The 55723-nt window shown below is 62.8% G+C and carries 52 protein-coding genes (2 of these 52 running past the window's edge); 23 read left to right on the top strand and 29 right to left on the bottom strand.

Going from position 1 to position 55723, the window contains the following annotated elements:
- The 5 genes from recG to exbB form a co-directional block, all read right to left on the bottom strand.
- Positions 1-1777, bottom strand: the 5' portion of a protein-coding gene (gene recG, locus QCL51_RS24730; protein ID WP_028697464.1) for an ATP-dependent DNA helicase RecG. It extends 302 nt beyond the left edge of the window; 1777 of the gene's 2079 nt are visible here — the first part of the coding sequence; it begins with the start codon at positions 1775-1777; its stop codon lies beyond the left edge, outside the window.
- A gap of 3 nt (positions 1778-1780) precedes the next feature.
- The gene (locus QCL51_RS24725; RefSeq protein WP_012274839.1) at positions 1781-2707 is read right to left on the bottom strand and encodes a hydrogen peroxide-inducible genes activator; all 927 of its coding nucleotides are present in this window, start codon (positions 2705-2707) and stop codon (positions 1781-1783) included.
- 94 nt (positions 2708-2801) lie between these two features.
- Positions 2802-3533: an energy transducer TonB gene (locus QCL51_RS24720; RefSeq protein ID WP_021785257.1), complete on the bottom strand. Its 732-nt coding sequence runs from the start codon at positions 3531-3533 to the stop codon at positions 2802-2804.
- A complete protein-coding gene (gene exbD / locus QCL51_RS24715; protein ID WP_003253367.1) occupies positions 3530-3958 on the bottom strand; it encodes a TonB system transport protein ExbD in 429 nt (142 codons plus the stop codon). Before exbD ends, QCL51_RS24720 begins: the two co-directional genes overlap by 4 nt.
- A gap of 3 nt (positions 3959-3961) precedes the next feature.
- A complete protein-coding gene (exbB, locus tag QCL51_RS24710) occupies positions 3962-4936 on the bottom strand; it encodes a tonB-system energizer ExbB (RefSeq protein ID WP_021785256.1) in 975 nt (324 codons plus the stop codon).
- A gap of 191 nt (positions 4937-5127) precedes the next feature.
- On the opposite strand from exbB, the gene QCL51_RS24705 reads away from it, so the two are divergent.
- Positions 5128-5985 (top strand): SDR family oxidoreductase, encoded by an 858-nt coding sequence (locus tag QCL51_RS24705; RefSeq protein ID WP_338444441.1) that lies wholly within the window; start codon positions 5128-5130, stop codon positions 5983-5985.
- 168 nt (positions 5986-6153) lie between these two features.
- Here QCL51_RS24705 and QCL51_RS24700 read toward each other — a convergent pair whose 3' ends face one another.
- From QCL51_RS24700 to QCL51_RS24680, 5 genes are all read right to left on the bottom strand, one after another.
- Positions 6154-6885: a hypothetical protein gene (locus QCL51_RS24700; protein ID WP_021785254.1), complete on the bottom strand. Its 732-nt coding sequence runs from the start codon at positions 6883-6885 to the stop codon at positions 6154-6156.
- 57 nt (positions 6886-6942) lie between these two features.
- A complete protein-coding gene (locus QCL51_RS24695; protein ID WP_003253379.1) occupies positions 6943-7323 on the bottom strand; it encodes a RidA family protein in 381 nt (126 codons plus the stop codon).
- Positions 7324-7346: 23 nt separating this feature from the next.
- Positions 7347-9455: a bifunctional GTP diphosphokinase/guanosine-3',5'-bis pyrophosphate 3'-pyrophosphohydrolase gene (gene spoT / locus QCL51_RS24690; protein WP_021785253.1), complete on the bottom strand. Its 2109-nt coding sequence runs from the start codon at positions 9453-9455 to the stop codon at positions 7347-7349.
- A 59-nt stretch (positions 9456-9514) separates the two neighbouring features.
- A complete protein-coding gene (rpoZ, locus tag QCL51_RS24685; RefSeq protein WP_003253383.1) occupies positions 9515-9778 on the bottom strand; it encodes a DNA-directed RNA polymerase subunit omega in 264 nt (87 codons plus the stop codon).
- A 240-nt stretch (positions 9779-10018) separates the two neighbouring features.
- Positions 10019-10891, bottom strand: coding sequence for a LysR family transcriptional regulator (locus tag QCL51_RS24680; protein ID WP_021785252.1), 873 nt, complete (start codon positions 10889-10891; stop codon positions 10019-10021).
- 205 nt (positions 10892-11096) lie between these two features.
- Here QCL51_RS24680 and QCL51_RS24675 point away from each other — a divergent pair, with 205 nt between their 5' ends.
- The 3 genes from QCL51_RS24675 to QCL51_RS24665 all read left to right on the top strand — a co-directional run bounded on the left by QCL51_RS24675 (position 11097) and on the right by QCL51_RS24665 (position 14912).
- Positions 11097-12479 carry a glutamine synthetase family protein gene (locus QCL51_RS24675; RefSeq protein WP_021785251.1) on the top strand — a complete coding sequence of 461 codons (1383 nt, stop codon included), beginning with the start codon at positions 11097-11099 and terminating at the stop codon, positions 12477-12479.
- A 4-nt stretch (positions 12480-12483) separates the two neighbouring features.
- Positions 12484-13251 (top strand): gamma-glutamyl-gamma-aminobutyrate hydrolase family protein, encoded by a 768-nt coding sequence (locus tag QCL51_RS24670; RefSeq protein ID WP_021785250.1) that lies wholly within the window; start codon positions 12484-12486, stop codon positions 13249-13251.
- 119 nt (positions 13252-13370) lie between these two features.
- Positions 13371-14912 carry an APC family permease gene (locus QCL51_RS24665; RefSeq protein ID WP_021785249.1) on the top strand — a complete coding sequence of 514 codons (1542 nt, stop codon included), beginning with the start codon at positions 13371-13373 and terminating at the stop codon, positions 14910-14912.
- A gap of 132 nt (positions 14913-15044) precedes the next feature.
- Here the strand turns inward: QCL51_RS24665 and gmk are convergent, their stop codons facing one another.
- Positions 15045-15665 (bottom strand): guanylate kinase, encoded by a 621-nt coding sequence (gene gmk, locus QCL51_RS24660; RefSeq protein WP_021785248.1) that lies wholly within the window; start codon positions 15663-15665, stop codon positions 15045-15047.
- A gap of 13 nt (positions 15666-15678) precedes the next feature.
- Entirely contained in the window at positions 15679-16542 is an 864-nt protein-coding gene (locus QCL51_RS24655; RefSeq protein ID WP_275966553.1) for a YicC/YloC family endoribonuclease, read from the bottom strand.
- A 228-nt stretch (positions 16543-16770) separates the two neighbouring features.
- Between QCL51_RS24655 and rph the strand changes: the two genes are divergently transcribed.
- Together rph and QCL51_RS24645 are read left to right on the top strand one after the other, a co-directional pair.
- Positions 16771-17493, top strand: a complete 723-nt coding sequence (gene rph / locus QCL51_RS24650; protein ID WP_021785246.1) for a ribonuclease PH — start codon at positions 16771-16773, stop codon at positions 17491-17493.
- 23 nt (positions 17494-17516) lie between these two features.
- Positions 17517-17885 (top strand): DUF4870 domain-containing protein, encoded by a 369-nt coding sequence (locus QCL51_RS24645; RefSeq protein WP_021785245.1) that lies wholly within the window; start codon positions 17517-17519, stop codon positions 17883-17885.
- A gap of 33 nt (positions 17886-17918) precedes the next feature.
- Here the strand turns inward: QCL51_RS24645 and QCL51_RS24640 are convergent, their stop codons facing one another.
- On the bottom strand, positions 17919-18698 hold the full coding sequence (locus QCL51_RS24640) for an exodeoxyribonuclease III (protein WP_003253401.1): 780 nt from the start codon (positions 18696-18698) through the stop codon (positions 17919-17921).
- 80 nt (positions 18699-18778) lie between these two features.
- On the opposite strand from QCL51_RS24640, the gene pyrE reads away from it, so the two are divergent.
- Entirely contained in the window at positions 18779-19420 is a 642-nt protein-coding gene (gene pyrE / locus QCL51_RS24635; protein WP_021785244.1) for an orotate phosphoribosyltransferase, read from the top strand.
- A gap of 180 nt (positions 19421-19600) precedes the next feature.
- Here the strand turns inward: pyrE and argB are convergent, their stop codons facing one another.
- The 4 genes from argB to coaBC form a co-directional block, all read right to left on the bottom strand.
- The gene (argB, locus tag QCL51_RS24630) at positions 19601-20506 is read right to left on the bottom strand and encodes an acetylglutamate kinase (RefSeq protein ID WP_004575216.1); all 906 of its coding nucleotides are present in this window, start codon (positions 20504-20506) and stop codon (positions 19601-19603) included.
- A 30-nt stretch (positions 20507-20536) separates the two neighbouring features.
- A complete protein-coding gene (locus QCL51_RS24625; RefSeq protein WP_021785243.1) occupies positions 20537-21937 on the bottom strand; it encodes a phosphomannomutase/phosphoglucomutase in 1401 nt (466 codons plus the stop codon).
- Positions 21938-22048: 111 nt separating this feature from the next.
- The gene (gene dut, locus QCL51_RS24620) at positions 22049-22504 is read right to left on the bottom strand and encodes a dUTP diphosphatase (protein WP_021785242.1); all 456 of its coding nucleotides are present in this window, start codon (positions 22502-22504) and stop codon (positions 22049-22051) included.
- 5 nt (positions 22505-22509) lie between these two features.
- Positions 22510-23721 (bottom strand): bifunctional phosphopantothenoylcysteine decarboxylase/phosphopantothenate--cysteine ligase CoaBC, encoded by a 1212-nt coding sequence (coaBC, locus tag QCL51_RS24615; RefSeq protein WP_003253409.1) that lies wholly within the window; start codon positions 23719-23721, stop codon positions 22510-22512.
- Positions 23722-23848: 127 nt separating this feature from the next.
- Here coaBC and radC point away from each other — a divergent pair, with 127 nt between their 5' ends.
- Entirely contained in the window at positions 23849-24529 is a 681-nt protein-coding gene (gene radC / locus QCL51_RS24610) for a DNA repair protein RadC (RefSeq protein ID WP_021785241.1), read from the top strand.
- A 318-nt stretch (positions 24530-24847) separates the two neighbouring features.
- Here radC and QCL51_RS24605 read toward each other — a convergent pair whose 3' ends face one another.
- Positions 24848-26437 carry an ABC transporter substrate-binding protein gene (locus QCL51_RS24605; protein ID WP_021785240.1) on the bottom strand — a complete coding sequence of 530 codons (1590 nt, stop codon included), beginning with the start codon at positions 26435-26437 and terminating at the stop codon, positions 24848-24850.
- Positions 26438-26798: 361 nt separating this feature from the next.
- Between QCL51_RS24605 and rpmB the strand changes: the two genes are divergently transcribed.
- Together rpmB and rpmG are read left to right on the top strand one after the other, a co-directional pair.
- Positions 26799-27035 (top strand): 50S ribosomal protein L28, encoded by a 237-nt coding sequence (gene rpmB / locus QCL51_RS24600; protein ID WP_003253504.1) that lies wholly within the window; start codon positions 26799-26801, stop codon positions 27033-27035.
- Between the two features lie 11 nt (positions 27036-27046).
- Positions 27047-27202 carry a 50S ribosomal protein L33 gene (gene rpmG / locus QCL51_RS24595; RefSeq protein ID WP_003253507.1) on the top strand — a complete coding sequence of 52 codons (156 nt, stop codon included), beginning with the start codon at positions 27047-27049 and terminating at the stop codon, positions 27200-27202.
- 66 nt (positions 27203-27268) lie between these two features.
- Here the strand turns inward: rpmG and QCL51_RS24590 are convergent, their stop codons facing one another.
- Together QCL51_RS24590 and QCL51_RS24585 are read right to left on the bottom strand one after the other, a co-directional pair.
- A complete protein-coding gene (locus QCL51_RS24590; RefSeq protein WP_021785239.1) occupies positions 27269-27472 on the bottom strand; it encodes a hypothetical protein in 204 nt (67 codons plus the stop codon).
- Positions 27473-27567: 95 nt separating this feature from the next.
- Complete coding sequence (locus QCL51_RS24585; protein ID WP_021785238.1) at positions 27568-27927, bottom strand: cupin domain-containing protein; 360 nt, start codon at positions 27925-27927, stop codon at positions 27568-27570.
- A gap of 196 nt (positions 27928-28123) precedes the next feature.
- Between QCL51_RS24585 and QCL51_RS24580 the strand changes: the two genes are divergently transcribed.
- Both QCL51_RS24580 and QCL51_RS24575 read left to right on the top strand, forming a co-directional pair.
- Positions 28124-29617 carry an aldehyde dehydrogenase gene (locus QCL51_RS24580; protein WP_021785237.1) on the top strand — a complete coding sequence of 498 codons (1494 nt, stop codon included), beginning with the start codon at positions 28124-28126 and terminating at the stop codon, positions 29615-29617.
- A 110-nt stretch (positions 29618-29727) separates the two neighbouring features.
- Positions 29728-30867 carry an MFS transporter gene (locus QCL51_RS24575; RefSeq protein WP_021785236.1) on the top strand — a complete coding sequence of 380 codons (1140 nt, stop codon included), beginning with the start codon at positions 29728-29730 and terminating at the stop codon, positions 30865-30867.
- Positions 30868-30904: 37 nt separating this feature from the next.
- Here the strand turns inward: QCL51_RS24575 and QCL51_RS24570 are convergent, their stop codons facing one another.
- Together QCL51_RS24570 and QCL51_RS24565 are read right to left on the bottom strand one after the other, a co-directional pair.
- Positions 30905-32458, bottom strand: coding sequence for a phospholipase D family protein (locus QCL51_RS24570; RefSeq protein WP_103443640.1), 1554 nt, complete (start codon positions 32456-32458; stop codon positions 30905-30907).
- Between the two features lie 61 nt (positions 32459-32519).
- Positions 32520-33950 (bottom strand): PLP-dependent aminotransferase family protein, encoded by a 1431-nt coding sequence (locus tag QCL51_RS24565; RefSeq protein WP_162149606.1) that lies wholly within the window; start codon positions 33948-33950, stop codon positions 32520-32522.
- A gap of 178 nt (positions 33951-34128) precedes the next feature.
- Here QCL51_RS24565 and QCL51_RS24560 point away from each other — a divergent pair, with 178 nt between their 5' ends.
- A complete protein-coding gene (locus QCL51_RS24560) occupies positions 34129-34359 on the top strand; it encodes a DUF1127 domain-containing protein (protein ID WP_021785233.1) in 231 nt (76 codons plus the stop codon).
- 200 nt (positions 34360-34559) lie between these two features.
- On the opposite strand, the gene QCL51_RS24555 is transcribed toward QCL51_RS24560, so the two are convergent.
- The gene (locus QCL51_RS24555; RefSeq protein WP_338444436.1) at positions 34560-35852 is read right to left on the bottom strand and encodes an FAD-binding oxidoreductase; all 1293 of its coding nucleotides are present in this window, start codon (positions 35850-35852) and stop codon (positions 34560-34562) included.
- Between the two features lie 144 nt (positions 35853-35996).
- Between QCL51_RS24555 and QCL51_RS24550 the strand changes: the two genes are divergently transcribed.
- Positions 35997-36350 (top strand): YkgJ family cysteine cluster protein, encoded by a 354-nt coding sequence (locus tag QCL51_RS24550; RefSeq protein WP_003253518.1) that lies wholly within the window; start codon positions 35997-35999, stop codon positions 36348-36350.
- A 2-nt stretch (positions 36351-36352) separates the two neighbouring features.
- Here the strand turns inward: QCL51_RS24550 and QCL51_RS24545 are convergent, their stop codons facing one another.
- On the bottom strand, positions 36353-36841 hold the full coding sequence (locus QCL51_RS24545; protein WP_003253520.1) for an Lrp/AsnC ligand binding domain-containing protein: 489 nt from the start codon (positions 36839-36841) through the stop codon (positions 36353-36355).
- Positions 36842-36997: 156 nt separating this feature from the next.
- Between QCL51_RS24545 and dadA the strand changes: the two genes are divergently transcribed.
- The 5 genes from dadA to QCL51_RS24520 all read left to right on the top strand — a co-directional run bounded on the left by dadA (position 36998) and on the right by QCL51_RS24520 (position 42816).
- The gene (dadA, locus tag QCL51_RS24540) at positions 36998-38302 is read left to right on the top strand and encodes a D-amino acid dehydrogenase (RefSeq protein ID WP_010955780.1); all 1305 of its coding nucleotides are present in this window, start codon (positions 36998-37000) and stop codon (positions 38300-38302) included.
- A gap of 143 nt (positions 38303-38445) precedes the next feature.
- On the top strand, positions 38446-39519 hold the full coding sequence (gene alr / locus QCL51_RS24535) for an alanine racemase (protein WP_103469571.1): 1074 nt from the start codon (positions 38446-38448) through the stop codon (positions 39517-39519).
- 107 nt (positions 39520-39626) lie between these two features.
- Entirely contained in the window at positions 39627-40175 is a 549-nt protein-coding gene (locus QCL51_RS24530) for a cupin domain-containing protein (protein WP_021785230.1), read from the top strand.
- Positions 40176-40329: 154 nt separating this feature from the next.
- On the top strand, positions 40330-40734 hold the full coding sequence (locus tag QCL51_RS24525) for a c-type cytochrome (RefSeq protein ID WP_103469650.1): 405 nt from the start codon (positions 40330-40332) through the stop codon (positions 40732-40734).
- Positions 40735-40956: 222 nt separating this feature from the next.
- Positions 40957-42816 carry an acetyl-CoA hydrolase/transferase C-terminal domain-containing protein gene (locus QCL51_RS24520; RefSeq protein ID WP_103469573.1) on the top strand — a complete coding sequence of 620 codons (1860 nt, stop codon included), beginning with the start codon at positions 40957-40959 and terminating at the stop codon, positions 42814-42816.
- 109 nt (positions 42817-42925) lie between these two features.
- Here the strand turns inward: QCL51_RS24520 and QCL51_RS24515 are convergent, their stop codons facing one another.
- Complete coding sequence (locus QCL51_RS24515; RefSeq protein ID WP_003253535.1) at positions 42926-43498, bottom strand: xanthine phosphoribosyltransferase; 573 nt, start codon at positions 43496-43498, stop codon at positions 42926-42928.
- Positions 43499-43609: 111 nt separating this feature from the next.
- Complete coding sequence (gene rep / locus QCL51_RS24510) at positions 43610-45619, bottom strand: DNA helicase Rep (RefSeq protein ID WP_021785228.1); 2010 nt, start codon at positions 45617-45619, stop codon at positions 43610-43612.
- 295 nt (positions 45620-45914) lie between these two features.
- Here rep and QCL51_RS24505 point away from each other — a divergent pair, with 295 nt between their 5' ends.
- Positions 45915-47582: a bifunctional diguanylate cyclase/phosphodiesterase gene (locus QCL51_RS24505; protein ID WP_021785227.1), complete on the top strand. Its 1668-nt coding sequence runs from the start codon at positions 45915-45917 to the stop codon at positions 47580-47582.
- Positions 47583-47679: 97 nt separating this feature from the next.
- Here QCL51_RS24505 and QCL51_RS24500 read toward each other — a convergent pair whose 3' ends face one another.
- Positions 47680-49068, bottom strand: a complete 1389-nt coding sequence (locus QCL51_RS24500; RefSeq protein WP_103463123.1) for a NorM family multidrug efflux MATE transporter — start codon at positions 49066-49068, stop codon at positions 47680-47682.
- A gap of 155 nt (positions 49069-49223) precedes the next feature.
- On the opposite strand from QCL51_RS24500, the gene QCL51_RS24495 reads away from it, so the two are divergent.
- Entirely contained in the window at positions 49224-50150 is a 927-nt protein-coding gene (locus tag QCL51_RS24495; RefSeq protein WP_021785225.1) for a LysR substrate-binding domain-containing protein, read from the top strand.
- A gap of 258 nt (positions 50151-50408) precedes the next feature.
- On the opposite strand, the gene QCL51_RS24490 is transcribed toward QCL51_RS24495, so the two are convergent.
- Positions 50409-51803, bottom strand: a complete 1395-nt coding sequence (locus QCL51_RS24490) for a VOC family protein (protein WP_021785224.1) — start codon at positions 51801-51803, stop codon at positions 50409-50411.
- A 102-nt stretch (positions 51804-51905) separates the two neighbouring features.
- Positions 51906-52796, bottom strand: coding sequence for a LysR family transcriptional regulator (locus QCL51_RS24485; RefSeq protein WP_021785223.1), 891 nt, complete (start codon positions 52794-52796; stop codon positions 51906-51908).
- Positions 52797-52931: 135 nt separating this feature from the next.
- Here QCL51_RS24485 and QCL51_RS24480 point away from each other — a divergent pair, with 135 nt between their 5' ends.
- Positions 52932-54422, top strand: a complete 1491-nt coding sequence (locus QCL51_RS24480; RefSeq protein WP_101196331.1) for an aldehyde dehydrogenase family protein — start codon at positions 52932-52934, stop codon at positions 54420-54422.
- A 156-nt stretch (positions 54423-54578) separates the two neighbouring features.
- Positions 54579-55723 carry the 5' portion of an FAD-binding oxidoreductase gene (locus QCL51_RS24475; protein WP_101196333.1) on the top strand. The gene runs 142 nt beyond the window's last position, so the window shows 1145 of its 1287 coding nt (coding positions 1-1145); the start codon lies at positions 54579-54581; its stop codon lies beyond the right edge, outside the window.

The following is a 55723-nucleotide window of genomic DNA, read 5'->3' as shown; positions in this document are numbered from 1 at the left end:
AATGGCTCACGGCGCTGCCCCGACCAACCCGGCCACGCAGCTGGTGCAACTGTGCAAGGCCCAGGCGCTCGGGGTTCTCGATGATCATCAGGCTGGCGTTGGGCACGTCCACACCCACCTCGATGACCGTGGTGGCGACCAGAAGCTGCAGGTTGCCAGCCTTGAACTCGGCCATGATCTCGGCTTTTTCCGCCGGCTTCATGCGCCCGTGGATCAATCCTACCCTCAGCTCGCCAAGCGCGCTGCCAAGCTCCTCGTAAGTGCTTTCGGCGGCCTGGCAGGTGAGTTCTTCGGACTCTTCGATCAGCGTGCATACCCAGTAGGCCTGGCGCCCCTCGGCGCAGGCGGCGCGTACCCGCTCGACCACTTCGAAGCGGCGGCTGTCGGCCACCAGCACGGTGTTCACCGGCGTGCGCCCTGGCGGCAATTCGTCGAGCACCGAAGTGTCCAGGTCGGCGTAGGCGCTCATGGCCAGGGTGCGCGGAATCGGGGTGGCGGTCATGATCAGCTGGTGCGGGCACAACTCGCCGGCCACGCCCTTCTTGCGCAGGGCCAGGCGTTGCTGCACGCCAAACCGGTGCTGTTCGTCGATGATCGCAAGGGCCAGGTGCTTGAACCTCACCTCCTCCTGGAACAGCGCGTGGGTGCCGACCACCATGGGTGCACCGTTGGCGATCTGCTCCAGGGAAGCGGCCCGGGCCTTGCCCTTGAGTTTGCCGGCTAGCCAGGCGACTTCGATGCCCAGCGGTTCCAGCCAGCGCCTGAAGGTAATGTAGTGCTGCTCGGCGAGGATCTCGGTGGGGGCCATCAATGCCACCTGATAGCCAGCCTCCAGCGCCTGCAACGCGGCCAGTGCAGCGACCACGGTCTTGCCGGCACCCACGTCGCCCTGCACCAGGCGCATCATCGGTTCGTGCTGGCTAAGGTCATAGGCAATTTCGTTGGCTACCCGCTGCTGCGCGCCGGTCGGCTGGAAACCAAGGTTGGCCAGGTACTGCGCCTGAAGGTGCGTGGCCTTGGGCAGTACCGGCGCACGCAGGCTGCGCAGGCTTTCGCGCAGGCGTTGCTGCGACAGCTGGTGGGTCAGCAACTCTTCGAAGGCCAGGCGGTGCTGGGCCCAGTGCTGGCCTTCGGCGAGCTCGTCGAGGTCGGCGTCGGCCGGCGGGTTGTGCAGGTAGCGTATGGCTTCGTCCAAGGGTGCCAGCTGGTAGTCCCGGGCAAGTTCGTCAGGCAGCCAGTCGGGCAGGCTGCGCGGGCCAAGCAGGGCAAGGCTCTGCTGGCACAACAGGCGCAGGCGTTGCTGGGTAAGACCTTCGGTGGACGGATAGATCGGCGTCAGTGTCTGTTCCACCGGTGGCGGCGGCTCGCTGCCGTTCAGCGCGCGGTACTCCGGGTGGTAGATTTCCAGGCCGGAAGCGCCGGGGCGGGCTTCTCCATAGCAGCGCAGGTGGGTGCCCCGCTTCAGGCCCTCCTTCTGCGCGTTGCTGAAGTGGTAGAAGCGCAATGTCAGTACACCGCTGCCGTCGCCCAGGCGCACCACCAGGCTGCGGCGCTTGCCCATGGTCACATCGGTACCACTGACCACACCCTCGATAACCGCATCCTGGCCCGGACGCAGCTGGCCGATTGGCACCACGCGCGTGCGGTCCTGGTAGCGCAGGGGCAGGTGGAACAACACGTCCTGCAGGTTTTCCAGGCCGACCTTGGCGAGTTTCTCCGCCATTGCCTCGCCCACACCTTTCAGTACTGTGACCGGGACCTTCGACAGCTCACTCATGACTCAGGCCGGTTGTTCCGCAGGGTTTTTGGCGACCGAGCACAGGCGGATCGAATCGGCGAGGATCTCGATGGCCTTTGGCCGCGGGAAACTGGCGCGCCAGGCGATGGCTACCGTGCGGAATGGTGCCGGTGCCGTCAGCGGGCGCACTTCGATGACGCCGGGGGCGTAGTGATGGCTGTGCACGGCCGACAGCGGCAGGATCGATACGCCAAGGCCCGAAGCCACCATGTGACGGATGGTTTCCAGCGAGCTGGACTCGACCGTGGTGTGCCTTGAGCCTTCACCCCCCTTGTTCAGGGTAGGGCAGGCTTCCAGTACCTGGTCGCGGAAGCAGTGGCCCTCACCGAGCAGCAACAGGCTCTTGTCGTTGAGCATGGCAGTGTCGATGGTCTTCTTCGCCGTCCATGGGTGGTCGGCAGGCATCAGGGCGCAGAACGGTTCGTCGTAGAGCGGTAGCGTCAGCACGTCGGCTTCGTTGAACGGCAGGGCGATGATCACCGCGTCCAGTTCGCCGTTGCGCAGCTTTTCGCGCAGTACGTGGGTGAAATTTTCTTCGATGTACAGCGGCATTTGCGGCGCCACGCGGTGCAGCTGCGGGATCAGGTGCGGGAACAGATAGGGGCCGACGGTGTAGATGGCGCCGACCTTGAGCGGGGCGGTCAGCTGATTCTTGCCGGCCTGGGCCAGTTCACGAATGCCTTGGGCCTGCTCCAGTACCTTCTGCGCTTGGGCGACGATGCTTTCGCCGACCGGGGTCAGACGTACTGCGCTTTTGCTGCGCTCGAAGATCAGAACGCCAAGCTCGTCCTCGAGCTTCTTCACACCGACCGACAGGGTTGGTTGGCTCACGTGACAGCGCTCGGCGGCATGGCCGAAGTGCTGTTCCTGGGCGAGTGTGACGATGTAGCGTAATTCGGTGAGGGTCATAACGTGCGTCCATGAAGTTGCGGGCCCAGCATAGCGGCTGCAATCGATAGACGCACGTTATCAGACTTGCCGAATTGTGACAGAAGCAAAAGTCTCAGCGGCGGTCCAGTGAGTAGACGAACGGTGCCACGACTTCAATCGTGCCATTGTTCAGCAACTCGGGTGGCGGCTTGGGTACCTTGCCGGCCCGACGGATCATTTCCAGGGTCGCCCGATCGAGTGAGGCACTGCCTGAACCACCGGCCATGGAGTACGACACGACCTTGCCTTCGGCGTCGACCACGAAGCGCAGGCGGTTCATGCCTTGCAGGCCGCGACGGCGCGCGTCTTCCGGGTAGCGCTTGTACTTGGCCAGGTGGCGCAGCAGGTCGCTCTGCCAGGTTGGCAGTGCTTTGCTGTTGGACGCAATGCTCGGAGCCGGTGCCGCGGACTTCTGCGGTGGCGTGTTGCTGGGCGGTGCGTCCACCGTTTGCTCGGTGGGTGGCGCTTCCTTCGGCGGCTCAGGCTTTTTCTCGGGCTTGGGCGGCTGGGGCTTGGCCTTCGGCTTGGGCGGCTTGGGGATGGCGATCTTGGGCTTGGGCGCTTCTGCCAGCTTCGGCAACGGTGGTTCCTCGACCGGGGCCGGTGGCTGCGGAGCTGCCTTTGGGGGTGGTGGTGGCGCAGGCTCCGGCAACGGTGCCAGTTCGACCATCATCGCTGCCGGGGGCAGCTCGATGGCCTGGGGCACCGACCAGTTGAGCGTCAGCAGCACGGCGACCACGTGCACGCCCAGCACGATCGCCAGGCTGCCACCGTAGCGCGCCATGTTAGAGCGCGTTTTCATCATTTCTTGGCTGCCGTCTCGAGACCTACAAGACCGACTTTCAGGTAGCCGGCCGCGCGCATGTTGTTCATCACTTCCATCAGGTCGCCGTAATCCACGCCTTTGTCAGCCTGGAAGAAGATGGTGGTTTCCTTGTCACCCTTGGTCTTGGCGTCGAGCATCGGGCCAAGCTGGTCGGGTGCAGCCACCTGGTCGTCTCCGACATACAGCTTCTGGTCGGCCTTGACGCTGACGAACACCGGTTTCTCTGGCCTTGGTGCCGGTTTGGCGGTTGAGGCCGGCAGGTCGACTTTGATGTCGACCGTGGCCAAGGGAGCGGCGACCATGAAGATGATCAGCAGCACCAGCATCACGTCGATGAACGGCGTAACGTTGATTTCGTGGTTTTCGGCGAGGTCGTCGCCACCTTCGTTGAGATGCAGGCCCATGGCTTACCCCACTTTCACCATGTGCGGGGCGGCGCGCTCGCTGCCCTGGTGGTCCAGATCACGGCTGACCAGCAGCAGTACCTGGGCGGAGGCATCGGACACCTGCGCCTTGTAACCGGCAATGGAGCGGGCGAAGACGTTGTAGATGACCACGGCCGGGATTGCCGCGACCAGGCCCAGAGCAGTGGCCAGCAGCGCTTCGGCGATACCTGGGGCAACGACGGCCAGGTTGGTGGTCTGGGTCTTGGCGATGCCGATGAAGCTGTTCATGATGCCCCATACGGTACCGAACAGGCCGACGAACGGCGCGGTGGAACCGATGGTTGCGAGGACGCCGGTGCCGCTGCTCATGGTGCGGCCGCTGGCATGTACCAGGCGCTCCAGACGGAAGCTGACGCGCTCCTTGATGCCTTCTTTTTCGCGAGCGTTAGCCGAAAGGCGCATCTCTTCGAGGGCATCGTGGACCAGGGTATGGGCCAGGGTGCCTTCCTTGTTGGAGACTTCGCTGGCTTCTTTCAGGGTGGTGGACTTCTTCAGCTGGGCGATTTCACCACGCAGGCGGCGCTTGGCGCCCATCAGCTCGAAGCCTTTGGCAATCCAGATGGTCCAGGTGATGATGGAGGCGATGGCCAGGCCGATCATGACGATCTTCACCACGATGTCGGCGTTCTTGTACATGCCCCATGGGGACAGGTCATGGGCCATGCCCAGCGAGGTGTCTTCGACCAGGGCTTGAACGCTCGGGTCTGCTGCGGCCGGTGTATCTGCCGGGGTGGTGGCAGTGGCACCAGGCGCAGGCGCATCGACCGGGGCAGCAGCGGGTGTGGCCGGGGCAGTTGCAGCAGCAGGCGTGGCGGCGTTGGTGGTTGGCTCATCGGCCATGGCCACCGGGGCCAGCACCAGGCTGAGTGTCAGCGCGGCGATGGCGCGCCAGGCGCGCGACGGGGTTGGCGAAGCGGAAGGTTGAGTACGTGTCATGCTGGCCGGACCTGATGAAGAAAAAAGTGAGCGTTCTCCAAGGCCTCGATGCAGGCCGAGAACAATTTGGCGGCCATTATTGCAAGTAATTCTTGTTAACAAAAGTAATATTGTAGCTTTTTTCGCCTATGGTCTAGCCGCCCATCGTGTAGCGTGGCCAGGCTGATCAATTGGTCTAGGGGAGTTTAGAGATGTCAGACCTTTCCGTGATGGTGGTGGGTTGTGGTGATGTGGGTGGGCGTCTGGCCAGGCAGATGTTGGCTAAAGGGTGGAAGGTGAGCGGCCTGCGCCGTTCTGTCGATCAGCTGCCCGCTGGGGTTCAGCCGGTTGCCGCAGACTTGGCCGAACCGTCGATGCCGCTGGCCTGGCCACAGGGCGCGCTGGATTACCTGGTGTACTGCGTGGCGGCCAGCCAGCACGATGAGGCGGGTTACCAAGCAGCCTATGTTGATAGCTTGCGCCATGTATTGGCCTGGTTGGCCGAGCGTGGTCAGCGCCCGCGTCGCCTGTTGTTCGTCTCCAGCAGCAGCGTGTATGCGCAGAAGGATGGCGAGTGGGTAGAGGAGGGCGCTGCCACCGAGCCTGAGGGCTATTCCGGGCGAGTTATGCTGGAGGCTGAGCGGTTGGCACTGGCCAGCGGCATCCCGGCGAGCGTGGTCCGCCTGACCGGTATCTATGGCCCAGGGCGCGAATGGTTGCTGAGCCAGGTGCGTCAGGGTTACCGCGTAGCCGAGGAGCCGCCGCTGTATGGCAACCGCATTCATGCCGAAGATGCCGCCAGCCTGCTGGCGTTTCTGCTGCAGGCCGATGCTGATGGCAAGGTGCTGGACGACTGCTACATTGGCGTTGATGACGACCCCGCGCCGCTGGCCGATGTGGTGGCCTGGCTACGGGCGTATATGGGGGTTACCGAATGGTCCGATGAGCAGCGGGTGCGGCGTACTGGCAGCAAGCGCTGTAGCAATGCCCGGGCGCGGGCGCTGGGCTGGGCGCCTGTATATCCGAGCTACAGGGAAGGCTACGCCGCGATTCTGGCAGGAAAAGCCTAGCTGGCAGGTGGCGCGTTCCCTTGTGGGAGTAACTGTCTTGCTCAATTTCTAAAAGCTGGCGCGACCCTGTGGGAGCGGGCTTGCCCGCGAACACGGGCGAAGCCCGTACCATCCACCGCGGTGTCTTCTTCGCGGGTAAACCCGCTCCTACAGGGACCGCGCATCATCTCAGCTGCGCTCCAGCGCCCACTGACGCTTGCCCGGTGCCAGTTCCGGCATTTCATCCGGCTGCGCACGGTTCACTGCCTGGAAAATCTCCAGCTTGTCGCCATCGCGCTTGATGATGAACGGTGCACCGCGCTGGTTGCGCTCCAGCCACAGGCTGTCATTGCTGCCACCCATGGTCGCACAATCACCCGCCAGGCACAGGGCGAAGCGGTCCGGCCCGGGTAGGCCGGTGACGTTGCCGGTGTCGCTGAAGCGCACGCTGGCACCTTTGCCCTGGCCTTCGACGATCTTCCAGTTACCACCCAGGTAGGCCTGGTACAGCGCCTTCTCGAAGCTGCTGCCCAGTGGTGCATTGGCTGTCGCCGGCACCTTGGCGCGCACGAAGGTTTGCTTGGCGCCACTTTGGTCGACGGCCAGCAGCTCGTCGCCATCGAGCGAAAGCTGCTCGGTCTGGCCGCCATGGAAACGGGCCTGCCATTGCTTGTCATTGGCGCTCAGCTGGCCGTCAGCGGCCTCGAAACCATTGCTATAGCTGGCTTGCTGATTGGCCACATCGAGCTTCCACTCGAACACTGGGCCATGCTCATTCAGGGCCTGGCGCAGGCTGCCGGCTTTGACCGCCGCAGTGATGGCTTCCTGGTTGATCCAGATGCCGTTGAAGTCTTCGGGTTTGTGGCTGGTGCAGCCGCCCAGTAGCAGGGCTGCCAGCGCGAAGGGCAGTGCTTGACGCATGACGGGGTAACCTTGCGGAGTAAGAAGGGTGACGGGCAGGGGCCCGTCACCAGGGCATCATTCGATGACCAGGATGGCGTCCATTTCGACCTGAGAGCCTTTTGGCAGCGCGGCAACGCCGATGGCGGCGCGGGCTGGGTAGGGCTGTTCGAAGTAGCGGCCCATCACCTCGTTGACCTTGGCGAAGTGGCTCAGGTCGGTGAGGAAGATGTTCAGTTTCACGATGTCCTTGAACGAACCGCCAGCGGCTTCAGCCACGGCCTTGAGGTTCTCGAACACCTGCACGGTCTGGGCCTCGAAGCCTTCGACCAGTTCCATGGTCTTCGGGTCCAGAGGGATCTGGCCCGACATGTACACGGTGTTGCCGGCCTTGATCGCCTGCGAGTAGGTGCCGATGGCGGCAGGGGCCTTGTCGCTGTTGATGACGGTTTTGCTCATGATGACTCCTTGCGGTTGGCGGACTACGTACGCATGCGGGTGATGCGGACCACACCGGTCAGGGTACGCAGCTTCTTGATCACACGCGCCAGGTGCACGCGGTCGTGCACGCTGACCACCAGTTGGACCACGCTGATACGGCCGTCGCGTTCGTCCATGCTGATCTTTTCGATGTTGCCGTCGGCGGCGTTGACGCTGCTGGCCAGCAGGGCGATCAGCCCGCGCTGGTGTTCCAGTTCGACACGCAGTTCGACATTGAACTCGCCAGTGATGTCCTTGGCCCAGGAGAGCTGCACACACTTTTCGGGGTTGTGGCGGATTTCACTGATGTTGCGGCAGTTCTCCAGGTGCACGACCATGCCCTTGCCGGCCGACAGGTGGCCGACAATCGGGTCACCCGGGATCGGCGTGCAGCACTTGGCGTAACTCAGCACCAGGCCTTCGGTACCGCGGATCGCCAGCGGGCCTTCTGGCGCCGGCAGCTGTTCGCCTTCGGCCGACAGCAGGCGGCGCGCGACCACGTAGGCCATGCGGTTGCCCAGGCCGATGTCTTCGAGCAGGTCTTCTATCAGCTCCAGGCGGTACTCGGCGAGAATGGACTGGATGCGTTCCTGGGGGATTTTCTCCAGGCTGCTGTCGAAGCCGGTGAGTACCTTGTTCAGCAGGCGCTCGCCCAGGCTGATGGACTCCGAGCGGCGCTGTTGCTTGAGCGCGTGGCGGATATTCGTGCGTGCCTTGCCGGAGACCACAAAGTTGAGCCAGGCCGGGTTTGGCCGAGCGCCCGGGGCGCTGACGATTTCCACTGTCGAGCCGCTTTGTAGCGGTTCGGACAGCGGCGCCAGGCGGCGGTTGATGCGGCACGCGATGCAACTGTTGCCAACGTCGGTGTGCACCGCGTAGGCGAAATCGACGGCCGTGGAGCCCTTTGGCAACTCCATGATCCGGCCTTTGGGCGTGAACACGTAGACCTCGTCCGGGAACAGGTCGATCTTCACGCTCTCGATGAATTCCAGGGAGTTGCCGGCACGTTGCTGCAGTTCGAGGATACCCTTGACCCACTGGCGGGCACGCGCGTGGCTGCCCTTGGGCTGCTCGTCGTCGTTGGACTTGTACAGCCAGTGCGCGGCGATGCCGTTGTTGGCCATCTCTTCCATTTCGCGGGTGCGGATCTGGATTTCGATGGGCACGCCGTGCATGCCGAACAGGGTAGTGTGCAGCGACTGGTAGCCGTTGGCCTTGGGGATCGCGATGTAATCCTTGAAGCGCCCGGGCAGCGGCTTGTAGAGGTTGTGCACGGCCCCGAGCACGCGGTAGCAGGTGTCCACCTTGTCGACAATGATGCGGAAGGCATACACGTCCATGATCTCGTTGAAGGCACGGCGCTTGCCGCGCATCTTCTTGTAGATGCCATAGAGGTGTTTCTGCCGACCGCTGACCTCGCCCTCGATACCGTCGGCGGCCAGGCAGTTGGCCAGCGAGTGTTCGATCTTGGCGACGATTTCTTTGCGATTGCCGCGTGCGCTCTTCACTGCACGGTGAATCAGCGACGAGCGCATCGGGTGCATGGCCTTGAAGCCAAGGTCTTCGAACTCCACGCGCACATTGTGCATCCCCAGGCGGTTGGCGATGGGGGCGTAGATCTCGAGGGTTTCCTTGGCGATGCGACGGCGTTTTTCGCCAGACAGCACTTCCAGGGTGCGCATGTTGTGCAGACGGTCGGCCAGCTTGACCAGGATCACGCGAATGTCGCGGGCCATGGCCATGGCCATCTTCTGGAAGTTTTCCGCCTGCGCCTCGGCCTTGGTCTCGAAGTTCATCTGGGTCAGCTTGCTGACCCCATCGACCAGTTCGGCCACGGTCTCGCCAAACTGCTGGCTGAGGGCTTCCTTGGCGATGCCGGTGTCTTCGATCACATCGTGCAGCATGGCCGCCATCAGGCTCTGATGGTCCATGTGCATGTCGGCGAGGATGCTGGCCACGGCCAGCGGGTGGGTCACGTAGGGCTCGCCGCTGCGGCGGCGTTGCCCATCGTGGGCCTGTTCGGCGTAGAAATAGGCACGCCGGACCAGGTTGACCTGTTCGGGGCCAAGATAGGTCGAAAGCCGTTCGGCCAAGGCTTCTATACCCGGCATGGGTTCACCTCCTGCCGAGGAAGAGGGCCTTGCGCCGTACGACGTCGACCTGGCATCAATCAGACAGCCTCGTTGTTCTCGTCCTCGAACGCGGCGAACACCGGATCCTCGGTGACGATCTCTTCAGCAGCGATGAACTCGTTGGTGACGATGCCTTCAGCAATTTCACGCAGGGCAACAACGGTTGGCTTGTCGTTTTCCCACGCAACGCGTGGCTCTTTGCCGCCGGTCGCCAGCTGGCGAGCGCGCTTGGTCGAGAGCATGACCAGCTCAAAGCGGTTATCCACGTGTTCCAGGCAGTCTTCAACAGTTACGCGGGCCATGGTCTTCCTCAGTAGCAATTGCGGTGGGCGTGCAGCCCATTAGTGGGCAGGCGGACTCGATAGTATAAAAATTCACCAGCCAATAGGGAAGCGCTGTTTTGCCGGGCGGTACCTGCAAACCCTGCGATGCCTTCTTCGCGGGTGAACCCGCTCCTACAGGGACCGCGTAGCTTGTAGCGGCGGGTTTACCCGCGAAAGAGCCGGAACAGACACCCTCAGTGCATGAGCTTGACGATAACCTCAGAGCATCGCGTCACGCAACCGCGGGGTCAGCTCTTCGAACAGGGTCTGCACCGAGCGCAACGCCCGGCAATCCGGCCGGGTCAGCAGCCACAACTGGGTGTCGCAGCCGGCCAGGGGGCCGCTCAGTGCATCCACCCCGGGCAGCGCATGCACCATGTAATCCGGCAGAGCTGCCACGCCCAGGCCGGCCGTGACCAGTTGGGCGATGGTCGACATGCTGCTGCACTGGTAGCGCGGGCTCAGGCCCGGGTATTGTTGGTTGCGCCAGACCACCGTAGGGTGGTCCTGCATCGAGTCGTCAGGTGCGATCCACGGCACGCTGGCAGGCGACTCGCTCAGGCGCTCGCGCCACTGTGGGTGGCCGCAGACTACATAGGAGGTGGAGCCCAGGTTGCGGCCCACCAGGTGCTCCGGTGGCGTGTTGGTCAGGCGCAGGGCAATATCGGCGTCGCGCCGGCTAAGGTTGGCGAAGGTGTTGGAGGTGCCCATCTCCAGCGACAAGGCCGGGTAGTTGGGCATGAACTCGGCCAGCGCCGGCAGCAACAGGCTGTGCATCACCGCCTCGGTGCAGGTCAGGCGCACCGTGCCGCTGACCACTTGCTCGCCACTGGTCATGGCAATGCGCGCCGCTTCGAGCGCCTGCTCGGCACGTTCGGCCTGTTCGGCCAAGGCCTGGGCGGTGTCAGTCGGCAGATAGCCCTTTCGGCTCTTGACGAACAAGGCGGTGCCCAGCGCCGACTCCAATCGGCGGATCGAGCGGAACACGGTCGAAACGTCGACTTTGAGCAGTTCGGCGGCTTTGGCCAGCGAGCGGCCACGTTCCAGTGCCAGGACCAGAGAGAGGTCGGCGTGGGTAATCTGATATTGCATTGATGCACGCTCTGCTTGCCAAATTGCCAATGTCTGTTGCGTCTGGGCCATTTTATAGTGAAACGGCCCCCCGGAATCAATGCGCCCGGTCGGGTAACCAGTCCCCACGATGGGAAAGTGAAAACAACAACAGCTGCAACCATCGTCGCCCGTGAGGCGCCAGCCGTATCCCCACATCGCCGCAGCACATCAAAGGATGTACACCATGACGTCGGTAACCCCGTGCGCCAGTTCTTCCAGCGAGATGAATGACTTCCTCCAGGCCCATCCGGACACGCAGTACGTAGACCTGCTGATCTCCGACATGAATGGCGTGGTACGTGGCAAGCGCATCGAGCGGGCCAGCCTGCACAAGGTGTACGAGAAGGGCATCAACCTGCCCGCATCGCTGTTCGCCCTTGATATCAACGGTTCCACTGTCGAAAGCACCGGCCTTGGCCTGGACATCGGCGACGCCGACCGTATCTGTTTCCCGATCCCCGGCACGCTGTCGGACGAGCCGTGGCAGAAGCGCCCCACCGCCCAGCTGCTGATGACCATGCACGAACTGGATGGCCAGCCGTTCTTCGCCGACCCGCGTGAAGTGTTGCGCCAGGTGGTGAGCAAGTTCGACGACCTGGGCCTGGATATTTGCGCCGCGTTCGAACTGGAGTTCTACCTGATCGACCAGGACAACCTCAACGGCCGCCCGCAGCCGCCGCGCTCGCCGATCTCCGGCAAGCGCCCGCATTCAACCCAGGTGTACCTGATCGACGACCTCGACGAGTACGCCGACTGCTTGCAGGACATGCTCGAAGCGGCCAAGGAACAGGGCCTGCCCGCCGACGCCATCGTCAAGGAAAGCGCACCGGCGCAGTTCGAGGTCAACTTGCACCACGTGGCTGATCCGCTGAAGGCCTGCGACTATGCGATCCTGCTCAAGCGCCTGATCAAGAACATCGCCTACGACCATGAAATGGACACCACCTTCATGGCCAAGCCCTACCCGGGCCAGGCAGGCAACGGCCTGCATGTGCACATTTCATTGCTGGACAAGAAAACCGGCAAGAACATCTTCGCCAGTGACGATCCTCTGCAAAGCGATACGCTGCGCCACGCCATCGGTGGCGTGCTGGAAACCATGCCGGCGTCGATGGCCTTCCTTTGCCCCAACATCAACTCCTATCGCCGCTTCGGCGCGCAGTTCTACGTGCCCAATGCGCCGAGCTGGGGCCTGGACAACCGCACCGTGGCCGTACGCGTGCCCACCGACAGCAGCGACAATGTGCGCCTTGAACACCGTGTAGCAGGCGCCGATGCCAACCCGTACCTGATGCTCGCAGCGATTCTTGCCGGGGTTCACCACGGCCTGACCAACAAGGTCGAGCCTGAGGCGCCGATCGAAGGCAACTCCTACGAACAGCTGGAGCAAAGCCTGCCGAACAACCTGCGCGATGCCCTTCGCGCGCTGGATGACAGCGAAGTCCTCAACCAATACATCAGCCCGGACTACATCGATATCTTCGTGGCCTGCAAGGAAAGCGAACTGGCCGAGTTCGAAGTGTCGATTTCCGACCTCGAGTACAACTGGTACCTGCACACGGTGTAAGCCCATGAGCGCAAATGCGGTCCCCTTGATCGGTGTCAGCGCCTGCCGCCAGCAGGTAGGGAAGAACTCATCGCACACGGTCGGCGACAAATATGTCGAGGCGGCCGGCTTTGCCGGCTTGCCGCTGATCTTGCCGGCCCGTGATGGCGGCAGCGACACCCAAGCGCTGTTGGCTCGCCTGCATGGCATTGTTTTTACCGGCTCGCCTTCAAATATCGAGCCGCATCATTACAATGGCGCCCCCAGTGTGGCGGGTACCCGGCATGATCTGGCGCGTGATCGCCTGACCCTGCCGCTGTTGCAGGCAGCCATTGCCGCCGGTGTGCCCGTATTCTGCATCTGCCGTGGCTACCAGGAACTGAACGTAGCTCTTGGCGGCAGCCTGCACCAGCGTGTGCAGGAACTGCCTGGCTACCTTGACCACCGCGAACCTGAGGACGCCCCCCTGGCGGTGCAATACAGCCCTCGTCACTCGGTCAGTATCGAGCCTGGCGGGTTGTTCGAGCGCCTGGGCCTGGCGGCGCAGTTCGAGGTCAATTCGCTGCACAGTCAGGGCATCGACCGTCTGGCCCCTGGCCTGCGCGTTGAGGCGCGGGCCCCGGATGGCCTGATCGAGGCGGTGTCCATGCCGGCGGCGCCGGGCTTTGTGCTCGGCGTGCAGTGGCACCCGGAATGGCGCTTCAACGAAAACCCGGTCTCGCTGCGTCTGTTTCAGGCGTTTCGCGAGGCCTGCATTGCCTACGCAGTACGGGAGGGCTCACGGCAGGAATGATTCTGACGTCAGCCGAAGGTCTCGGATGACTCGTCCCCGATAGCAAGCTTTCAATGAGTGAAAGCGAGCCTTGTACTCAAGGCTTGTGAAAACAATTCCAAAATCTACGGCAAATACTCATGAGCAATTACACAGAAGCCGGTCGCCCACCCGATGTGGCGGCCGACGCGGGCAGCACTCAGCGCAGCAAAGGCCTGGCCAAGGGCCGCTTGGGCCTGCTGGCCAGCGTGGTGCTGGGCATTTCCACCATCGCCCCGGTCTATACCCTGACCGGCGCCCTTGGCCCTACCGTGCGAGAGGTGGGTGCCCACCTGCCTGCCGTGTTCATCGTGGGCTTCCTGCCGATGCTGCTGGTGGCGCTGGGCTATCGCGAGCTGAACTCGGCGGAGCCTGACAGCGGTACTTCGTTTACCTGGTCGGCGCGTGCATTCGGCCCCATGATCGGCTGGATCGGCGGCTGGGGACTGGTGGTTGCCACCACGATCGTGCTGTCGAACCTGGCAGGGGTGGCGGTGGACTTCTTCTACCTGTTCCTTGGGCAGATCACCGGCAAGCACGAACTGGCGGCGTTGGCCGACAACCTGTTGATCAACATCATTACCTGTTGCGTGTTCATTGGCTTGGCAGTGTGGATCTGCTGTCGGGGTATCGCCACTACAATGACTGTGCAGTACGGCTTGGTGGCCCTGCAGTTGCTGGTGTTGGTCGGCTTTGCTTTCGCCGCGTTCGGCGGCACCACCGCGCCGCCACCGCTGGCGTTCGATTTCGCCTGGTTCAACCCCTTCGGTGTCGAGTCGTTTTCGGCCTTTGCCGCTGGCCTGTCATTGTCGATCTTCATCTTCTGGGGCTGGGACACTTGCCTGACCGTCAGTGAAGAATCGGTGGGCAGCGAAGAGGTGCCGGGCAAGGCCGCTACCTGGACCGTGATGTTGATTCTCGGCCTGTACCTGTTCACCGCCATCGCGACCCTGCAGTTCGCCGGTATCAGCGAGACGGGTCTTGGCCTGAACAACCCGCGCATCCAGGAGAACGTTTTTGCCCACCTGGCCGGCCCGGTCATGGGGCCGCTGGCGATTCTGATGTCCATCGCCGTGCTGGCCAGTACGGCGGCGTCGCTGCAGTCCACCTTCGTGGCGCCGGCGCGCACCCTGTTGGCCATGGGTTATTACGGTGCGGTACCGCAGAAGTTCGCCAGCGTATGTCCACGCTCGCAAACGCCACGCTATGCCACCATCTGTGCTGGCGTGGCCGCAGGCCTGTTCTACGTGACCATGCGTACGCTGAGCGAGAACGTACTGGCAGACACCATCACTGCGCTGGGCATGATGATCTGCTTCTATTATTCGCTGACCGCGTTTGCCTGCGTCTGGTATTTCCGCGACAGCCTGTTCGACAGCCTGCGCCACTTCATCATGCGCGGCCTGTGCCCGCTGGTGGGCGGGGTGATCTTGTCGGTGATCTTCGTGCGTACCGCCATCGACAGCGCCTCGCCGGACTTCGGCAGCGGCTCGCATGTGGGTGGGGTGGGGCTGGTGTTCGTGATTGCCGCGATCATCTCGGTGCTTGGTGTCGGGCTGATGATCCTGTCGCGCATGCGTGCGCCGGCGTACTTCCTCGGGGCTACCCTGCGGCAGCAGGCTACCTTGCCTCTGCAGGAATAAATCATTGGGGCCGCTTTGCGGCCCTTCGCGGGCATGCGCGCTCCCACAGGTACGGCACAAGCCTCAAGTCAGTGATTAACCCGTGGGAGCGGGCGTGCCCGCGAAGGGCTGCAATGCAGCCCCCATCGATCTTTAGCCGATCATTTGCTTCAGCAGCGCCGCATGACGCTGCTGCTGCTTCTTCAACAGCAGCCGATTCGAGCGGAACACCGCTTTCAAGTCTGCCAGCGCCGCGTCGAAATCATCATTGATGATCACGTAGTCATACTCGTCGTAGTGCACCATCTCGCTGACCGCTTCCTTCATGCGCCCGGCGATGATCTCTTCGCTGTCCTGCCCGCGTCCGTCCAGGCGCTGGCGAAGCGCCTCCTGGCTTGGAGGCAGGATGAACACCGACAGCGCCTGCGGCATCAGCCTGCGCACTTGCTGGGCACCTTGCCAGTCGATTTCCAGGATCAGGTCGTAGCCCTGGTCCAGGGTCTGCTGCAGCGCGCTGCGCGAAGTACCGTAGAAGTTGCCGAACACTTCGGCATGCTCCAGAAAGTCACCTTGCGCGATGAGCGCCTTGAATTCCTCGTGGACGACGAAGTGATAGTTCACCCCGTGCTGCTCGCCCGGGCGCATGGCGCGGGTAGTGTGCGAGACCGAGACGCGGATCTGCTGGTCGTCCTTGGTCAGGGCGGTGACCAGGCTGGTCTTGCCGGCGCCCGAAGGGGCCGAAACGATGTAGAGGGTGCCGCTGCTGTGGTTCATGGTCGGGGTGGCCTTACTCGATGTTCTGTACTTGTTCACGCATCTGTTCGATCAATACCTTCAGGTTGACCGCCGCTTGCGTGCTGCGTGGGTCGAAGGCCTTGGAGCCGAGAGTGTTGGCCTCGCGGTTGAGTTCCTGCATCAGGAAGTCCAGGCGCCGGCCAGCGGCACCGCCACCCTTGAGCACCCGGCGTACTTCGGTGACGTGGGTGCTGAGGCGGTCGAGCTCCTCTGCCACGTCGCTTTTCTGGGCCAGCAGGACCATCTCCTGCTCCAGGCGCTGCGGGTCGAGCTCGGCTTGCATGTCGCCGAAGCGGTCGAGAATCTTCTGCCGCTGCGCCGCCAGCATCTGCGGCACCAGGGCGCGCAGGGTAGAGACTTCGCTGGCCATGTTGTCCAGGCGTTCGTTGATCAGCCGGGCCAGTTCCAGGCCTTCGCGCTGGCGCCCGGCCTTGAGTTCGGCCAGGGCTTCGTCGAACAGCGCCATGGCTTCGGCATTCAGTGCCTGTGGGTCGCTGGTGTCGGCCACCAGTACGCCTGGCCATGACAGCACTTCAAGCGGGTTCAAGGGGGCCGGCTGCTTGATCAGGCTGGCCACTTCCTCGGCGGCGGCAACCAGTTGCGCGGCGCGCTCATGGTCCACCTTCAGCGGTTTGCCGTTGCTGTCTTCGTTGAGGCGCAAGGTGCATTCCACCTTGCCGCGTGACAGGCCCTGGCGCAGGCCTTCACGTACGCCGCCTTCGAGGTCGCGCAGGGCCTCGGGCAGGCGCAGGTGCGGCTCCAGGTAACGGTGGTTGACCGAGCGCAGCTCCCATACCAGGGTGCCTTGGCTGCCGGCGCGCTCGACACGAGCAAAAGCGGTCATGCTGTGCACCATGGGGAGTACCTCGCGTAGATGAATGAACGGTGGGAGCCTCTCGGCTGCAAGGCGCAGGATTGTAGCGCAGTGTCGCCGTGGCGCCCAATCCACCTATGTTACCGACGGGTGGCTACTGGGGTAGGAAAAGGCGACGGGCTGTGCCGGGCGCGACAATAGGCATGTCTTCCCTGGGCTACGGGCTCTATAATGCTCGGCAGATTCAAAGTCCCAGTACAGGTATCCCAGATGAAACGTCCAAGTGGTCGCGTTGCCGATCAGCTCCGCTCGATCCGCATCACCCGCAACTACACCAAGCACGCCGAAGGGTCGGTACTGGTCGAGTTCGGTGACACCAAAGTCATCTGCACGGTCAGCGTTGAAAACGGTGTACCGCGCTTCCTCAAAGGCCAGGGCCAAGGCTGGCTGACCGCCGAGTACGGCATGCTGCCGCGCTCAACCGGCGAACGTAACCAGCGTGAAGCCAGCCGTGGCAAGCAGGGTGGCCGCACCCTGGAAATCCAGCGCCTGATCGGCCGTTCGCTGCGCGCCGCGCTGGACATGAGCAAGCTCGGTGACATCACCCTTTACGTCGATTGCGACGTGATCCAGGCCGATGGCGGTACCCGCACCGCGTCCATTACCGGCGCCATGGTCGCCTTGTGCGACGCTTTGGCAGTGATCAAGAAGCGCGGCGGCCTCAAGGGCGGCAACCCGCTCAAGCACATGATCGCAGCCGTATCTGTCGGCATGTACCAGGGCGAAGCGGTGCTGGACCTCGACTACCTGGAAGACTCCGCAGCCGAAACCGACCTGAATGTGGTCATGACCAGCGCCGGTGGCTTCATCGAAGTGCAGGGTACTGCCGAAGGCGCACCGTTCCAGCCGGAAGATTTCAACGCCATGCTCGCTCTGGCGCAGAAGGGCATGGACGAGATCTTCGAGCTGCAGCAGGCGGCACTGGCTGACTGAAGCCAGCCCAGGAGGTGCGGGGCATGAGCGATTCGAACCTGTCGGTCCCCCCGCCCAATGCCGAAGTGCGGCAATGGGCGATGCTCTGCCACCTCTCCGCGCTTCTGGGCCTGGTAGTGCCGCTTGGCCACCTGCTGGGCCCGCTGGTGCTATGGCACCTCAAGCGCGAGCAAGACCCTTTTATCGACGCCCAGGGCAAAGAGGCGCTGAACTTTCAGATCAGCGTGACCATTGCAGGGCTCATCTGCTTCCTGCTGATGTTCGTGGTCATCGGGCTGGTGCTGTTTGCCATGCTCGCAGTGGCCGTGATGATCCTGATCATCATCGCGGCGGTGCGGGCGAATGAGGGCAAGCCTTATCGCTACCCGATGATCTGGCGGCCGATCAAATAACCATTGGGGCCGCAATGCAGCCCCAATGGTCTTTTAGATGGTCAGCGTCCAGTCATAGTCGACGATCAGCGGCGCATGCTGGGAGAAGCGTGGCTGACGCGGCAGGCGGGCGTTGCGCACGAAGCGGCGCAGGCCTGGAGTGAGGATCTGGTAGTCGAACCGATACCCCAGGTTGAGCATCTCGGCCTGCTCGTTGTCCGGCCACCAGCTGTACTGGTCACCTTCACGGCTGACTTCGCGCAAGGCATCGACATACCCCATCTCGCCAGTGATTGCATCCATCCAGGCGCGTTCTGGCGCCAGGAAGCCCGGCGACTGCTGGCTGTCACGCCAGTTCTTGATGTCGAGCTTCTGCTGCGCCACGTAGAACGAGCCGCAATAGATGTATTCGCGACGCTTGCGACGCTGCTTGTCCAGGTACTTGGCGAAGTCGTCCATCAACTTGAACTTCTGGTTCAAGTCTTCGTCGCCGTTCATGCCCGAAGGCAGCAGCAGGCTGGCAATACTGACTTTGTCGAAATCTGCTTGCAGGTAACGCCCGTAGCGGTCGGCTGTCTCGAAGCCCAGGCCGGTGATGACTGCCTTGGGCTGCATGCGCGAGTAAAGGGCCACACCACCTTGGGCAGGCACCTCCGCGTCGCAGGCATAAAGGAAATAGCCATCGAGCTGGAAAGCTGGGTCGTCGAGTTCAAAGGCCGAGGCGCGGGTATCCTGAAGGCAGATGACGTCGGCATTCTGGGCTTGCAGCCAGCTGAGCAAACCACGCTCGGCCGCAGCCTGAATGCCATTTACGTTCACACTGATGATCCGCATAAATGGCCCCATAAATCTCGTGCGTGTATGATACCCGAGCTCAACCCATTTAGCTAAATCCGTGGTGTCCGGGACTATTCATGCAGCCGTATCAGCGCGACTTTATCCGTTTTGCCATCGATCGCGGGGTACTGCGTTTCGGTGAATTCACCCTGAAATCGGGGCGTACCAGCCCGTATTTCTTCAATGCCGGCTTGTTCAACACCGGCTCCGCACTGGCTGAGCTGGGGCGTTGCTACGCCGCCGCCATCGTCGACAGCAAGATCCCGTTCGATGTGCTGTTCGGCCCGGCCTACAAGGGTATCCCTTTGGCGGCGACTACCGCCGTAGCCCTTGCCGATCAGCATCAGCTCGACGTGCCATGGTGCTTCAACCGCAAGGAAGCCAAGGACCATGGCGAAGGTGGCAGCCTGGTCGGCGCGCCGCTGGCCGGTGACGTGCTGATCATCGACGACGTGATTACTGCCGGTACCGCCATTCGCGAGGTCATGCAGATCATTAACGCCCAGCAGGCCAAGGCCGCCGGTGTACTGATCGCGCTGAACCGTGAAGAGCGTGGCAATGGCGAACTGTCGGCGATCCAGGAAGTGGAACGCGACTTCGGTATCCCGGTGGTCAGCATCGTTTCGCTGACCCAGGTGCTGGAGTTCCTGGCTGATGACCCAGAGCTGAAACAGCATCTGCCGGCTGTAGAGGCCTATCGGGCGCAGTACGGGATTTGATCCTGGCCTGGAAATGAAAAAGGCGACCTTCACATGAAGGTCGCCTTTTTTGTGTCACCTGTTCCGGCCCTTTCGCGGGTGAACCCGCTCCCACCGGATCTCCACAGCCCTCAAAGGCGGTGCTATCCCCTGTGGGAGCGGGTTTACCCGCGAAGAGGCCGGTGCAGGCTAGCCAATCACTCAGCGTGGCTTGCGGTTGGTAATCAGGGTGCCCACGCCGCTGTCGGTGAAAATCTCCAGCAGCACCGCATTCGGCACGCGGCCATCGATGATGTGCGAGCTGTTCACGCCGCCCTGCACCGCATCCAGCGCGCACTTGATCTTCGGCAGCATGCCGCCATAGATGGTGCCGTCAGCGATCAGTTCGTTGACCTGCTCGGTGGTCAGGCCAGTCAGCACCTGGCCCTGCTTGTCCATCAGGCCGGCGATGTTGGTCAGCAGCATCAGCTTCTCGGCTTTCAACGCCTCGGCCACCTTGCCTGCCACCAGGTCGGCGTTGATGTTGTACGACTCACCATTGGCGCCCACGCCGATCGGCGCGATCACTGGAATGAAATCGCCCTTCACCAGCATGTTCAGCAGGTCGGTGTTCACGCTCACCACTTCGCCCACGTGGCCGATGTCGATAATTTCCGGAGTGGTCATCTCGGGCGTCTGGCGGCTGACAGTCAGCTTGCGGGCGCGAATCAGCTCCGCGTCCTTGCCGGTCAGGCCGATGGCGCTGCCGCCGTGGCGGTTGATCAGGTTGACGATGTCTTTGTTGACCTGGCCGCCCAGCACCATCTCGACAACGTCCATTGTCGCCGAATCGGTGACGCGCATGCCGTCGATGAAGTGGCTTTCGATCGACAGGCGCTTGAGCAGGTCACCGATCTGCGGGCCACCGCCGTGGACCACCACCGGGTTGATGCCCACAGCCTTCATCAGCACGATGTCACGGGCGAAGCCCGTCTTGAGCTCCTCGCTCTCCATCGCGTTGCCGCCGTACTTGATCACCAGGGTCTTGCCGACAAAGCGGCGAATGTAAGGCAGTGCTTCGGACAAAACCTCGGCTACATGGGAAGCGGCATCGCGATCGAGGGTCATGCAGGGCTCCTGTAAGGAACAGATAGTCGGTCAGAACGGCAGTTGCAGCTCAGGCTCTACCCGCAGCAACTGGGTGCGGAAAACATCCTTGATACGTTGTAACTCGGCGTCGCTGTCGGCCTCGAAACGCAGCACCAGCACCGGCGTGGTGTTGGATGCACGAACCAGGCCCCAGCCGTGGGCGTAGTCGACCCGCACACCGTCGATGGTGGTCAGGTTGGCTTCGCCCCAGTCGGCATCGCGTTGCAGTGCATCAATGATGCTGAATTTACCCTCGTCGGTCACATCAATATTGATTTCCGGCGTGGAAATATCGTTCGGGAAGGCGGCAAACAGGTTTTCGGCGCTCTGCTCGGTCTTGCTGAGGATCTCCAGCAGGCGCGCTGCGCTGTAGATGCCGTCGTCAAAACCGTACCAGCGTTCCTTGATGAAGATGTGACCGCTCATCTCGCCTGCCAGAAGCGAACCGGTCTGCTTCATCTTTTTCTTGATCAGCGAATGGCCGGTTTTCCACATCAAGGCGCGGCCACCGTGCTGTTCGATCAGCGGGGTCAGACGGCGGGTGCATTTGACGTCGAAGATGATCTCGGCGCCCGGGTTGCGCGACAGCACATCCTGGGCAAACAGCATCAGCAGGCGGTCGGGGTAGACGATGCTGCCGGTGTTGGTTACCACGCCGACGCGGTCGCCGTCACCGTCGAAGGCCAGGCCGATATCGGCACCGGTTTTCTTGACCTTGGCGATCAGGTCTTCGAGGTTCTCTGGCTTGCCCGGGTCCGGGTGGTGGTTGGGGAAGTTGCCGTCGACCTCGCAGAACAGCGGGATCACCTCGCAGCCCAGGGCTTCGATCAATTGCGGTGCAATCACACCGGCGGCGCCGTTGCCGCAGTCCACCACCACCTTGAGCTTTTTCGCCAGCTTCACGTCGCCGACGATCTGCTGGAAGTAGCGGTCGAGGATCTCGACCTTTTCCACGCGGCCCTGGGCCAGCGTCAGGTCGTTGGTTTTCAGGCGGGTCAGCAGGGCCTGGATCTGTTCGTTGGCCAGGGTGTCACCGGCGATGACGATCTTGAAGCCGTTGTAGTCCGACGGGTTATGGCTGCCGGTCAGCATCACACCAGACTTGCCGGCCAGCACGTTGGCGGCGTAGTACAGCGCCGGGGTGGGCACCAGGCCGACGTCGCTGACATGGCAGCCCGCATCGACCAGGCCTTTGATCAGCTGTTCCACCAGCATCGGGCCTGACAGGCGGCCATCGCGCCCTACCGAAACCTGCGGTTCGCCCTGGGCCAGGCTTTGCGCGCCGATGGCGCGGCCGATCCAGTAGGCGGTTTCGGCGTGAAGGGTCTTGCCGACCACGCCGCGTATGTCATAAGCGCGGAAAATGCTGTCGGGCAATGCGGCGGGGACCAGGTGGGCCATGTCGTTCATCTCTGGAAACTCCATTAGTCAAAGGCTTTCTGGGCAGGCGCAAACTGAACGCTTGGACGGTGGTTTCGCCAGAGAGTTCGCCATCCTTGGCCCGAACGGTCATTTGCCGGCTCAGTGGCTGCCGGAGTGACCGAAGCCGCCAGCGCCACGCTGGCTTTCGTCGAACGCTTCGACGATGTCGAAGTGAGCCTGTACCACCGGTACCAGCACCAGCTGGGCGATGCGCTCGCCAACCGCGATGGTGAACGGCGTGTTGCCGCGGTTCCAGCACGACACCATCAGCTCGCCCTGGTAGTCCGAATCGATCAGGCCGACCAGGTTGCCCAGCACGATGCCGTGCTTATGGCCCAGGCCCGAGCGCGGCAGGATGACTGCCGCCAGGCCCGGGTCGCCGATGTAAATCGACAGGCCGGTAGGAATCAGAATGGTCTGGCCCGGTTCGAGGATGGTGTCTTCCTTGAGCAGGGCGCGCAGGTCGAGGCCGGCGGAGCCGGGGGTGGCGTACGCGGGTAGCGGGAATTCGCTGCCCAGGCGTGGGTCGAGGATCTTGGCTTGAAGAGCGTGCATGTAACTTATTGAACCTGGTTGAGCCGTTCGGCGATGAAGGCGACCAGTTGCCGGGCGATCTTGCCCTTGCTGGTCTGCGCGAAGAGAGTCTGGTGCTGCTGGCGGTCGATCACGGTCAAGGCGTTTTCTTCGCTGTTGAAGCCGATGCTGGGGTTGGCCACATCATTGGCGACGATCAGGTCGAGGTTCTTGTCCTTGAGCTTGCGCGTGGCGTAATCGAGCAGGTGCTCGGTTTCGGCGGCAAAGCCGACGCTGAACGGGCGGTCGGCGCGGCCAGCAATGGTGGCAAGGATATCGGGATTACGCACCATCTGCAGCAGCATGCCGTCGCCGGTCGTAGGATCTTTCTTCAGTTTTTGTGTGGCAACCACTTCGGGGCGGTAGTCCGCAACTGCTGCCGAGGCAATGAACAGGTCGCACGGCATGGCCGCTTCACAGGCCGCGAGCATGTCCCGCGCGCTGACGACGTCGATACGGCTGACCCGGTCAGGGGTTGGCAAGTGCACGGGGCCCGTGACGAGGGTCACCCGAGCCCCTGCTTCGGCGGCCGCTTCGGCCAGGGCGAAGCCCATCTTGCCGGAGCTATGATTGGTGATGTAGCGCACCGGGTCGATGTTTTCCTGGGTCGGCCCGGCGGTTATCAGCACGTGCTTGCCGGTCAGTGCCTGGCGCTTGAAGCTTTCCGCTGCGCACCAGGCCAGGTCGGTGGCTTCGAGCATGCGCCCCAGGCCGACGTCGCCACAGGCCTGGCTGCCGGATGCCGGGCCGAACACCTGAATGCCACGGCTTTTAAGCAGCTCGAGGTTGGCCTGGGTGGCCGGGTCACGCCACATGGCCTGGTTCATCGCCGGTGCCACCGCGACGGTGGCGTCAGTGGCCAGCACCAGCGTGGTCAGCAGGTCGTCTGCCATGCCCTGGGCCATGCGTGCCATGAGGTCGGCGGTGGCTGGCGCGATCAGCACCAGGTCCGCCCACTTGGCCAGTTCGATATGGCCCATGGCTGCTTCGGCGGCCGGGTCGAGCAGGTCCATGTGAACCGGGTGGCCCGACAGCGCCTGCAGGGTCAGCGGGGTGATGAATTCGGCACCACCGCGGGTCATGACGACGCGCACCTGCGCGCCGTGCTCCAGGAGACGGCGAATCAGCTCGGCGCTTTTGTAGGCGGCAATGCCGCCACCCACGCCGAGAACGATGCGCTTGCGATACAGCCGCTGCATAGGCTTGCCTTTTTCCAGTGAGAGCGGGCGACGACGTTTGAAATGCCTGCGGCGGAACGTCGCATGTACGAGGCGAAATAGATTAACACACGGCCGAAAAGGGCCGCAGCAAAGGCAGAGGGGCGGGATGAATATCAGGGAGTGGCCGGCGGAAGAACGGCCGAGGGAGAAGTTGTTGCAGCGTGGGGCAGGGAGCCTGACAGATGCGGAGCTGCTGGCCGTTTTTCTCGGCTCAGGCGTACGTGGGCGTAATGTCGTGGAGCTTTCGCGAGGCTTGTTGGTGAAGTTCGGAAGCTTGCGCCGGTTGCTGGAGGCCGACCGCGAGGCCTTCGTCGGCGAGCTTGGGTTGGGCCCGGTGAGGTACAGCCAACTGCAGGCACTGCTTGAGATTGGCCGCAGGCACCTTGCAACGTCGATTGAGCGGGAGTCTGCCATGGACAGCCCGGCAGCGGTGCGACGCTACTTGAAAGCCATGCTCAGGCATGAGGCCAGCGAGGTGTTCGGGTGTCTGTTTCTCGATACCAAGCACCGGCCACTGGCATTTGAGATCCTGTTCAGGGGCACGATAGATCGGGCGAGTGTCTATCCGAGAGAGGTGGTGCGGCGGGCGTTGGTGCACAACGCTGCGGCATTGATCCTGTGCCACAACCACCCTTCAGGGATCAGTGAACCGAGTCAGGACGATGTGCATTTGACCCTGTCGTTGAAGCGGGGGCTGGCGTTGATCGATGTGCGGGTGCTGGATCACATCATCATTGGTGATGGGGAGCCGTTGTCGATGGTCGAGCATGGGTGGATTGTGGCGTAGGTAGGTCAATGGGGTCAGGGGTAGCAGGCGCCTGTCTTGAGGTTTGTGGTGCCTGGGAGATCGAGCGCCGCCCGCGCGGCGCATCGCGAGCGAAGCTCGCTCCTACATCTGTTTCGGGCAAGTAACGCCTGCGCCAGCGTGCGCGACCGCCTTGTTTGTCCGGCACGATATCGAGGTGGACACCAAGGCGCCGCGCGTCTCTCTACCAGGAATAACTGGCCCGAAACAGATGTAGGAGCGAGCTTCGCTCGCGATGCGCCGCGCGGGCGGCGCTCGATCTCCCAGGCGCCACAAACCTCAAGGCGGGCACCCCAGAACTTACTTGCTCACTGTCACCTTGCTGAAATCCAGCCGCCCGAACGGGCTCACCTGGTACCCCTCGACGCCTTGGCGCAGCAAGGTCGCCGCCGTCGGGTGCGCCAGTGGCACCCACAGCGCCTGCTGCTGGATCAGTGTCTGCGCCTGCTGGTACAGCCGGCTGCGCACGCTCTGGTCGTTGGTGGTGCGCCCGGCGCTGATCAGCTGGTCGAGGCGGCTGTCGCAGAAGCGTGCGAAGTTGGTCCCTGACTCGACCGCCGCACAGGAAAACTGCGGGCTGAGGAAGTTGTCCGGATCGCCGTTGTCACCTGCCCAGCCCATGAACAGCAAGTCATGCTCGCCGGCCTTGGCGCGGCGGATAAGCTCGCCCCATTCGATCACGCGGATTTCAGCCTTGATACCAATCTTCGCCAGGTCGGCTTGCAGCATCTGCGCGCCAAGGCTGGGGTTGGGGTTGAGCAGGCTACCCGAGGGCCGGGTCCAGATGGTGGTACTGAAGCCTTCGGCCAGCCCGGCCTTGGCCAGCAAGGCTTTGGCTTTCTTCAGGTCCAGCGGGTAGCCGGGCAGGTCCTTGGCGTAGCTCCAGGTGTTGGGCGGGTAGGGGCCGTTGGCCGCCACTGCAGAGTCTTCGAACACGGCCTTGAGGTAGGCCTGCTTGTCGAAGGCCAGGTTGATGGCCTGGCGCACTTCCGGCTTGTTCAGGGGTGGGTGCTGGCTGTTGATGGCGACGAAGGCAGTCATGAATGCCGGTGTAGTGGCCACCTTGAGATTGCCGTCCTTGCCCGCTTCGGCAATGTCCAGCGGCTTGGGCGACAAGGCAACCTGGCATTCGCCACGCTTGAGCTTCTGCAGGCGAACGTTGGCATCGGTGGTGATGGCGAAGATCAGCGGGTCGACCGCCGGCTTGCCGGCGAAGTAGTCCGGGTTGGCGCGGTAGCGCACCACGGCGTCTTTCTGGAAACGCTGGAACACGAACGGCCCGGTACCGATCGGTTGGCTGTTCAGCTTCTCCGGCGTGCCGGCTTTCAGCAGTTTGTCGGCGTATTCGGCGGAGTAGATCGAGGCGAAGCCCATGCTCAGGGTGGCCAGGAAGGTGGCGTCCGGGTGGCTGAGGGTGAAGCGCACGGTGTTCGGCGCCGGTGCATCGATCGCCTTGATCAGGCTGCCCAGCTGCAGTGACTGGGCGTGCGGGTAGCCGCCTGGCGCAGTCTTGTGCCAGGCATGGGCCGGGTAGAGCATGCGCTGGAAGCTGAACAGCACATCGTCGGCATTCAGCTTGCGGCTTGGCTTGAAATAGGCGGTGCTGTGAAACTTCACGTCATCGCGCAGGGTGAAGTCATACACCAGGCCGTCGTCCGACACCGTCCAGCTGGTCGCCAGGCTGGGCACCACCTTGCCTTGCGCCGCGTCGAACTCCACCAGGCGGTTCATCAGCACGTCGGCGGTGGCGTTGGTGGTGGTGAGCGAATTGTACTGCACCACGTCGAAGCCTTCGGGGCTGGCCTCGCTGCAAACGCTCAGCGGAGCGGCCTGGGCAACGCCGGCGGCGAACAGGGAGGTGAACAATAAGGAAAGTGCGGCGGCACGCATGGTGGCTCCTTGGCTGTCAGTGGCCCATCTGCCAGTGCAGTCTGGAAAAAGCCTACCCTAGTGCGCCCGCCGGCAAATGACCACACCCTTTTTTGCAAATCTTGCGACGAGCGGTCGACGACTGGCGGGGCCTGCCGCTATGCTGGCCCGGCGCATTCTGGAGTGCGACAATGTGCATCTACTGTTGTTGCAGCCAAGTCTTTCTGGTATAAAGCAGCGCTCTTTTCTAGGGGCTCGGCCTGTCGCATAAGCGGATCCGGTCGATAAGACCTCCAGAATCACGGCGCCCAGGCGCCAAAGACTGAGAGATTAAGCGGCCAACCCATGCCGGGTTGGGCATGTGGTTTTAGAGGGCTGAGTCATGTCGAGAGTCTGTCAAGTTACTGGTAAGGGTCCAGTAACCGGGAACAACATTTCCCACGCAAACAACAAAACCCGTCGTCGTTTCCTGCCGAACCTGCAGCACCACCGTTTCTGGGTTGAATCCGAGAAGCGTTTCGTGCGTCTGCGCGTTTCCGCCAAAGGCATGCGTATCATCGACAAGCGCGGCATCGACGCCGTTCTGGTTGACATCCGTAAAGCTGGCGCCAAGGTTTAAGGGAGAGCATCATGCGTGAATTGATCCGTCTGGTTTCGAGTGCCGGTACCGGCCACTTCTACACCACCGACAAGAACAAGCGCACCACCCCGGACAAAATCGAGATCAAGAAATATGATCCGGTTGTTCGCAAGCACGTGGTGTACAAGGAAGCCAAGATCAAGTAATTGATCGGCGACCTGAAAAAAACCCGCATCCGAAAGGAGGCGGGTTTTTTTATGTCTGCTGCGGGGTCAGTTGAAGTCGAAACCCTGGATCAGTAGGTCGGCGCCGGCCCTGATCTGGATGCGCTCGACGTCGTACTCGCGGGTGGACATCTCGTTGGGGCCAACTACCCGGGGGCGGCCGGTGAGGGTGCGGATGGTGTCTTTGAGCGCTGGCGCGTAAGGGGTGCCGACCAGGTGGGCAAGGGTTCGCAGCACTTCTTCGTTGGTCATGGTGTTCTTCCTGATGAAGTTGGATGGCCCGACATGGGCAGGGCCATCCTCACGCATGCCTGCAGACTGCCTGCGCTACATAGATACTTCTGCGGTTACTTCTGCTCGAACATCACATAGATCTTGCGGCACGGCTCCAGCACTTCCCAGGTGCCTTTGAAGCCGGCGGGGATGACAAACCGATCGCCGGCACGCAAGGTTTTCGACCCGCCGTCCTGGTCGCGCAGCACCGAAACTCCATGGATGATCTCGCAGTATTCGTGCTCGGTGTAATTCACCACCCATTGGCCCACCTCACCTTCCCATACGCCGGCGGCAAACTGCCCGCACGGGCTGGAATAATGGTTGTAGACCGCCTGGTCCGGCTCCCCCTTGAGAATTTTCTCTGCAGCCGGGCGGTAGCGTTCGGCTTCGGTGATGACCTGCGCGAAGTCGATGATGCTGTCAATACTCATGGTTCGGCTCCTGTTGTTGTTTAATAAAATGAACATCAGTAGGCTTTTGAGCCTCCCGTGTCAAATATATTGATAGTTTACACCGGCTGGTTTAGGGTATCGCTTGCCAGTGTGCGCTCGGCGCACGGCCAGAATTCTGACAACGCCTGTGAGTCCTCAGTGCGGCGTTGCACCTAAACAAGAGGAGGAGTTTCGTATGACCACCCTGACCCGTGCGGACTGGGAACAACGTGCCCAGCAACTGAAGATCGAAGGCCGTGCCTTCATCAACGGCGAATACACCGATGCCGCATCCGGTGAAACCTTCGAGTGCCTGAGCCCGGTCGACGGACGCTTCCTGGCCAAGGTTGCCAGCTGCGACCTGGCCGATGCCAACCGCGCTGTGGAAAATGCCCGTGCCACCTTCAACTCCGGCGTGTGGTCGCAGCTGGCCCCCGCCAAGCGCAAGGCCAAGCTGATCCGCTTTGCCGACCTGCTGCGCAAGAACGTCGAAGAGCTGGCACTGCTGGAAACGCTGGATATGGGCAAGCCGATCGGTGACTCCTCCAGTATCGATATCCCGGGGGCGGCCAATGCCATCCACTGGACAGCCGAAGCCATCGACAAGGTCTACGACGAAGTCGCCCCGACCCCGCACGACCAGCTTGGCCTGGTTACCCGCGAAGCAGTGGGCGTGGTCGGTGCCATCGTACCGTGGAACTTCCCGCTGCTGATGGCCTGCTGGAAGCTCGGCCCGGCGCTGGCCACCGGTAACTCGGTCGTGCTCAAGCCGTCCGAAAAATCGCCGCTGACCGCCATCCGCATCGCCCAGCTGGCGATCGAAGCTGGCATCCCGGCTGGCGTGCTGAACGTGCTGCCAGGCTACGGCCACACCGTGGGCAAGGCGCTGGCCCTGCACATGGACGTCGATACCCTGGTGTTCACCGGTTCGACCAAGATCGCCAAGCAGCTGATGGTTTATGCGGGCGAGTCGAACATGAAGCGCATCTGGCTGGAAGCCGGCGGCAAGAGCCCGAACATCGTCTTTGCCGACGCCCCGGACCTGCAGGCTGCCGCCGAGGCTGCTGCCAGCGCCATCGCCTTCAACCAGGGCGAAGTGTGCACCGCAGGCTCCCGCCTGCTGGTCGAGCGTTCGATCAAGGACAAGTTCCTGCCGATGGTGGTAGAGGCCCTGAAAGGCTGGAAACCAGGCAACCCGCTGGATCCACAGACCACTGTCGGTGCTCTGGTCGATACTCAGCAGATGAACACCGTGCTGTCTTACATCGAGGCTGGCCACAAGGATGGTGCCAAGCTGCTGGCCGGCGGCAAGCGCACCCTGGAAGAGACCGGCGGCACCTACGTTGAGCCGACCATCTTCGACGGCGTGACCAACGCCATGCGCATTGCTCAGGAAGAAATCTTCGGCCCGGTGCTGTCGGTGATTGCCTTCGACACCGCCGAAGAGGCCGTGGCCATTGCCAACGACACGCCGTATGGCCTGGCGGCGGGTATCTGGACTTCGGATATTTCCAAAGCCCACAAGACCGCCCGTGCCGTGCGTGCTGGCAGCGTCTGGGTCAACCAGTACGATGGTGGCGACATGACCGCGCCGTTCGGTGGCTTCAAACAGTCGGGTAACGGCCGTGACAAGTCGCTGCACGCGCTGGAGAAATACACTGAGCTGAAGGCGACCTGGATCAAGCTGTAATCCAGTAGGTCCTTTTCGCGGGCAAGCCCGCTCCGGCAGGTCTTCGCGACCGTTGCGGGAGCGGGCTTGCCCGCGAATGGGCCTCTAGAAACATTGGCTGGGAGGCTGCAATGCGTTGGGGTACCTACTTCGCCGTACTGGCATCGGTGCTCAGTGTCGGGCTGGCGCTCGGCGTGAGCATGCCGCTGGTGTCCCTGCGCCTGGAGGCCTGGGGCTACGGCAGCTTCGCCATCGGCGTGATGGCGGCAATGCCGGCGTTGGGTGTGCTGGCAGGGGCCAGCCTGGCCAGCCGCCTGGCAGGCTGGGTTGGCGTGCCTTCGGCGATGCGCCTGTGCCTGTGGGGTGGGGCACTGTCGATTGGCCTGCTCGCGCTGCTGCCGAGTTACCCGTTGTGGCTGCTGCTGCGGCTGATGATCGGCATGTCCCTGACCGTGGTGTTCATCCTCGGCGAAAGCTGGATCAACCAACTGGTGGTCGAACAGTGGCGTGGCCGGTTGGTGGCGCTGTATGGCAGCAGCTACGCCCTGAGCCAACTGGCCGGGCCGTTGGTGCTGGGCTTCCTCGGCTCTGATGACGACTTCGGCTTCTGGGCAGCGACCGGCCTGCTGCTGGCCGCGCCGCTGGTTCTGCTAGGGCGTGGTGGAGCACCGAGCACAGAGGCATGCAGTGTCACCTTTGGCGACCTGTTCGGCTTCTGCCGACGCTTGCCGGTAATTGCCTGGGCCATTGCCCTGTTCGCCTCGTTCGAGGCGATGATCCTCACTTTGCTGCCGGTGTATTGCCTGCAGCAGGGCTTCACCACCGAAATCGCCTTGTTCATGGTAAGTACCGTGGTGGTGGGTGATGCGGTGCTGCAGTTGCCCATCGGCGCGCTGGCCGACCATATGTCGCGACGCACCCTGTTCACTGGCTGTGCGGTGACGCTGCTGGTGTCCAGCCTGGCGATCCCGCTGCTGTTGCACACACCGGTTATCTGGCCACTGTGGGTGTTGTTCGGCGCCAGTGCCGGTGGCTTGTTTACCTTGTCGCTGGTGCTGATCGGTGAGCGCTACCGCGATGATGAGCTGGTGCGGGCCAATGCCCACGTAGCGCAGCTGTGGGGTATTGGCTGTTTGCTCGGGCCGTTGTTGGCGGGTGCGGGGAGCCAGTGGATCAGCGGGCATGCGTTGCTGTTCCTGATGGCGGCCGGGGCTGCGGGGTTGGTGGTATTGACCCGACGGCGCGGAGCCTTTGAGCCGGTTTCTGCCTGATGGTTTTTGGGGCTGCAAGGCCCCTCGGCAATCTCAGCTACAGCATCTTCTCCAAGCCAACCGCCTTGCTGATCCAGGCATTGAGCCGCCGCCAGATCCCACCCGGCTCAGACGTCAGTATGTGCCGTTGGCCATTGTCCTCGGTCGCCCACACCAGTTTGTTACCTATCAGTTTCACCTGATAGCTCAGCGCGGGCGCCATACCCTGCTGGGCCAGCTCGCGGGTGTACTCGGCCAGCTCCGGGCTGTCGACCAGTACCCCAACCTCGGTGTTCCACAACACTGAGCGCGGGTCGAAGTTGAATGAGCCGATGAAGGTCTTGCGCCGATCGAGCACGATCGCTTTGGTGTGCAGGCTCGAATCCGAGCTGCCACGGAAACTCAATCGCCCTGCGCTGGGGTCGCCTGGCTGGCGGCGAAGCTCGTAAAGTTGCACCCCGTGCTCAAGCAAGGCACGACGATAGGGTGCATAGCCGCCATGCACCGCCGGCACGTCGGTGGCTTCCAGCGAGTTGGTCAGCAGCTTCACCGAAACGCCAGCGTCGGCGCGGCCGGTCAGGTACAGCAGCCCCGGTTCGCGCGGCACAAAGTAGGCCGATGCCAGGACCAACTCATGGTGCACGTTAGCCAGGTCCGGTGCCAGTTGCTGGCTCAGCAGTAATTGCGGGTCCGGTTCGTCTTCGGCCAACACCTTGCTGGGTGCATCCCATAGCGCCTGGGCGTGAGCCCAGATCAGCTCGTTGCGCCACACGGCCAGGCGCGGCTGCGACTGGTAGGCCATCAAGCGGTCGTACAGGGCCTTGCGCTGGGTTCTGGCTTCGGCCAACGATACTTCCAGGCGATGGCGGCTGGCACGCAGGTCGTTGGCATCCGGGGCCTGCCAGAGGAAGTCGGTGATCGGCCGGCTGAGGGCACTGTTCCAGTACTGGTCGAAGCTGTGCCCCAGCTGCTCGGCCACCGGGCCCACGCCCAGCAGGTCGATGTCGGTGAAGTTGAGGTTGGGCTCGGCATCGAAATACTCGTCGCCAAGGTTGCGCCCGCCGACGATGGCCATGCTGTTGTCCACCAGGAACAGCTTGTTGTGCATGCGCCGGTGCTGGCGCGACAAGTTGAACAGCCGGCCCAGGGCGCGCGTAACGCCGGTACTGCGCCCTAGATGCAGCGGGTTGAACACGCGGATCTGGATGTTCGGGTGGGCATCGAGGGTGCCCATGATGGTGTCCAGGCCGTCGCTGGTGGTGTCGTCGAGCAGGATGCGCACGCGCACGCCACGGTCGGCGGCGCGCAGCAGTTCATGCACAAGGGCGCGAGTACTGAGGCCATCGTGGACGATGTAGTACTGCAGGTCGATACTCGCCTGAGCGTTGCGGATCAGTTCGGCGCGGGCGCGAAATGCCTCGTTGCTGTTGGGCAGCAGGCGGAAGCCCGAGCGGCCGCCATAGGGCGCGGCCTGGCGCAATACCGAGCGGCCAAAGGCCGAGTCGTTGGCAGGCAGCGCCTGACTGGTTTCGCGGGGCGCACTGATGCTTGTGCAGCCGGCAAGGCCGAGCAACAGCACCAGCAGCAGAGGCAAGGCTCGCTGGAGTCTCAAGGGTAGGACCGTCCTGTGCAGCAAGGGCTTTAGGGGTTTGACCGTGACGGGCGGCGCAAAGTTACGCGTCGGCGCTTTCTTCATCCAGTAGACGAAGGGCGGCTTCACCTACCTTGCGTACGGAGGCTTCGATTTGCGGCGTTGGCCTGGCGGCGAAGTTCATGCGCAGGCAGTGGCGAAACTTGCCCGAGGCCGAAAAGATGCTGCCCACGGCAACCTGCACGCCCTGTTCCAGTAAAGCGCGGTTCAGCCGAAGCGTATCGAGATGTTCGGGTAGCTCCACCCACAGCATGAAGCCCCCCTGGGGCCGGCTGACCCGGGTGCCCGCCGGGAAATAGCGGGTCACCCAGTCGCTCATCAGGTCGCGGCCACGCTGGTACTGGCTGCGCATGCGCCGCACATGGGGCTGGTAGTACCCTCCGGCGATGAAGTCAGCGATGGCCAGCTGAGGCTGGCTGGCCGTACTCCCGGTGCTGATGTACTTCATGTGCAGTACTCGTTCCAGATAGCGCCCGGGCGCCACCCAGCCGATCCGCAGGCCGGGTGCGAGGGTTTTAGAGAACGAACTACAGAGCAGCACGCGGCCATCGTCGTCGAACGATTTGAGGGTGCGTGGGCGGGGGTAGGTATACGCCAGGTCGCCGTACACATCATCTTCCAGTATCGCCACGTCATAGCGTTGGGCCAGGCTCAGCAGGGCCTTCTTGCGTGCCTCGGGCATGATGTAGCCCAGCGGGTTGTTGCAGCTTGGGGTGATCTGGATGAGTTTGATCGGCCACTGCTCCAGGGCCAGCTCAAGCGCTTCCAGGCTGATGCCGGTGACCGGGTCGGTGGGGATTTCCAGCGCTTTCATGCCCAAGCCCTTGAGGGTTTGCATGGCGCCGTGGAAGCTGGGCGAGTCGACCGCGACGATGTCGCCTGGCTCGCAGACCGCGCGGATGCTGCAAGACAGCGCCTCATGGCAGCCGGTTGTGATCACCAGGTCGGCCGGCCCCAGTCGGCAGCCGGAGTCGAGCATCAGCCGGGCCACCTGTTCGCGCAGGGCCAGGTGGCCGTGGATGTTGTCGTAGTACAGGCCAGGCATGTCCTGGCGCCGGCTCAACTGGGCGAGGCTGCGCAGCAGCGGCTTCAGGGTAGGGCTGTCGATGTCGGGCATGCCGCGGCCGAGTTGCACCACATCCTGGCGCGGTGTGCTGCGCACCAGTTCCAGTACCTGTTCCCACTGCGAGATGTCCACCGGGCGCTGGGCCGGGCGGCTGACCGCAGGCAGGGCCGGCAGGTGACGGTGGTCGCTGACAAAGTAGCCGGACTTGGGCCGTGGCGAGACCATGCCGCTGTCTTCGAGCATGCGATAGGCCTGCTGCACGGTGCTCAGGCTGACCCCGTGCTCCTCACTCAGTGCGCGCACAGACGGCAGGCGCTGGCCGGGGCGATAGAGGCCCTGCTCGATGCGGGCGCCGAGTATTTCGGCGAGATTCAGGTAGAGGGTCACGGCATACTCCTGCGCTGCATTGGCATAGCGACCGGTACAGTTGGCCCGAAAATACAGCATTCAGTCGGCCGTCGGCCAATTCTGTATGGGAATAATAAGGCTGTATTGGATCTGTATTGCTGACGGTGCCGACGCGCATGCTTTCTCCACGGTAACAACTGAACGGGAGGATGCGGTGATGGGTGGCATGAGCGATGTGCGCTTGCAACTGTTGGCCAAGGAGCTGGAAGCCGGGCAGCAGGCCAAGGTGTTCAACGCGCCGGAGGGTTTGGGGCGTTGGGGGCTGATGCTGCATCGCTGGCATACCCGCAGGGCGTTGCTGCAGCTGACCGATGACGAGCTGCGCGATGTCGGGCTGAGCTCGGAGCAGGCCCGGATCGAAGGGCGGAAAGCCTTCTGGAAGGACTGACACGGTGGTCGCTGGAGGGCCTGTTGTGCCCCAGACTTGAAACTTGCACCGACCCTGTGGGAGCGGGCATGCCCGCGAAGCAGGCGTCGCGGAGGATGGCACGGGCTTCGCCCGTGTTCGCGGGCACGCCCGCTCCCACAGGGGGCTAGTCAGCTTTTAGATTTTAAGCAAGACAGTTGCTGCCACAAGGATGGGGACTTTCAGGCCAGCTCTTTCAGACGATGCCACAGCATCCCCAATGCCAGCAGTGGCGAGCGCAGGTGCTTGCCGCCAGGGAAGGTGATGTGAGGCACCTTGTTGAAAAGGTCGAAGCGCCCGCTTTCCTGGCCACTGATGGCTTCACCCAGCAGGCGCGCGGCCAGGTGGGTGGCGTTGAGCCCATGGCCAGAGTAGGCCTGGGCGTAATATACGTTCGGCTGGCAGGCCAAGCGGCCAACCTGTGGCAGGCGGTTGGCACCAATGCCGATCATGCCGCCCCACTGGTAGTCGATGCGCACGTCGGCAAGCTGCGGGAACACCTTGAGCATCTTCGGCCGCATGTAGGCGGCGATGTCCTTCGGGTCGCGGCCTGAATAGTGGCAGGCACCGCCAAACAGCAGGCGGTGGTCGGCGGACAGGCGGTAGTAGTCCAGCGCCACGCGCTGGTCACACACCGCCATGTTCTGCGGCAGCAATGCGCGTGCGCGTTCTTCGCCCAGCGGCTCGGTGGCAATGATGTAGCTGCCGGCCGGCAGCACCTTGCCGCCCAGTTCGCGGTTGAGGTCGTTGTGGTAGGCGTTGCAGCACAGTACCAGGGTCTTGGCGCGTACTCGGCCTTGTGCGGTATGTACCTGCACTTCAGGGCCATAGTCTATGCGGGTAACCTCGGACTGCTCGAACAGCTTCACGCCCAGACGGCTGGCCACGGCCGCTTCACCCAGCGCCAGGTTGAGCGGGTGCAAGTGCCCAGAGCCCATGTCGATCAGCCCGCCCACATAGCAATCGGCGCCGACCACGCTGTGGATATCGTCCTTGCCGACCAGCCGCAGCTCATGCGCATAGCCTAGGCTGCGCAGTTCCTCTGCGTCTTCGGCAAAGCCCAGCAGCTCGGCGGGTTTGTTGGCCAGGTCGCAGTAGCCCCAGGCCAGGTCGCAGGCGATGGCATGCTTTTCCACCCGCTCGCGCACGATCTGTACGGCCTCCAGGCCCATCACCTTCAGGGTGCGCACGCCTTCCTCGCCGATGACCGGGAGAAACTGCTCCAGGCCGTGGCCGACCCCACGGATCAGTTGCCCGCCATTGCGCCCACTGGCGCCCCAGCCAAGTTTGCGCGCTTCCAGCAGGATGACCGAGAAACCACGCTCGGCCAGCTCGATGGCGGTGTTCAGGCCCGAGTAACCGCCGCCGATGATGCACACGTCGGCGTTGTGTTCGCCTTGCAGGAAGGCGTGGTCAGGGTGTGGCGCGCTGCTGGCGGCGTAATAGGAGGCGGCGTGCTGCGCGCTGTGGATCATCGGGGCGGCCCTGAAAATTGGAGGGGGGACGAGGATAAGCTTTGCCATCGCGGCCGGGCAACCAGCGAGGGCTGCATCCTCGTTCGCGGGTGGAGCCGCGAATAAGCCTATAATCCAATCACTTTTGTCAGCTTGTATCCCGTCATGTCCTGTAACCGCCACAAGATCCACTTCCTGCGCGAACTCATCCCTTCATTCGAGTGCGAGCCCGGCTGCCATGACTGCTGCGGCCCGGTCACCACCTCGGCGGAGGAAATGGCCCGCCTGCCGCGCAAGTCCCAGGCGGAGCAGGACGCTGCTCTGGAGCGCCTGGACTGCGTGCACCTGGGCCCCAACGGCTGCACGGTGTATGAAGAGCGGCCGATGATATGCCGGCTGTTCGGTACCACCCCGCGCATGGCCTGCCCGCGTGGTCGTGGCCCTGAACCGATGATCGATCCTGCCGCTGAACAGTTGGTCCACCAATTCATTGCCACCACCCGCCAGGTGCTGGTCTAGCCTCAGTCCGGGATCGGCAGGCAGAGGCTTTCCTTCACCTCTTCCATCACGATGTAGCTCTTCGATTCGCGCACGTGCGGCAGTTTCAGCAGGATGTCCCCGAGCAGCTTGCGGTACGAGGCCATTTCCGAAATACGCGCTTTTACCAGATAGTCGAAGTCGCCCGATACCAGGTGGCATTCCAGCACGTGGGGCAGCTTCAAGACCGCGCGGCGGAACTCCTCGAAGGTGTCGCCCGACTTGTAGTCCAGGCTGATTTCCACGAACACCAGCAGGCTGCCTTTGAGGTGCTGCGGGTTCAGGCGGGCGTTGTAGCCCATGATGATGCCCTCGCGCTCCAGGCGGCGAACCCGCTCGGTGCAAGGGGTGGTGGACAGCCCAACTTTCTCGCCCAGTTCGGTGAAGGAAATACGCCCGTCATTCTGCAGGATACGCAGGATGTTACGGTCGATCTTGTCCAGTTCACGCTTGGTCTGGTGCTGGGTTCTCATAGGGGATGCCCCTCCGTGAAAGGCGTTTTTGCCGAGAATTCTCGCCAATAATAGGCTTTTATATAGTGAATTGCACTGGTCTCAAATTCCTATACTGCGCTCATTCATGCCATTTCAATAAAAGTGTGCGGCGCGCCGCGTGTGAGGGATAAAACGATGCGAGTTCTGGTACTTGGTAGCGGTGTAATCGGAACCGCCAGTGCCTACTACCTGGCCCGGCAAGGTTTCGAAGTCACGGTGGTCGACCGCCAGCCGGCGGTGGCCATGGAAACCAGCTTTGCCAACGCCGGCCAGATCTCGCCCGGCTATGCCTCGCCCTGGGCTGCCCCAGGTGTACCGCTCAAAGCCATCAAATGGCTGCTGGAGCGTCACGCCCCCTTGGCCATCAAGCTCACGGGCGACGTCGATCAGTACCTGTGGATGGCACAGATGCTGCGCAACTGCACCGCCAGCCGTTACGCGGTGAACAAGGAGCGTATGGTGCGCCTGTCCGAGTACAGCCGTGACTGCCTCGACGAGCTGCGCGCCGAAACCGGCATCAACTACGAAAACCGCAGCCTGGGCACCACCCAGCTGTTCCGCACCCAGGCCCAGGTCGATGCAGCGGCCAAGGACATTGCCGTACTCGAACAGTCCGGTGTGCCCTACGAGCTGCTCGATCGCGACGGCATTGCCCGCGTCGAACCCGCCCTGGCCGGCGTGAAAGATATCCTGGCCGGCGCCCTGCGTTTGCCGAACGACCAGACTGGCGACTGTCAGCTGTTTACCACCAAGCTCGCCGACATGGCGTTGAAGCTGGGCGTGGAGTTCCGCTTCGGCCAGGATATCCAGCGCCTGGACTTCGCCGGTGACCGCATCAATGGCGTATGGATCGACGGCAAGCTGGAGACGGCAGACCGCTATGTGCTGGCGCTGGGCAGCTACTCGCCACAGATGCTCAAGCCACTGGGCATCAAGGCCCCGGTGTACCCGCTGAAAGGTTATTCGCTGACCGTGCCGATCACCAACAGCGACATGGCCCCGACTTCGACCATTCTCGACGAGACCTACAAGGTTGCCATCACCCGTTTCGACAACCGCATCCGCGTTGGGGGCATGGCTGAAATCGCCGGTTTTGACCTGTCGCTGAACCCGCGCCGGCGCGAAACGCTGGAGATGATCGTCAACGACCTTTATCCTCGCGGCGGTGATCTGAGCCAGGCCAGCTTCTGGACCGGCTTGCGCCCGGCGACCCCGGACGGTACGCCGATCGTGGGTGCCACGGCGTTCCGCAACCTGTTCCTGAACACCGGTCACGGTACCTTGGGCTGGACCATGGCGTGCGGTTCCGGTCGCTTGCTGGCCGACCTGATTGCGCGCAAGAAGCCGCAGATCAGTGCCGAAGGCCTGGATATTTCCCGTTATGGCAATAGCCGGGAAGTGGCCAAGCACGGGCAAAGCGCGCCGGCTCACCAGCAGTAACAGCCTGTGCCGGCCCATTCGCGGGCTTGCCCGCTCCCACAGAAACACCACAGCTTTTGAAAGCTGTGCACTACTTGTGGGAGCGGGCAAGCCCGCGAAGAATCCACCACCGATTTCAACCCGAACACCATAAGGCAGCCGCCATGCGTCCCGCCCGCGCCCTGATCGACCTCCAGGCCCTGCGCCACAACTACCGTCTGGCCCGTGAACTGACGGGTGCCAAAGCCCTCGCCGTGATCAAGGCCGACGCCTATGGCCACGGCGCCGTGCGCTGCGCCCTGGCCCTGGAGGCCGAAGCCGACGGCTTTGCCGTGGCCTGCATCGAAGAGGCGCTGGAGCTGCGCGCTGCCGGTATCAAAGCCCCGGTGCTGCTGCTGGAAGGTTTTTTCGAAGCCAGCGAACTGGCGCTGATCGCCGAGCACGACCTGTGGTGCGTGGTGCACTCGCTGTGGCAGCTGGAAGCCATCGAGAAAACCCCGCTGCACAAGCCGCTCACCGTCTGGCTGAAGCTGGACAGTGGCATGCACCGCGTTGGCCTGCACCCCAAGGACTACCACGACGCCTACCAGCGACTGTTGGCCAGTGGCAAGGTTTCGCGCATCGTGTTGATGAGCCACTTCGCTCGCGCCGACGAACTGGACGCTGACGCCACCTCCCAGCAGATCGCCGTGTTCGAAGCTGCCCGACAGGGCCTGGCCGCTGAATGCAGCCTGCGTAACTCGCCCGGCGTGCTGGGCTGGCCGCAAGCGCCCAGCGACTGGGTGCGCCCAGGCCTGATGCTGTACGGCGCCACGCCGTTCGAAGTGGCGCAGGCCGAGGCCGCACGCCTGCAACCGGTGATGACCCTGCAATCGCGGGTGATCAGCGTGCGTGAGCTACCTGCCGGCGAGCCGGTGGGCTATGGTGCCAAGTTCGTCAGCCCTCGGCCGACCCGCGTGGGTGTGGTAGCCATGGGCTATGCCGATGGCTACCCGCGCCAGGCGCCCAACGGCACTCCGGTGCTGGTCGCCGGCAATCGCACCCAGCTGATCGGCCGGGTGTCGATGGACATGCTCAGCATCGACCTCACCGACGTACCGGAAGCCGCTGTCGGCAGCCCGGTAGAACTATGGGGCAAGCAGGTGCTGGCCAGTGAGGTGGCCGCGCATGCGGGCACCATTCCGTACCAGATCTTCTGCAACCTGAAGCGAGTACCACGGGACTACATCGGCGAATGACACGCTGAAGCGGACAGGTTGGGGGCGGTGTGTTGTAAATACTGAACGGCATTGCCATGATATCGTTCACATCCACCCCCTTCCCACTGTTCCAGGAGGCTCCAGCTTTGGACGTCGGCGAACGACTGCAAGCCATCCGCAAGCTCAAGGGCCTGTCCCAGCGCGAACTCGCCAAGCGTGCTGGCGTGACCAACAGCACCATCTCGATGATCGAGAAGAACAGCGTAAGCCCCTCTATCAGCTCGCTGCGCAAAGTGCTGAGCGGCATTCCCATGTCCATGGTCGAATTCTTTTCGGTCGAGCTGGAGCCCGAAAGCCCCACTCAGATCGTCTACAAGGCCCACGAGCTGATCGATATCTCGGATGGAGCGGTAACCATGAAGCTGGTTGGTAAGTCGCACCCCAACCGCGCAATCGCTTTTCTGACCGAGGTGTACCCGCCAGGCGCGGACACCGGTGCCGAGATGCTTACCCACGACGGCGAGGAGACCGGTATCCTGCTTGAAGGCCGCCTGGAACTGGTGGTCGGCAACGAGATTTTCGTTCTCGAAGAGGGCGACAGCTACTACTTCGAAAGCACCCGCCCGCACCGCTTTCGCAACCCGTTCGACCAGCCGGCGCGGCTGATCAGTGCGGCGACGCCTTCAAACTTTTGATCCAGCGCAGTGCATTGAGTCGGCAATACCCCTTTCCTGTGTGGGGTCGTTTCACGGCCTCTGGGTTCCCGCTATACTTTTCAACGCTCGCCGATCCGTGGCCGCGAGCGTGATTAGCCACCATGAGGGTGTTCGCGTGAATCAAATCAAGAAGATGCTGGCCGTACCAGCAGCCGTATTCGCCCTCTGGGCAATGAGCGCAACCGCTGCGACCAATGACGACATCGCCAAACGCCTGGAACCGGTTGGCCAGGTGTGCGTCCAGGGCCAAGAGTGCAAAGGCATGGAAGTGGCCGCTGCAGCGGGTGGCGGGGGAGCCAAGACGCCGGATGAAATCATCGCCAAGCACTGCAATGCCTGCCATGGCAGCGGGTTGCTCGGCGCGCCTAAAATTGGTGACACCGCCGCGTGGAAAGAACGCGCCGACCACCAGGGCGGCCTGGATGGCATCCTGGCCAAGGCCATTACCGGCATCAACGCCATGCCGCCAAAGGGCACCTGTGCAGACTGTACGGATGAAGACCTGAAAGGGGCGATCAAGAAAATGTCCGGGCTGTGATTTACAGCTGAATTGCATGAGGCCCGCCGTTAATGGCGGGCTTTGTTTTTTGTTGTCTCGGCCTCTTCGCGGGCACGCCCGCTCCCAAAGGTACTCCGCAGGACCTGAAGGTTGTGTTAATCCTGTGGGAGCGGGCTTGCCCGCGAAAGGGCCGGTACAGGCAACCAATTACTTCAGCCCTATGTCCAACCCCTGAACCCGTGGATGTTTCAGGAGGCCCAGATGCACCTCTGCTCCATCGACCAGGCTGTCGAGCAGGTCTTGTCCCGGCTGCCAACCCATATCCATATGGGCCTGCCTTTGGGTCTGGGGAAACCCAACGCCTTCGTCAACGCGCTTTACGCCCGCGTACGCGAGCTGCCCGAACGGCGCCTGACCATCTATACCGCACTTTCCCTCGGCCGCCCGCCACTGGGCGATGGCCTGCAGCGGCGCTTTCTCGAACCCTTCGTCGAGCGAGTGTTCGCGGACTACGAAGAGCTCAGCTACCTCGCAGACCTGCGCAACGACAGCCTGCCGCCCAACATCCGTGTCGAACAGTTCTTCATGCAGCCCGGTAGCCTGCTGCACAGCGAATCGGCGCAGCAGGACTACGTCAGCAGCAACTACAGCCACGCCGCACGCGATATCAACGCCAAGGGCCTGAACCTGATCGCCCAGTTGGTCGCCGCCACCCCTGAAAAGCCCGTGCACCTGAGCCTGGCCTGCAACCCAGACATCACCCTCGACCTGCTGCCGATGATTGCCAAGCGGCGCGCGGCTGGCGAAACCATCCTCATGCTGGGCCAGGTGCATGCCGAACTGCCCTATATGCCAGGCGATTCGGAACTGAGCATGGAGGCATTCGACCTGCTGATTGATGAAGCGGAGCAGCGACGGCTGTTCTCTACGCCGAACATGCCGGTCGGCATCCAGGACCACTGCATTGGCTTGCACGCCAGCACGTTGGTGCGCGATGGCGGCACCCTGCAGATCGGCATCGGGGCCATGGGTGATGCAGTTGCCGCCGCGTTGCTGGCTCGCCAAGGTGACAACGCAGGCTACCGAGCCGTGCTTGATGAGCTGGATGTTGGCCCCTGGCATGCGCTGATCGAACGCGAAGGGGGGCTAGGGACGTTTGCCCAAGGCCTGTACGGCTGCAGCGAGATGTTCGTCAATGGCCTGCTGGTGCTGGCCGAAGCAGGGTTGCTACGACGCCCGGCGGACGAGCAGGGCGCAATACTGCATGGCGGCTTTTTCCTCGGCCCGCAAGCGTTCTATCAGCGCTTGCGCGAGATGCCGCTGGAGCAGCGCGCACATTTTGCCATGACCCGCATCAGCTTCATCAACGAGCTATATGGGCAGGAGGAACTCAAGCGCCGCCAACGCCGTGATGCGCGGTTTATCAACACTGCGTTTGCCATGACCTTGCTCGGCGCCGGGGTGGCTGATCAACTTGAAGACGGCCGTGTGCTCAGCGGCGTGGGCGGGCAGTACAACTTTGTCGCCCAGGGCCATGCGCTGGAAGGTGCACGTTCGATTCTGCTTTTGCGCAGCTGGCGCGAGTCAGGCGGGGAGGTGACCTCAAACCTGTTCTGGACCTATGGCCACTGCACCATCCCCCGGCACCTGCGCGATATCGTGGTGACCGAGTACGGTATCGCTGACTTGCGTGGGCAGACCGACAGCGAGGTGATTGCGCGGTTGCTGGCAGTGAGCGATTCGCGGTTCCAGCAGGGGCTCATCGAGCAGGCAAAAGAGGCCGGCAAGCTGGCCAAGGGCTTTCAGCTGGACGCTCGCTTCACCGACAATACGCCGCAGCGGCTGGAAACGATCCGGACGCGGCATGCGCGGCTGTTCCCGGAGTATCCAATGGGCACGGACTTTACGGCCGAGGAGCGGGATCTGTTGCGGGCGCTGAACTGGTTGAAGAGCAAGTTCAAGCTGAGCGAGGTGCTGGAGCTGGGCAAGGCAGCGTTGGATGCACCGGGGCCGGAGGGGTATGAAAGCCACCTGGAGCGGATGCAGTTGGGGCAGCCGCAGGGGCTTAAAGAAGAACTTTACCAGCGCTTGTTGTTGGCGGGGCTGGCGGCAACCAGATAAAAGGGTTGCGGCCATTCGCGGGCATGCCCGCTCCCACAGGTACGGCACAGCGTTCGAGACCTGTGCTGCACCTGTGGGAGCGGGCGTGCCCGCGAAGCAGGTGTCGCGTTTACTCGATGAAGCTGACTACACCACCTTCCAGCGACTTCACCCGGGCCAGCGATTCAACGCGGTAGCCCTGGCTGTCCAGCTCGGCACGGCCGCCCTGGAACGACTTCTCGATCACAATGCCCAGGCCCGCCACGGTGGCGCCAGCCTGCTTGATGATCGAGATCAGCGCCTGCGAGGCCTTGCCGTTGGCCAGGAAGTCGTCGATCACCAGCACGCGGTCGCTGCTGTTGAGGTGACGCGGCGAAATGGCCACAGTGTTCTCGGTCTGCTTGGTGAAGGAATACACCGAGGCGGTCAGCAGGTTTTCGGTCAGGGTCAGCGACTGGTGCTTGCGAGCGAAGATGACCGGCACACCCAGTTTCAGACCGGTCATTACCGCTGGGGCAATGCCCGAGGCTTCGATGGTGACGATCTTGGTCACGCCGGCATCGGCGAACAGGCGGGCAAACTCGTCACCGATCAGCTGCATCAGCGCCGGATCGATCTGGTGGTTGAGAAACGCGTCGACTTTGAGAACCTGATCGGAAAGCACGATGCCTTCTTCGCGAATCTTCTGATGCAGTGCTTCCACTGTGATTTCCTCGATGTAGATAGTGGTCTGTATGGCCGATTTGTGAGCTCAAATCGGCCATACAAACCACCGTGGCCGCTAACAGCGGCAAAGTTAAAGAGTAATGGTTGATCAGCGTTTGAGCATTGCCCGGATATCGGCCAAGGCGTTGTTGCCGCGTGCGGCCTTCACCTCGACCGGCGCATCGTCCAGGCCCTCCCAGGCCAGGTCGTCCGGAGGCAGTTCGTCGAGGAACCGGCTGGGCGTGCAGTCGATGATTTCACCGTACTGCTTGCGCTTGGCGGCGAAGGTGAAGGCCAGGGTCTGGCGCGCGCGGGTGATGCCCACGTAGGCCAGGCGGCGTTCCTCTTCGATGGTGTCGGCCTCGATGCTGGAGCGGTGCGGGAGGATTTCCTCTTCCATGCCCATGATGAACACGTACGGGAACTCCAGGCCCTTGGAGGCATGCAGGGTCATCATCTGCACACCTTCGGCGTTCTCTTCTTCTTCCTGCTGGCGCTCGAGCATGTCGCGCAGCACCAGTTTGCCGATGGCGTCTTCGATGGTCATGTCACCCTCTTCGTCCTTCTCGAGGGTGTTTTTCAGTGCTTCCACCAGGAACCACACGTTGCTGATGCGGAACTCTGCGGCCTTGTCGCTGGCGGTCTGCTGGCGGATCCAGTTCTCGTAGTCGATGTCGCGGATCATCTCGTGCAGCGCGGCAATAGGATCTTCCAGGGCGACCTTGTGGCGTACCCCATCCAGCCAATGCTTGAAGCGCTGCAAGCGCTCGGTGTAGCGGGCGTCCAGATGCTCGCCCAGGCCCAGCTCCTCGCTGGCGGCGTACATCGATATACCGCGCTCAGTGGCGTAATTACCGAGCTTTTCCAGGGTGGTGGAGCCGATTTCCCGGCGCGGTACGTTGATCACACGCAGGTAGGCGTTGTCATCGTCCGGGTTCACCAGCAGGCGCAGGTAGGCCATCAGGTCCTTGACCTCCTGGCGGCCAAAGAAACTGTTACCACCCGACAGACGATACGGTACCTGGTGGTGCTGCAGCTTCAGTTCGATCAGCTTGGCCTGGTAGTTGCCGCGGTAGAGGATGGCGAAGTCGCTGTACGGGCGGTTGGTGCGCAGGTGCAAGGTGAGGATTTCCATGGCCACGCGTTCGGCCTCGGCTTCCTCGTTCTTGCAGCGGATCACGCGGATCTCGTCGCCCACGCCCATTTCGCTCCACAGCTGTTTCTCGAACGCATGCGGGTTGTTGGCGATCAACACGTTGGCACAGCGCAGGATGCGGCTGGTGGAGCGGTAGTTCTGCTCGAGCATGACGATCTTCAGGGAGGGGTAGTCCTCCTTGAGCAGCATCAGGTTCTCAGGGCGTGCACCACGCCAGGCGTAGATCGACTGGTCGTCGTCGCCTACCACGGTGAACTGGTTGCGCATGCCGATCAGCATCTTCACCAGCAGGTACTGGCTGGCGTTGGTGTCCTGATATTCGTCTACCAGCAGGTAGCGCACACGGTTTTGCCAGCGCTCCAGCACCTCGGGGTGCTCCTGGAACAGTTTGACCGGCAGCAGGATCAGGTCGTCGAAGTCCACCGCGTTGAACGCCTTGAGCGTGCGCTGATAGTGGGTGTAGACGATGGCTGCGGTCTGCTCGCGTGGGTTGCGCGCTTTTTCCAGGGCCTCTGGTGGCAGGATAAGGTCGTTCTTCCAGGCACCGATCATGTTCTTGATCTCGTCGATGCCGTCGTCGCCGGAGTATTCCTTCTGCATGATGTCCGACAGCAGCGCTTTGATGTCAGACTCGTCGAAGATCGAGAAACCCGGCTTGTAGCCCAGGCGCTCGTGTTCCTTGCGGATGATGTTCAGGCCAAGGTTGTGGAACGTACACACGGTCAGGCCACGGCCTTCCCCCGGGCGCAGCAAGGTGGCAACCCGCTCCTTCATCTCGCGCGCGGCCTTGTTGGTAAAGGTCATCGCCACGATGTACTGGGCGCGGATGCCGCAGTTCTGGATGAGGTGGGCAATCTTGCGCGTGATCACGCTGGTCTTGCCCGAACCTGCACCGGCGAGCACCAAAAGAGGGCCGCCGACATAGTCACGGGCTTCCTGCTGCCGGGGATTGAGTCGGGACATGCTAGAAACCGGGGGTCGCCAGAAAATAGCCGCGCATTCTAACAGGCATGGGGCCGTTGTGGCGCGACCGTCTGACGTCTGAGTCAGACTTTATGTCCGTCTCACTATTAGTGCCACTAATGCTAGTAGCTGAAAAAATCATATTTGCCGGTTTGTGCTGTTTCGCGCAGGATGCACGACAAAATACGTCGGGATGCTACACCCGAAAAACATGTATAAAATTGAAAATCATTTTCATTGAATACAGTGGCATACCCGCCAGTCTCGTTGCACCGTGAAGCCCTAAGGAGCCCGCTTGTCCACGCCTGTCGAACCTCTGCGTTTGCTGCTGTTGGCCGATGAGCCGGAATGGGCCGCCTTGTTGCACGCCTGCATGCCTGCACTGGGTGGCAGCGCCGTGCTACTGACTGCGCCAAACTGGGAGGCGGTCGACAGCCTGTTCAGTCATGATCGCCAGGCCGTCGTGCTGGCAACGCCAGGCTTGCAGCCCGCCCCCGGGCGTTGCGAGCTGCCGACCATCCTGCTGCTTGACCACGAGCCTGAGGCGGCGCCCAGCGCTGTCAGCGACTGGCTGGTACGCGATCAGCTCAACGCCGATAACCTGCGCCGCTCACTGCGCCATGTGCGAGAGCGCGGTGTGCTGGTCGCCACCTTGCAGCGCCTGGCCGAGCAGGACCCGCTGACCGGCATCGCCAACCGCCAGGGCTTCCAGGCTTTGCTCAATGCGCGCCTGGCCGAAAACGACGGCCGTGGTGTTGCGCTTGGCCACCTGGACCTGGACAACTTCCGCCACGTCAACGACGCCCTCGGCCACCAGTGCGGTGACCGGTTGATCCTGCAGGTGGTGGCACGGCTGAAGCATCAGCTGGAAGCGGGCGACCAGTTGGCGCGCCTGGGCAGCGACGAGTTCGCCCTGCTGATCGATACCCGCCGAGATGCCAACCGCGCCGAATGGATGGCCGAACGCATCGTCGAGGCCTTGGCCGAACCTTACTGGATCGACGGCGAAAGCCTGTTGCTGGGCTGCAGCCTGGGCCTGGCCCATGCTCGCGCACAGAGCGGCGCCGATCCGCTGATGTGGCACGCGCATATCGCCATGCGTCAGGCCAAGAGCAGCCAGGGCTGCACCTTCCATGTGTTCAACGAGCGCATCAACCGCAACGCCCGCAGCCTTGCCGACCTGGAAGGCGAATTGCGCCGCGCCCTGCGCCGCGACGAGCTGGAGCTGCACTATCAGCCCCGCCTTAACCTGGCCGACGGGCGCATTGTTGGCCTGGAGGCGCTGGTGCGCTGGCGCCATGCCGAGCGCGGGCTGCTGCCGCCCAGCGAGTTCGTGCCACTGGCCGAGCAGAGCGGCCTGATCGTGCCCTTGGGCTACTGGGTTATTTCCCGTGCCCTGCGTGACATGCAGGCACTGTGCGAGCGCGGTCTGGAACCGCTGCACATGGCGGTCAACCTGAGCTTCCGTCAGTTTCAGGACAGCCAGCTACTGGCCACCTTGAGTCGCCTGATCCTTGAGCACGGTGTGGATGCCCGCTGGCTTGAGTTCGAGCTGACCGAGACGGCGGTGATGCGCCGCAACGAGGTGGTGCGCCAGACCATGGACGCGCTGGGTCGCCTGGGCGTGCGCTTCTCGCTCGATGATTTCGGCACCGGGTTTTCTTCGTTCGTGCACCTCAACAGCTTGCCGATCGCCTTGCTCAAGGTGGACCGCAGCTTTGTTGCGGAAATGGAAATGCGTGAAGAGAACCGCAAGCTGGTGCACGCCATGATCAACCTGGCACACAACCTCAGCCTTGAGGTAGTGGCCGAGGGGGTGGAGAGTGAAGAGCAGCTGGCGTTGTTGCGCGGGTTTGGCTGCGACCAGGTGCAAGGTTTCCTGGTCAGCAAACCGCTACCGATAGAGGAATTGATGGCGTATTTGCTGCAGGCGCCCGGCCGCCAGTTGGAGGCTGTCCTTTAGGGCCCTTTCGCGGGCACGCCCGCTCCCACAGGGTCCGCGCAGTTTTGAGCCTGCGCAATCCTGTAGGAGCGGGTTTACCCGCGAAGAGGCCCGCAAGTCAGGCCGAAGCCATCGCCTTTCCGGCAGCCCCCGCCTTCCCCAGCAACCGCTTCATCCGCCATTCAAAGCCAAAGGTCAGCGCCACCGCCGCGCACGCCAGCCCAAGCGCCAGCCCCCACCAGATCCCTACTGCACCACTGCCCAGGGTAAAGGTGAACAACCAGGCGCTAGGCGCCCCCACCAGCCAATAGCACACCAGCCCGATCAGGAAGGTGGTCTTGGCATCTTTCAGCCCACGGATCGAGCCCATGGCAATCGTCTGCATGCCGTCGAACAGTTCGAACCACGCCGCCACCATCAACAACTGCACGGCCACCTGGAAGATCGCGGCAAAGGCCGGGTCATTACGGTCGATAAACAGCCCCACCAGCGCTTCGGGCAGCAGCAGGAACAGGGCGGCGAAGGCAAACATGATCATTGCCCCGAACCCGATGCCCACCCGCCCGGCGCTGCGTGCCGCCAGCAGGTTGCCAGCGCCGTAGTACAGGCCTACGCGCATGGTTACTGCGTACGACAACCCGGTCGGCACCATGAACGCCGTGGACACGATCTGCAGGGCAATCTGGTGCGCCGCCAGCTCGGTGCTGCCCAGTACGCCCATGCACAGCGCGGCAAAGGCGAACAGGCCCACTTCCACCATGTAGGTACCGCCAATCGGCAGGCCCAGCCGCCACAGTTCGCGCAGGGCCGCCAGTGATGGGCGTGACAGGCCCTTGCGCAGCGGGTAGGCGGCATAGGCCGGGTGCCAGCGGATGTACAACGCCAGCGCGATGGCCATGCCCATCGACACCACCGCAGTGACCAGTCCGATACCCATCAGCCCAAGCTTGGGCAGGCCGAACATGCCTTCGATCAGCGCCACGTTGAACAGGTAGTTGAGTACCGTGCCGAACAGGCTGATGACCATCACCGGGGTCGAGCGGCCCAGCGCGCTGGTGAAGCCACGCAAGGCCATGAAGGTCAGATAGCCGGGCAGGGCCAGCGGCAGCAGGGTAAGGAATTGCGCAGCCGACGCCACGTTCTCGGGCTTTTGCCCGAACAGCAGCAGCACCGGTTCAAGGTTCCACAGCACCAGCGCGGCGAACAACGCCAGGCCCCAGGCCAGCCACAGGCCGTTCTGCGCCAGGCGCGTGGCGCCTTCGATGTCGTTGGCGCCCTTGCGAATCGCTACCAGGGTGCCGACTGCGGCGATCACGCCCAGGCAGAAGATCGATACGAACGAATAGCTGGCTGCCCCCAAGCCACCACCCGCCAAAGCCTGAGGGCTGATGCGGGCCATCATCAGGGTGTCGGTCAGCACCATCAGCATGTGCGCCAACTGCGAGGCAATCAGCGGCCCGGCCAGGCGCAGCAAAGCCTTGAGTTCTGTGGTGGGCGCGACGTGCATGGGGCAGTCCTTCATTCTGGGTGATCAACGAACGGCGATTCTGAGGCTTCGGTCAACTTTGCACAAAAGGATAAAAACGATAGTTGGCATGAGTTGAACTCATGTATATAGGTTTCTCGCTGATTTGCTTCACACGCCCATATTGCAGGAGCCTCATGCCACGCCAGCTACCACCGCTGTATGCCCTGCGCGCATTCGAAGCTGCCGCGCGGCTAAGCTCCTTCACCCGTGCGGGCGAAGAGCTTTCTATCACCCAAAGCGCCATCAGCCGGCATATCCGTACGTTGGAAGAGCATTTTGCCTGCCGCCTGTTCGTGCGCAGTGGCCGCAGCCTGCAACTTACCGAAGCGGGGCGGGTACTGCTGCCGGGCGTGCGCGAGGGCTTTGCGGCGTTTGAGCGGGCCTGCGAAACCTTGTGTGGTGAAGACGACATACTGCGTATGAAAGCCCCCTCGACCTTGACCATGCGCTGGTTGCTGGCGTGCCTTAGCCGCTTTCGCCACCTGCAGCCGGGCAATGAGGTGCAACTGACCAGTGCCTGGATGGATGTCGACCATGTGGACTTCAACCAGGAGCCGTTCGATTGCGCGGTTTTGCTCAGTGACGGGGTGTTCCCGGCGGAGTGGGAGGTACGCAAGCTGTTCCCTGAGTTACTGATCCCGGTCGGTGCGCCGGACCTGCTCGACGAGGAGCCCTGGGATGTGTGTAGGCTGGCCTCTGTCGAACTGCTACACCCCACCTTGGACAAGCGTGACTGGCGGGAATGGCTGGAGCGTATGGGGCTTGGCGACAAGGTGTCGCTCAAGGGTGGCCAGGTGTTCGACACCCTGGAGCTGGGCATGATTGCTGCGGCGCGTGGCTACGGAATATCCATGGGCGATTTGCTGATGGTGGCCGAAGATGTGGCGCAGAAACGCTTGAGCCTGCCATGGCCGATAGCGGTGCCCAGCGGCATGGATTACTACCTGGTGTGGCCGCGTACACGCCCGGGTGGCGAGCGTTTGCGGCGATTGAGTGCGTTTCTGGAAGACGAGGTGGCGGCGATGGATTTGCCGGATGTGGAAATCCTGCCGCGTCTTTGATCATCTGCACCGGCCTCTTCGCGGGCTCGCCCGCTCCCACAGGTCTATCGTATGTCTTGACCTGACACGGTACCTGTGGGAGCGGGCAAGCCCGCGAAGAGGCCGCTCCCACAGGTCTATCGTATGCCTTGGCCCGACACGGTACCTGTGGGGAGCGGGCAAGCCCGCGAAGAGGCCGCTCCGACAGGTCTATCGTATGCCTTGGCCCGACACGGTACCTGTGGGAGCGGGCTTGCCCGCGAAGAGGCCGGTACAGTTTTATATCGAACCCAGGTTCAACGCCTGTGCACAGGCCTCCAGCGACCGGCGCTCGCTTTGCGCATACAGCGCCAGCTCATCCTGTACCTGCAACCCCAGCGCGGCTTCGAACGCTTCGCGGTTGGCGTTGCTGCCGTATTCGGCCTGCGCATCGTCGCCCAGGTTGGACTGGAAGATCCCCGCCGCACTCACCGGCAGGAAGTCCTCGTACACCAGCGCCTCGAAATGCACATGGCCCGCGTCGATCAGCCCTTGCAGGGTGGTCGGGCGGCCTTTCTGGTCGCGTGCGGCCAAGCCTTTCTCAGTGGCGAAGTAGCGGAAATATGCAAGACCTTGTTCGCGCATCTGCGCCAGGTCATCCGGGAACTCGGCAAAGTTTGCCTGCAGCAGCGCCATGTAACGCTCGGCATTGGCTTCGGCCGGAGCGCCACCCAGCGCAGCGCGGGTAGCGTCGAGCAACTTGTCGTAGAGCTGGCGACCTTTCGGCGTCAGCGCCGCGCCGCGTTGCTCGATTTCGCCAAAGCGTGCGGTGTGGCTGCCTTTGCTGCCTTGCTGGTCGATGAAGGCGACCGTTTCCTGCAGGGCCTTGAAGCTGGTCTGGCGCAGCAGGATCGGGTGGCGGCGGGTGGGCGGGCCTTCAACCACGGCCTTCGGCGGGATGCCCTTGGCCGGCATGCCGAGCTGGATTGCATCGATATCCAGGGTGCGCGGGGTCAGGTGGTTGATGTGCGGGCCCTTGAAGGCCACCACATCGGCGATCAGGCGGTGTTGGTCGTGCAGCTGCTGGTATTGCTCGGCCGTGACGGTAGCATCCTGGTGCCAGCGGAAGGTGTGCAGCGCCTCCTGCACGAACGTCTCTGCATCCGCGGCGTCAAGACCACCCTCGCGCTCACACTGGGCGATCAGTTCGAGGGCGCGGGCGGTGAAGATCTGGCGCTTGGCCAGGATGCCCTGTGCCAGCTCGCGCAACTGCGGGTTGTCGATCAGCTCCAGGCGCAGCAGCGAGGTGAACACACGGAACGGGCTGACATGCAGCGATTGCTCGTGCACCGCGCGGAAGGCGGTGGAATGCACCGGTACGCCAGCGGAGCTGAGGTCATAGTAGCCGACCGGCTGCATGCCCATGACCGCGAACAGGCGGGCGATGGTGGCCAGTTCTTCGGCGGTGCCGACGCGGATGGCGCCGTGGCGTTCCTGGTCCAGGCGCTCTATTTCGCCGGTCCAGCGCAGGGCCTCGGCCACTTCGGGTTGCTGGGCCATTACCTGCTGGTTGATTTCGCTCACCAGCTCCAGCAGCGTGCCGTACAGCGGCACTTCCTGTTTGTACATAAGCGACATGGCGGCAGAGAACTGCGCGCGGATGCTGTCTGGGCTGACGAAATCGTGGGCTGGCATCGCTAGCTTCCTGGTTGGGTTCGGACGCTTACATGAAAGCTGGGAATGCACTTTGCTCACAAGCGAAAAAAAGTGAGTGTGTCATTCCTTTTTTGATCGACCTCAAGCCTGTAGCTGTTCGTGGATCCACTCCACCAGCGCCCGCACCTTGGGCACTTCCGCCGCATGCTCGGCATACGCCAGGTAATGCGCCCCTGCACTGCGCATCGCGTGGTCCCACGGCACCACCAGGCTACCGTCGGCCAGCTCCTTCGCAGCCAGGTAGCGCGGCACCAGCGCCACCCCGCACCCGGCCTGCGCCGCGCTCAACGCCATATAGAACGTATCGAAGCGCGGCCCGTGGTAGGCGCTGACGCTTTGCAGGCCCTGCTCCAGGAACCATTCATGCCAGGCCTCCGGCCGCGAGGTGCTTTGCAGCAGCACCAGTTCGGCCAGCTCCTCGGCACCGGCCAGCCTGCGTCCGGCCAGCAGCTCTGGCGCACACACCGGCACCACCTCTTCACGGAACAACTCCACGCACGTGGCTCCCGGCCAGGTGCCCTGGCCATAGAAGAACACCACGTCAGCCGAGCCTTGCAGCAGGGCGAACGGCTCCATCTCGTTGCGAATGTCCAAGTGGATATTGCTGTGCCGTTTGCCAAAACCCTTCAGGTGCGGGATCAACCAGCGCACGCCAAAACTCGGTTGAGTGGCTACCTTCAATATCTCGGTCTGCTCGCCGTAGGTGAGTACGTAGCGGCTGGACATGTCCACCTGGGTGAGGATCTTGTTGACCTCGGCCAGGTACAGGCTGCCGGCCGGCGTCAGCTGCAAGCGCCGGCGGATGCGCAGGAACAGGTGGTGGCGCAGCATGTCCTCCAGCTGCGCCACCTGCTTGCTGACCGCGCTCTGGGTCAGGTGCAGTTCTTCGGCAGCACGGGTAAAACTCAGATGGCGGGCTGCAGCTTCAAAGCACTGCAGGGCGGTCATGGAGGGTACCAGGCGTTTTGACATAGCGGTCTCTGCGGCTCAAATCATTACCTGACGGAATGATATGCGGAATAAAGGTCGTTTGTTGTACCTATGTGATCGGATTAATACTGATCCACATCATTTTTCCACCCCATCACCGATGTAGGAGATGCACAAATGGTTGCTGGATTGCTCGAGCGCCTTGGCGTTGCCGCCGAGGCTTACACCCAGGGCGACTACCCTGTTCACACGCCGATCGACGGCAGCCAGATCGCCTCGGTGAAACTGCTCGGCAAGGCCGAGACCATCGCCCGTATCGATCAGGCCCAAAGCGCCTTCGAAGCCTGGCGCAGTGTGCCGGCTCCGCGCCGTGGCGAACTGGTGCGCCTGTTCGGCGAAGTGCTGCGTGAGCACAAGGCCGACCTCGGCGAGCTGGTTTCGATCGAAGCCGGCAAGATTACCCAGGAAGGCCTGGGCGAAGTGCAGGAAATGATCGACATCTGTGACTTCGCGGTTGGCCTGTCGCGCCAGCTGTACGGCCTGACCATCGCTTCCGAGCGCCCGGGCCACCACATGCGTGAAACCTGGCACCCGCTGGGCGTGGTCGGTGTGATCAGCGCCTTCAACTTCCCGGTTGCCGTGTGGGCCTGGAACACCGCCCTGGCCCTGGTGGCCGGCAACTCGGTGGTATGGAAACCGTCCGAGAAGACTCCGCTGACTGCCCTGGCCTGCCAGGCGCTGTTCGAAAAAGCCCTGAAAGCCTTCGGCGAAGCCCCGGCTGGCTTGGCACAACTGGTGATCGGCGGCCGTGAAGCTGGCGAAGCCATGGTTGATGACCCGCGCGTACCGCTGGTCAGCGCCACCGGCAGCACCCGCATGGGTCGCGAAGTCGGCCCACGCGTTGCTGCCCGCTTCGGCCGCAGCATCCTGGAACTGGGTGGCAACAACGCCATGATCCTGGCCCCGAGCGCCGACCTGGACCTGGCTGTGCGTGGCATCCTGTTCTCGGCTGTTGGCACTGCCGGCCAGCGTTGCACCACCCTGCGCCGCCTGATCGTGCACCGTTCGATCAAGGACGAAGTGGTTGCCCGCGTCAAAGCCGCCTACGGCAAAGTGCGCATCGGCGACCCACGTAAAGACAACCTGGTAGGCCCGCTGATCGACAAGCAGTCGTTCGACGCCATGCAAGGTGCACTGGCCAAGGCCCGCGACGAAGGTGGCCAGGTATTTGGTGGCGAGCGTCAGCTGGCCGACCAGTACCCGAACGCCTACTACGTTTCGCCAGCCATTGCTGAAATGCCGGCGCAAAGTGACGTGGTGCGCCACGAAACCTTCGCTCCGATCCTGTACGTGCTGGCCTATGACGACTTTGAAGAGGCGCTGCGCCTGAACAACGAAGTGCCACAAGGCCTGTCGTCCTGCATCTTCACCACCGACATCCGTGAAGCCGAGCGCTTCCAGAGCGCCTCGGGCAGCGACTGCGGCATCGCCAACGTCAACATCGGCACCAGCGGCGCCGAGATCGGCGGTGCATTTGGTGGCGAGAAGGAAACGGGCGGTGGCCGTGAGTCGGGCTCGGATGCCTGGAAAGGCTACATGCGTCGCCAGACCAACACCGTGAACTACTCGCGTGAGCTGCCGCTGGCGCAGGGTATCGTGTTCGACTGATGTATTGAGCTGCATGACCGGGGGCCTGGCCCCCGGTTCGCGGGTAGACCCGCTCCTACAGGGTTCGTCCAAGCGACACCGATCCTTGTAGGAGCGGGTTTACCCGCGAATGGGCCGCCCTGCGGCCCCAACAAGAACAAATTGCTGGAGCCGGCCATGTCCGAACTGCGTCAACAATGCTTGTGGGAACACGTCAGCAAACCGACCGTCGCCGCCCAGGCCCTGGCCGGTGAGCACAAGGCCGATGTCTGCGTGATCGGCGGCGGTATTACCGGCCTGTCGGCGGCCATCCACCTGCTCGAACAGGGCAAGTCGGTGATCGTGCTGGAGGCCTGGAAGATCGGCCACGGTGGCTCCGGGCGCAACGTCGGCCTGGTCAACGCCGGCACCTGGATCCGCCCCGACGACGTCGAGGCCACCCTTGGCCATAAGCAGGGCAGCCGCCTGAACAAGGTGCTTGGCGAAGCCCCGGCTGAAGTATTCGCCATGATCGAGCGCCTCGGCATCGATTGCCAGGCCCAGCACAAAGGCACGCTGCACATGGCGCACAACGCCACCGGCATCGCCGACCTCGAAGCGCGTCACGAACAATGGCGCCGCCGAGGTGCCGACGTCGAGCTGCTGACCGGCGCCCAGTGCCAGGAATACTGCGGTACCGACAAGATTTCCGCTGCGCTGCTTGATCGCCGTGCTGGCACCATCAACCCCATGGGCTACACCCAGGGTCTGGCGGCTGCCGTGGCGCGCCTGGGCGGCAAGATTTTCCAGCAGTCTTCGGTCGAAGGCCTGGAGCGTGAGGGGGATGGCTGGCAGGTGAAGACTGCGCGTGGCGCTGTGCGCGCCGAAAAGGTGGTCATTTCCACCGGCGCCTACACCGAAGGCGACTGGAGCAACCTGCAGAAGCAGTTCTTCCGTGGTTACTACTATCAGGTAGCCTCCAAACCGCTGCAGGGTATTGCAGCCGACAAGGTGCTGCCACATGGCCAAGGTTCGTGGGACACCCGCACCGTGCTCAGCAGCATCCGCCGCGACGACCAGGGCCGCCTGCTGCTCGGCAGCCTGGGCCGGGTCGACAACAAGCCAGCCTGGTTCGTGCGCAGCTGGGCCGACCGCATCCAGAGCCACTATTACCCCGAGCTGGGCAAAGTCGAGTGGGAAATGCACTGGACTGGCTGCATCGACTTCACCCCCGACCACCTGATGCGCCTGTTTGAGCCGGCGCCGGGGCTGGTGGCGGTAACCGGGTACAACGGGCGGGGTAACACAACCGGCACCGTGATCGGGCGTGCGTTTGCTGAGTT

Source organism: Pseudomonas sp. LTR0 (assembly GCF_036630035.1).
Lineage (GTDB): Bacteria > Pseudomonadota > Gammaproteobacteria > Pseudomonadales > Pseudomonadaceae > Aquipseudomonas > Aquipseudomonas putida_Y.
This window is presented reverse-complemented; position numbering and strand designations above follow the sequence as displayed.

Bases quoted from the DNA above. Each gene is read 5' to 3' on its own strand.
- QCL51_RS24725 (WP_012274839.1), bottom strand. From the start codon at position 2,707: ATGACCCTCACCGAATTACGCTACATCGTCACACTCGCCCAGGAACAG.
- QCL51_RS24720 (WP_021785257.1), bottom strand. From the start codon at position 3,533: ATGATGAAAACGCGCTCTAACATGGCGCGCTACGGTGGCAGCCTGGCG.
- exbD (WP_003253367.1), bottom strand. From the start codon at position 3,958: ATGGGCCTGCATCTCAACGAAGGTGGCGACGACCTCGCCGAAAACCAC.
- exbB (WP_021785256.1), bottom strand. From the start codon at position 4,936: ATGACACGTACTCAACCTTCCGCTTCGCCAACCCCGTCGCGCGCCTGG.
- QCL51_RS24705 (WP_338444441.1), top strand. From the start codon at position 5,128: ATGTCAGACCTTTCCGTGATGGTGGTGGGTTGTGGTGATGTGGGTGGG.
- QCL51_RS24700 (WP_021785254.1), bottom strand. From the start codon at position 6,885: ATGCGTCAAGCACTGCCCTTCGCGCTGGCAGCCCTGCTACTGGGCGGC.
- QCL51_RS24695 (WP_003253379.1), bottom strand. From the start codon at position 7,323: ATGAGCAAAACCGTCATCAACAGCGACAAGGCCCCTGCCGCCATCGGC.
- spoT (WP_021785253.1), bottom strand. From the start codon at position 9,455: ATGCCGGGTATAGAAGCCTTGGCCGAACGGCTTTCGACCTATCTTGGC.
- rpoZ (WP_003253383.1), bottom strand. From the start codon at position 9,778: ATGGCCCGCGTAACTGTTGAAGACTGCCTGGAACACGTGGATAACCGC.
- QCL51_RS24680 (WP_021785252.1), bottom strand. From the start codon at position 10,891: ATGCAATATCAGATTACCCACGCCGACCTCTCTCTGGTCCTGGCACTG.
- QCL51_RS24675 (WP_021785251.1), top strand. From the start codon at position 11,097: ATGACGTCGGTAACCCCGTGCGCCAGTTCTTCCAGCGAGATGAATGAC.
- QCL51_RS24670 (WP_021785250.1), top strand. From the start codon at position 12,484: ATGAGCGCAAATGCGGTCCCCTTGATCGGTGTCAGCGCCTGCCGCCAG.
- QCL51_RS24665 (WP_021785249.1), top strand. From the start codon at position 13,371: ATGAGCAATTACACAGAAGCCGGTCGCCCACCCGATGTGGCGGCCGAC.
- gmk (WP_021785248.1), bottom strand. From the start codon at position 15,665: ATGAACCACAGCAGCGGCACCCTCTACATCGTTTCGGCCCCTTCGGGC.
- QCL51_RS24655 (WP_275966553.1), bottom strand. From the start codon at position 16,542: ATGGTGCACAGCATGACCGCTTTTGCTCGTGTCGAGCGCGCCGGCAGC.
- rph (WP_021785246.1), top strand. From the start codon at position 16,771: ATGAAACGTCCAAGTGGTCGCGTTGCCGATCAGCTCCGCTCGATCCGC.
- QCL51_RS24645 (WP_021785245.1), top strand. From the start codon at position 17,517: ATGAGCGATTCGAACCTGTCGGTCCCCCCGCCCAATGCCGAAGTGCGG.
- QCL51_RS24640 (WP_003253401.1), bottom strand. From the start codon at position 18,698: ATGCGGATCATCAGTGTGAACGTAAATGGCATTCAGGCTGCGGCCGAG.
- pyrE (WP_021785244.1), top strand. From the start codon at position 18,779: ATGCAGCCGTATCAGCGCGACTTTATCCGTTTTGCCATCGATCGCGGG.
- argB (WP_004575216.1), bottom strand. From the start codon at position 20,506: ATGACCCTCGATCGCGATGCCGCTTCCCATGTAGCCGAGGTTTTGTCC.
- QCL51_RS24625 (WP_021785243.1), bottom strand. From the start codon at position 21,937: ATGAACGACATGGCCCACCTGGTCCCCGCCGCATTGCCCGACAGCATT.
- dut (WP_021785242.1), bottom strand. From the start codon at position 22,504: ATGCACGCTCTTCAAGCCAAGATCCTCGACCCACGCCTGGGCAGCGAA.
- coaBC (WP_003253409.1), bottom strand. From the start codon at position 23,721: ATGCAGCGGCTGTATCGCAAGCGCATCGTTCTCGGCGTGGGTGGCGGC.
- radC (WP_021785241.1), top strand. From the start codon at position 23,849: ATGAATATCAGGGAGTGGCCGGCGGAAGAACGGCCGAGGGAGAAGTTG.
- QCL51_RS24605 (WP_021785240.1), bottom strand. From the start codon at position 26,437: ATGCGTGCCGCCGCACTTTCCTTATTGTTCACCTCCCTGTTCGCCGCC.
- rpmB (WP_003253504.1), top strand. From the start codon at position 26,799: ATGTCGAGAGTCTGTCAAGTTACTGGTAAGGGTCCAGTAACCGGGAAC.
- rpmG (WP_003253507.1), top strand. From the start codon at position 27,047: ATGCGTGAATTGATCCGTCTGGTTTCGAGTGCCGGTACCGGCCACTTC.
- QCL51_RS24590 (WP_021785239.1), bottom strand. From the start codon at position 27,472: ATGACCAACGAAGAAGTGCTGCGAACCCTTGCCCACCTGGTCGGCACC.
- QCL51_RS24585 (WP_021785238.1), bottom strand. From the start codon at position 27,927: ATGAGTATTGACAGCATCATCGACTTCGCGCAGGTCATCACCGAAGCC.
- QCL51_RS24580 (WP_021785237.1), top strand. From the start codon at position 28,124: ATGACCACCCTGACCCGTGCGGACTGGGAACAACGTGCCCAGCAACTG.
- QCL51_RS24575 (WP_021785236.1), top strand. From the start codon at position 29,728: ATGCGTTGGGGTACCTACTTCGCCGTACTGGCATCGGTGCTCAGTGTC.
- QCL51_RS24560 (WP_021785233.1), top strand. From the start codon at position 34,129: ATGGGTGGCATGAGCGATGTGCGCTTGCAACTGTTGGCCAAGGAGCTG.
- QCL51_RS24555 (WP_338444436.1), bottom strand. From the start codon at position 35,852: ATGATCCACAGCGCGCAGCACGCCGCCTCCTATTACGCCGCCAGCAGC.
- QCL51_RS24550 (WP_003253518.1), top strand. From the start codon at position 35,997: ATGTCCTGTAACCGCCACAAGATCCACTTCCTGCGCGAACTCATCCCT.
- QCL51_RS24545 (WP_003253520.1), bottom strand. From the start codon at position 36,841: ATGAGAACCCAGCACCAGACCAAGCGTGAACTGGACAAGATCGACCGT.
- dadA (WP_010955780.1), top strand. From the start codon at position 36,998: ATGCGAGTTCTGGTACTTGGTAGCGGTGTAATCGGAACCGCCAGTGCC.
- alr (WP_103469571.1), top strand. From the start codon at position 38,446: ATGCGTCCCGCCCGCGCCCTGATCGACCTCCAGGCCCTGCGCCACAAC.
- QCL51_RS24525 (WP_103469650.1), top strand. From the start codon at position 40,330: ATGCTGGCCGTACCAGCAGCCGTATTCGCCCTCTGGGCAATGAGCGCA.
- QCL51_RS24520 (WP_103469573.1), top strand. From the start codon at position 40,957: ATGCACCTCTGCTCCATCGACCAGGCTGTCGAGCAGGTCTTGTCCCGG.
- rep (WP_021785228.1), bottom strand. From the start codon at position 45,619: ATGTCCCGACTCAATCCCCGGCAGCAGGAAGCCCGTGACTATGTCGGC.
- QCL51_RS24500 (WP_103463123.1), bottom strand. From the start codon at position 49,068: ATGCACGTCGCGCCCACCACAGAACTCAAGGCTTTGCTGCGCCTGGCC.
- QCL51_RS24495 (WP_021785225.1), top strand. From the start codon at position 49,224: ATGCCACGCCAGCTACCACCGCTGTATGCCCTGCGCGCATTCGAAGCT.
- QCL51_RS24490 (WP_021785224.1), bottom strand. From the start codon at position 51,803: ATGCCAGCCCACGATTTCGTCAGCCCAGACAGCATCCGCGCGCAGTTC.
- QCL51_RS24485 (WP_021785223.1), bottom strand. From the start codon at position 52,796: ATGTCAAAACGCCTGGTACCCTCCATGACCGCCCTGCAGTGCTTTGAA.
- QCL51_RS24480 (WP_101196331.1), top strand. From the start codon at position 52,932: ATGGTTGCTGGATTGCTCGAGCGCCTTGGCGTTGCCGCCGAGGCTTAC.